The following is a 55,837-nucleotide window of genomic DNA, read 5'->3' on the forward strand; positions in this document are numbered from 1 at the left end:
CCTGCTCGAGGAGATTCTCAAGGCGCTCGACGCCATGCCGGGCGACGACAAGGTAATGCTCAAGCTGTCGCTGCCCGCCGAACCCGGCCTGTTCCTGCCGTTGGTCGAGCATCAGCGGGTGCTGCACGTTGTCGCGCTGTCGGGCGGGTATAACCGGACCGATGCCTGCGCCGAGCTGGCGAAGAATCGGGGCATTATCGCGAGCTTCAGCCGCGCGCTGCTCGAGGATTTGCGTCACCAGATGAGCGACGAGGAATTCGACCGCGCGCTGGCCGAGGCGATCGACGAGATTTACGACGCATCGGTCGACAAAGTCGCGGCCTAATCGCCTTCGCCGAGGATCTCGGCGAGACGATCGAGCCGTTTTTCGAGCATCGACCGCCGCTCGCGCGCCCAGCGTTCGACCGGCGTCAGGCCGTCCGGCACCAAAGATGCCGTCCGCACGCGCCCGACCTTTTCGGTGCGCACCACGCCGCATTGCTCGAGCACCTGCAAATGCTGGGCGATCGCGGTTACCGTGACGCTCAATGGCTCGGCGAGCCGAGAGACCGATGCCGGCCCTTCCGCCAGGCGATCGACGATCGCGCGGCGGGTCGGGTCCCCCAGAGCCTGGAACAATCGGTCGAGATCGGGCGTCACCCGCTCAGCCTTCGATCACCTCGCCCAATTTGTCGAGCAGGACGCGCCAGCCATGCTCGCGCATCACCGGGCCGTCGGCATTTTCGAAGAAGGCTACCTGATTGGTGCAGACCAGATCGGTGCCCTCGCCATTGGGGATGAGCTCGAACGTCGTCAGCGACACCGACATCGGCGCCCCGCCGATCGCCATCATGCCGGTCGTGACGATCCGGCTGCCTGGGACGATCGCCTGGAAAATGCTGTCGTCGGTTAGCGACACGCCGGGAAAGGGGCTGTTGTCGCCAAATCTGTAGCCGAGATGTTGCGCCCCGCCGGGGCGGAAGTCGCTCCCGAAGGCGACGAGTTCGGATTGATCGTTCGCTGCATACCATTGGCGCTTGATGGCAGGATCGCTGAGCGCTTCGAACACCCTCGCGGGGTCCGCCTTGTAGCTGCGCTCGATCGTGAAGGTGGCGTGAGTGACATGTCCGTCCGGCATAACTCGCTCCTTTAGTGAAGTCGTTGCTTCAATATTCGCCTGCCGATAATTAGTCAAGTCATGACTTCACTATTGTCGCATTGACGCAGCATGGCCGAGGGAGAAAAGGGCGCAGCGCGGTAAGCGCCGCCTCAGTCGGGAGGATTGCCATGGTCGAGCGAGTCGGAGAGCAAAATCCGGGCTGGAGCGCCGTCGACGCCTTTATCGCGGATCGTCTGCTCGGCGACGACCCCGCGCTTTCGGCGGCGCTCGCGGCCAATGCTGCCGGCGGATTGCCGGACATCGATGTGTCGCCCGCGCAGGGCCGGATGCTCCATCTGTTCGCGCGGATGGCGGGCGCGCGGCGCATTCTCGAAATCGGCACGCTCGGCGGCTATTCGACGATCGAATTGGCGCGGGCGCTGCCCGCGGATGGCAAGCTGATCTCGCTGGAGATCGATCCGCATCATGCGGACGTTGCGCGCAATAACGTTGCCAAAGCTGGGCTCGGCGACCGTGTCGATATCCGCACCGGTCCGGCGCTCGACTCGCTCCAGGCGATGATCGCGGCCAACGAGGCTCCGTTCGATTTCGTGTTCATCGATGCCGACAAGCAGAACAACCCCGCTTATGTCCGCGCCGCGCTCGCCATGTCGCGCCCCGGCACCACGATCGTGGTCGACAACGTGATCCGCGAGGGCGGGGTGCTCGATGCGGCGAGCGGCGACGAGCGCATCCAGGGAACGCGCAGACTGTTCGAGGAGGTCGGTCGCGAACCGCGACTGACCGCGACCGCGGTGCAGACGGTCGGCATCAAGAAATGGGACGGCTTCCTGATCGCGGTGGTCGATTGAAACTGAGAAGGGGAGTGGTTGCCGGTCGGAAGGACACGGCTTAGGGGCGGCGGATGGACACTGAAGACCCGCTCGGCCCGCTCGATCCGAATTTCGCCACCTCGTTCAAACGTGATGTGCGACGGCCGCCTTGCCAGCTCTATCTGATTTCGCCGCTCGACGTCGGCGGCGCGTTTCCGGACCGCCTGGCGCGCGCGCTTGATGCCGGGCCGGTGGCGGCGTTCCAGTTTCGCGTGAAAGACGTCGACCAGCACGAGGCTGCCAGGCTGGCTGAGCCGCTCCAGCGCATCTGCGCCGATCGCGAGGTCGCGTTCATCGTCAATGACAGCGTCTCGCTGGCCAAGCGGTTGGGCGCTGATGGCGTCCATCTCGGCCAGGAAGATGGCGATCCGCGCGAGGCGCGGTCGGTGCTCGGCCCGGATGTCCAGATCGGCGTGACGTGCCACGACAGCCGGCATTTGGCGATGGAAGCGGGGGATGCGGGTGCGGACTATGTCGCGTTCGGTGCCTTCTATCCGACCCCGACCAAGGACGTGAAGCATCGGCCCGAACCGGTGATCCTCAGCTGGTGGTCGGCCCTGTTCGAATTGCCCTGCGTCGCGATCGGCGGGATCACCCCCGAAAACGCCGCGCCGCTGGTGGCGGCGGGCGCCGATTTCCTCGCGGTATCGAGCGCGATATGGAGCGAAGACGAGGCGGCGGCGGTGCGCGCGTTCGGCGCGGTGCTTGCCGGATCGGGGCCGGCTGGCTAAAGGCGCGGTTTCGCTCTTTCCAGCAGGTACATCGCATGAAGATCAGTGGCGTGGACATTCGTCCCGGCAATATCATCGAATATGAAGGCGGCATCTGGCGCGCCGTCAAGATTCAGCACACCCAGCCCGGCAAGGGTGGGGCGTATATGCAGGTCGAGCTGAAGAACCTGCGCGATGGCCGCAAGAACAATGTCCGCTTCCGTTCGGCCGAGACCGTCGAGCGCGTCCGTCTCGATACGAAGGACTTCCAGTTCCTGTTCGCCGAGGGCGACAGCCTGGTGTTCATGGATAAGGACACCTACGAGCAGACCACCTTGCCGCGCGACCTGCTGGGCGACGCCGCCGCGTTCCTGCAGGACGGCATGGACGTGGTGATGGAACTGCACGACGACGATCCGATCAGCGTCCAGCTGCCCGACACGATCGAGGCGACGATCGTCGAGGCCGATGCGGTGGTGAAGGGCCAGACCGCATCGTCGAGCTACAAGCCGGCGATCCTCGACAACGGCGTCCGCATCATGGTCCCGCCGCATATTGCCGCGGGGACGCGGATCGTTGTCGATGTGTATGAGCAGACCTACGTTCGCCGGGCGGACTGATATTGTAAGCCCTCTCCCGCTTGCGGGAGAGGGTTGGGTGAGGGTCTTCTTCCTTCTTCAGTCCTGACGTCGAAGAAAGAAGACCCTCACCCTCCCACCGCCTCCGGCGGCGGGCCCCTCCCTCTCCCGCAAGCGGGAGAGGAGTGATTTTGGAGCGATAGATTGCCTTCCCATTCCGGCATTTTCACCGTCATCGAGCGCGCCGCGCGCAAGGCGGCGCCGCGTCTGCGTCGCGACTTCAACGAGGTCCAGCACCTCCAGGTCAGCCGCAAGGGGCCGGCCGATTTCGTGTCGATGGCCGACAAGCGCGCCGAGGAGACATTGGTCGAGGAACTGCGCAGGGCGCGGCCTGACTGGTCGATCCTGGCCGAGGAAGGCGGCGAGATCGCCGGCGATCCGAACAAGCCGCGCTTCATCATCGATCCACTCGACGGCACCTCGAACTTCCTCCACGGCATCCCGCATTTCGCGATCTCGATCGCGGTCGAGGAGCCGATGGCGAACGGCAAGCGTGAGATCACGACCGCTCTGGTCTATCAGCCGCTGACCGACGAGAGCTTCTGGGCGGAAAAGGGCAAGGGCGCCTGGCTGCAGGATGCCCGGTTGCGCGTCTCGTCGCGACGCGATCTGCCCGACGCGCTGATCGCGACCGGCATCCCATTCCTGGGCCATGGCAATTTCGCGCAGTGGAGCCGCATCTTCGGCGCGGTGGCGCCCGAAGTCGCCGGCATTCGCCGGCTCGGCTCGGCCGCGCTCGATCTCGCCTGGGTCGCGGCGGGACGGTTCGACGGGTTCTGGGAATCCGACCTGCAGCCCTGGGACGTCGCGGCGGGCGTGTTGCTGGTCAAGGAAGCCGGCGGCTTCGTCACCGATTTCCGCGGTGGTGACCGCACGATGGAGCGCAACGAGTTCCTCGCCGGCAATGACGTGCTTCATTCCAAACTGCACAAGCTGGTCGCCGGCGCCTTGCGCTGATGCGCTGGCCGGCGATCCTGCTGTTCGCGGCAGCCGCGCCGGTCACTGCTCGCACCGATTGTTTCGGTTCCATTATGAGTATCTCGGCAAATTACATAACCTGACCTTAACGACAGCGGGACTATGCGAGCGCATGGTTTCGACGCCCTCTTCGACGTCCAGGGACGACGTATTCCTGAAGACGCGGATCGAGGCGATCTATTCGATCGCGGTGGCGATGATCGGCATGGACCTGCTCGGCTCGACGATGATGGCCGGCCTTTTCTGGCAGCAGGGCAATACGATTTGGCTGCTGATCTGGGTGCTCGCCAGCGTGGTCGTCATCGGGGCGCGAACCGCCGCGACCATGGCCTATAAATCGGGCCGTTTTGCCAATGTCCCCAGTCGGCACTGGGCGAGGTCGCTCACCGTGTTCTCCGCGGCATCGGGACTGCTATGGGGTGGCGCGCTGGGACTGATCGTCGCGACCGGCACCGATAGTGAGGTCATGTTCGCGGTTTGCGTTGCGCTGAGCGGCCTGACGCTGTCGATCGCGCATGTCGCTTATTGGCCGATGTACGCCGCATTCGAGATACCGGTGATGGTCGCCGCGGCGCTGGGATTCGTCGCCGGCGATCGGCCCGGCCATTGGCCGCTGGCCGGCGCCGCCACGGTGATGACGGTCGTGCTGCTCAGCGTCAGCCGCCGGCTCGCGGGACAAGTACTCCACGCGCATCGCCTAGCAGCCGCCAACCAGGCGCTGGTCGAATCGCTCGGCGCGCGCGGCAAGGCGCTCGAACAGGCGTGCGACGCGCTCGAACGCGTCAGCCGCACCGATCCACTGACCGGTCTGGCCAATCGCCGTCAGCGCGACAGCCGGCTCGCCGACGAATGGGAGCGGGCGCTGCGGTCCGGCGGGCCGCTGGCGGTCGTCGCGATCGACGTCGATCACTTCAAGTGCTTCAACGACGCGCACGGCCATAGCGAAGGCGATCGCTGCCTGAAGGCGGTTGCCGAGATGCTCCAGGCGGGCCTTCGCGGCCCGATCGACCTCGCCGCGCGCCATGGCGGTGAGGAATTCATGCTGATCCTGCCTGGGGTCGATCGCGCCGGTGCCGCTTCGATCGCCGAACGCGTCCGCGTGATGGTCGCGACGTGCAGCGACGATCCCGGCTTCGCGCTGCCCGAAAAGGTCACGATCAGCCTTGGCGTCGCGGCGATCCATCCGGCGCCCGGCCGCTCAATCCACGAACTGACCATCGCCGCCGACGCCGCACTGTATCGCGCGAAAATGGCCGGACGAAACCGTTACGAGCTCGCCGCGGCCGACAGCGTCGCCGCCGCCGCCTAATCTCCCGCTAATTGCGAATCATTCTCACGGGTTCGAGGCCTTGCCCGACTCTAGGTGCCGTCCTAGAGACGCCGCAACGTTTCGCACCTGCGAGAGACAATAGTGGTCGATCTGTCACAATATCTGCCGATCCTGCTGTTCCTCGGCGTCGCGATCGCGCTGTCCAGCGCGTTCGTGTTCCTGCCGATGATCGCGTCCCGTTTTACCGGCACGCACCAGCCGAATCCGGAAAAGCTCAGCGAGTATGAATGCGGCTTCCCCGCGTTCGAGGACCCGCGCAGCCAGTTCGACGTCCGGTTCTACCTGATCGCCATCCTGTTCATCGTGTTCGATCTGGAAGCGGCGTTCATTTACCCCTGGGCAGTGAGCGTGTTCTCGCTCGGCTGGACCGCGTGGATCAGCATGATGATCTTCATCGCCGAACTCGCGCTTGGCCTTGTCTATGCCTGGAAGAAGGGAGCGTTGGATTGGGAATGACCCCTTCGATTATCGGACATTCGGGCCCGGTCGAGCTGCCGATGAGCACCAGCGGTCAGGCGGTCATTCCGCCCGACCAGGGTTTCTTCGACGGCCTGAACGGCGAGCTGCAGGACAAGGGCTTCCTCGTCGTCGGCGCCGAAGAGCTGTTCCAATGGGCGCGCACCGGCTCGCTGTGGTGGATGACGTTCGGCCTGGCGTGCTGCGCGGTCGAGATGATCCACGTCAACATGCCGCGCTACGACCTCGAGCGCTTCGGCGCCGCGCCGCGCGCGAGCCCGCGTCAGTCGGACGTGATGATCGTCGCCGGTACCTTGTGCAACAAGATGGCCCCGGCGTTGCGTAAGGTCTACGACCAGATGTCGGAGCCCAAATACGTCATCTCGATGGGCAGCTGCGCCAATGGCGGTGGCTATTATCATTATAGCTACAGCGTCGTGCGCGGTTGCGACCGCATCGTGCCGGTCGACATCTATGTGCCTGGCTGCCCGCCGACCGCCGAGGCCTTGCTCTACGGCATCATGCAGCTGCAGCGGAAGATCCGCCGCGCCGGCACGATCGAGCGGTGAGGGGCTGACGTGAAGTCTTCCGCTCCCGCTTATGCGCCCAATGATGGCGTGATCGACGCGGCCGAGAAAACGCTCGGCGGCCGTATACTGTCGAGCCTCGAAGCCGCGTACGAAGTATCGTTCACCGTCGATCGCGACAGCCTGGTCGAGACGATGACCCTGCTGCGCGACACGCCCGGCCTCGAATATCAGCAGCTGATGGAGATCGCCGGGGTCGACTATCCCGACCGGCCCGACCGGTTCGAGGTGGTCTATTGCCTGCTCTCGCTGACTCGCAACCACCGCATTCGCGTCCATGTCCAGACCGACGAGGTCAAGCCGGTCCCGTCGGTGACGGGAATCTGGCCGGTCGCCGGCTGGCTCGAGCGCGAAGTCTACGACATGTACGGCGTGCTGTTCGAGGGCAATCCCGACCTGCGCCGCATCCTGACCGACTATGGTTTCGTTGGTCATCCGCAGCGCAAGGACTTCCCGCTGACCGGTTATGTCGAGCTGCGCTATTCGGAAGAGTCCAAACGCGTCGTCTATGAGCCGGTCAAGCTGGCGCAGGATTTTCGCACGTTCGATTTCATGAGCCCGTGGGAAGGCGCCGAGTATATCCTGCCGGGTGACGAGAAGGCGGCCGCTGCGCCACCTCCGCCACCTCCAGCGCCTCCGCCGCCACCTCCTGCACCGACCGCTGTCCCTGCGCAGCCCAAGGTCAGCGAGAGCACTGCCGACACCGGTGCCGGAAAGGCTGAAGCCGACGCCAAGCCCAAGTCTGCAGCCAAGCCGCGTGCGAAGAAGGCTGACGTCGCCGCCGCGCCCGAGGCCGCCAAGGCGCCGTCGACCCGCAAGGTCGCCGCCAAGCCGCGCGTGAAGCCGGATGCGCCGACCGCCGACGCGCCGGCCAAGCCGAGCCGCGCCAAGAAGAAGCCGGAGCCGAACAATGGTTGATCAGCTCGACAAGATGCTGGGCAAGACCGACGCCGAGGACCCGACGGTCGGCGACGTCACGATCCAGAATTACACGATCAATTTCGGGCCGCAGCACCCGGCGGCGCACGGTGTGTTGCGCCTGGTGATGGAGCTCGACGGCGAGATCATCGAGCGCGTCGATCCGCATATCGGTCTGCTCCATCGCGGCACCGAAAAGCTGATCGAGTACAAGACCTACGCTCAGGCGCTGCCCTATTTCGACCGGCTCGACTATTGCTCGCCGCTGTGCATGGAGCACAGTTTCGTGCTCGCGGCGGAAAAGCTGCTCGACCTCGAAGTGCCGATCAGGGCGCAATATCTGCGCGTGCTCTTCGCCGAATTGACCCGCATTTCCAACCACATGCTCAACCTCGGGTCGCATGTGATGGATGTAGGCGCGATGACGCCGAACCTGTGGCTGTTCGAGATCCGCGAGGATTGCCTCAATTTCTTCGAGCGTGCCTCGGGCGCGCGGATGCACTCCAACTATTTCCGCGTCGGCGGCGTCCATCAGGACGTGCCGCTCAAGCTGCTGACCGATATCGCCGACTGGCTCGACACGCGCCTGCCGCGCTTGTTCGAGGATGCGATCAGCCTGGTCGCCGACAACCGCATCTTCAAGCAGCGCAACGTCGATATCGCCGTCGTCAGCCGCGAGGATGCGGTGCGCTGGGGCTTCTCCGGTCCGATGATCCGCGGCTCGGGCATTCCTTGGGATTTGCGCAAGTCGCAGCCCTATGACGCCTATGCCAAGATGGACTTCGACGTTCCTGTCGGCACGCGCGGCGACTGCTACGACCGCTTCATGGTGCGCGTCGAAGAGGTCCGCCAATCGGCGCGGATCATGAAGCAGTGCCTGAACGAAATGCCGAACGGCCCGATCGCCAGTGACGACCGCAAGGTGGTACCGCCCAAGCGCGCCGAGATGAAGCAGTCGATGGAAGCGCTGATCCATCACTTCAAGCTGTTCACCGAAGGCTATCGCGTCCCCGCCGGCGACGTTTACGTCGCGACCGAAAGCCCCAAGGGCGAGTTCGGCGTGTACCTGGTCGCCGACGGATCGAACAAGCCGTACCGCTGCAAGATCCGCCCGACCGCGTTCAGCCATTTGCAGGCGATGGACTTCATGTCGAAGGGCCACATGCTCGCCGACACCACCGCGATCCTGGGCGCACTCGATATCGTGTTCGGGGAGTGCGACCGGTGAGAGCGGCTCTGATCCTAGGTCTCGCGTTGGCGCCTGCGACTGCGTGGGCTAGCCCCGATACCGATACCGCAAAAGCGTTCATCAAATCGGTGAAGCAGGGCGACGATCTCGTCTCTGGCTATCCCGGGGTCGTGAGCGAGCGCGAAGCCGCGTCGCTGGCCCGCGTACGAACGTGCGACGCAACGGGCCTGAGGAAGCAGCCGGCCGGCGACTATACCGTCGTCTGGGTATGCGGTGGCGGCGCGTTGGGTATGCGCTTGACGATCAGCGGCGGTAAGGTCGCACACGTCGAAACATTTGAGGTCGTTGCGCGACCGACTACAGGCTCCTGAAATGGCTGACGCACCCCAAACCCCCGACGAGGCAGAAACCCGCGCGCGCTGGGGCGATTTCGCGTGGACGGCGGAAAACGCCGCCAAGGCGAAGGAAATCATCGGCCGCTATCCGCCGGGCCGCGAGCAATCGGCGTCACTGCCGCTGCTCGATCTCGCCCAGCGCCAGGTCGGCGCCGACACCAAGACCCAGGGTTGGCTCCCGGTCCCGGTGATCGAGTTTGTCGCGCGCGAGATCGGCGTGCCTTACATGCGCGTCTACGAAGTCGCGACCTTCTACACGATGTTCAACATGGCGCCGGTCGGGCGCTATCACGTCCAGGTCTGCGGCACGACGCCGTGCATGCTGGCGGGCTCGGACGACGTGCTCAAGGCGTGCAAGGCGAAGGGGATGACCAAGGGTCACACCACCGCCGATGGGCTTTTCACGTTGAGCGAAGTCGAATGCCTGGGCGTTTGCGCCAACGCGCCGATGGTCCAGATCAACGACGACAATTACGAGGACCTCGATTACGACCGCACGATCGCGGTGCTCGAGGCGCTGGCCAAGGGCGAACAGCCGCAGGTCGGGTCGCAGATCGGCCGCCGTGCCAGCTGCCCCGAAGGCGGGCCGACCACGCTCAAGGAAATGGTCAGCGAGAACCACGATTACCGGGGGCAATGGTGATGCGCGGTAACGTCAATCCGATCATCGCCGTCTTCGCCATCATCGGCGCGCTGGTGATCCTGGGCCTAGTGCTGCGCGTCGCGTTCGCGCTGATCGGGCTCGCGCTCGTCGTCGGCGCGGTGCTGGTGATCTTCTATTTCGTCCAGAATGCCATGGGGAAAAGGCCGTGACCCTATCCGTCATGCCAGCGAAAGCTGGCATCTCGTGCGGCATGCGTGTCGCGTCATTGCTTGAGGCCCCAGCTTTCGCTGGGGCGACGGAGGTGCGCGTTGTTAGCTGACAAGGATCGCATCTTCACCAACGTCTACGGCTTCCAGCCCTGGGGGCTGAAGGCGGCGCAGGCGCGAGGCGATTGGGACAATACCAAGAAATTGCTCGAGATCGGCGCCGATACGATCATCGACCGGATGAAGGCGTCGGGTCTGCGCGGGCGCGGTGGGGCAGGGTTCCCGACCGGCACCAAATGGGGCTTCATGCCCAAGGAGCCGCGGCCCGACCGGCCCAATTTCCTGGTGATCAACGCCGACGAATCCGAGCCCGGCTCGTGCAAGGACCGCGAGATCATCCGCCACGATCCGCACAAGCTGATCGAGGGCGCTTTGGTCGCTGGCTTCGCGATGCGCGCGCGCGCCGCGTACATCTATATCCGCGGCGAATATATCCGCGAGGCGGAGACGCTCTTCGCCGCGGTCGCCGAGGCCTATGACGCCGGGCTGATCGGCAAGAATGCTTGCGGGTCGGGATACGATTTCGACGTATTCGTCCATCGCGGCGCGGGCGCGTACATCTGCGGCGAAGAGACCGCGATGCTCGAAAGCCTGGAAGGCAAGAAGGGTCAGCCGCGGCTCAAGCCGCCATTCCCGGCCGGCGCCGGCCTCTATGGCTGTCCGACCACGGTCAACAACGTCGAATCGATCGCGGTGGCGCCGACCATCCTGCGCCGCGGCCCCGAATGGTTCGCGAGCTTCGGCGCCGAGAATAACCGCGGCACCAAGCTGTTCCAGATCAGCGGCCATGTGAACAAGCCGTGCGTGGTCGAGGACGCCATGTCGATCCCGTTCCGCCAGCTGATCGAGGAACATTGCGGCGGCATTCGCGGCGGCTGGGACAATCTGCTTGCGGTGATCCCGGGCGGATCGTCGGTGCCGCTGGTGCCGGCGGCGCAGATCATGGACTGCCCGATGGATTTCGACGGACTCAAGGCAGTGGGTTCGGGCCTCGGCACCGCGGCGGTGATCGTCATGGACAAGTCGACCGACATCGTCCGCGCGATCAGCCGCATCAGCTATTTCTACAAGCATGAGAGCTGCGGCCAATGCACGCCGTGCCGCGAAGGCACCGGCTGGATGTGGCGCGTGATGGAGCGGCTGCGGACCGGCGATGCCGATGTCGGCGAGATCGACACGTTGTTCAACGTCACCAAGCAGGTCGAAGGCCACACCATCTGCGCGCTGGGCGATGCTGCCGCCTGGCCGATCCAGGGCCTGATCCGCCATTTCCGCCCCGAACTCGAGCGCCGCATCGCGGAGCGCCAGGGCGGGGATCTGGCGCCGATGCAGGAGGCTGCGGAATGATCGTTCTGCTCGCAACGCTGATGGTCGGAGCCGCCATTGCTCCGCAGCCGATTGTCGACACACCTTCAGGTCCCGAGATCGCCGAATGCGTAGTCGACAACGATAAGGCGGACGTCCGCGTTCTGCTGAAAACCGTTCCGGGCTCGCCTGCCGAGGCGAAAGTGATCGAAAAGGTGCTCGTCTTCTATGGCGGGTGCAGCAATAACCAGCGGGCAACCGGCACTTTTTCCTGGCGGGAGCGTGCGGAGATCGCCGAGGCCGCCTTGGCCGGCACGCTCGATCGTAAGGGTCCCGATATCGTCGCGGCCGTAGGGCAGGAAGGTTGGGGCCTCGCTCTGCCGTCGAGCAGCAAGGCGTCGGTCGACTATGATCCGGTCAATGTCGGTGTACGGACGCTGGGCGACTGCATCGTACGCGCCAATCCGCAGGGCGCGCTCGCGTTGGCGCGCACCGCTCGGGGCAGCGCGGGCGAAACGGCGGCGGTCAATGAGCTGTCCGGAAATCTGGCGGCGTGCCTGCCCGCCGGGCAGACGCTCAAGCTCAAGCGGCAGGATCTGCGACTGGTCGTCGCCGAGCCGCTCTATCACCTGTTGTCGAGGTAAACGGCGCTCATGCCTAAACTCAAAGTAGACGGGATCGAGGTCGAAGTCCCCGCCGGCGCCACGGTGCTCCAGGCGTGCGAGGCGGCCGGCAAGGAAATCCCGCGTTTCTGTTATCACGAGCGGCTGTCGATCGCCGGCAATTGCCGGATGTGCCTGGTCGAAGTGAAACCGGGGCCGCCCAAGCCCCAGGCGTCGTGCGCGCTGCCGGCGGCGGACAACCAGGAGATTTTCACCAACACGCCGATGGTGAAGAACGCGCGCGAAGGCGTGATGGAATTCCTGTTGATCAACCATCCGCTCGATTGCCCGATCTGCGATCAGGGCGGCGAGTGCGATCTGCAGGATCAGTCGATCGCTTATGGCCGCGGCAATTCGCGCTACACCGAGAACAAGCGCGCGGTGACCGAGAAGTATATGGGTCCGATCGTCAAGACGGTCATGACCCGGTGTATCCAGTGCACCCGCTGCATCCGGTTCGCCGAGGAAGTCGCCGGCGTCGAGGAAATCGGCGCGATCTATCGCGGCGAGGACATGCAGATCACCTCGTACCTCGAACAGGCGGTGACGAGCGAATTGTCGGGCAATGTCGTGGACTTGTGCCCGGTCGGCGCGCTGACCTCGAAGCCGTACGCGTTCGAGGCGCGGCCGTGGGAGCTCAAGAAGACACTGTCGATCGACGTGATGGACGCGGTCGGCACCAACATCCGCCTCGACAGCCGCGGGCGCCAGGTGCTGCGCGCGCTGCCGCGGGTCAATGACGACGTCAACGAGGAATGGGCGACCGACAAGACTCGTCACGCGGTCGATGGCCTGGTCCGCCAGCGTCTCGACAAGCCGTATGTCCGCAAGCAGGGCAAGCTGGTCGCGGCGACCTGGGATGAGGCATTCGCGGCGATCGCGGCGGTGAAGGCCGGTAAGAGCGTCGCGGCGATCGCCGGCGATCTGGTCGATTGCGAGACGATGTTCGCGGCCAAGGCACTGGTCAAGGCGATGGGCGGCTCGCTGCTCGAAGGCCGCCAGACCGGCATGGATTACGACGTATCGAATCTGGCCGCGGTCAATTTCAACACGACGATCGCCGGCGCCGAGACGGCCGATGCGATCCTGCTGGTCGGCACCAATCTGCGCTGGGAAGCGCCGCTGGTGAACACGCGCATCCGCAAAGCGATCAAGAAGGGCGCCAAGGTCTTCGCGATCGGGCTCGAGACCGATTTGACCTACAAGGTCGAGTGGCTCGGCAACGATCTGTCGCTGCTCGGCAACCTGCCCCAGGCGGCAGCCGATGCGCTCAAGAGTGCGGAGCGCCCGATGATCGTCGTCGGCGGCGCGGCGCTCAAGGGTGCTCATGGCGCGGCGCTGGCGCTCGCCAAGACGCTTGGCGTCGTGAAGGACGGGTGGAACGGCTTCAACGTCGTGCACTTCTCCGCCGCGCGGATGGGCGGGCTGATGCTCGGCTATGCGCAAAAGGGCGGGATCGCCGACGTGGTCGCGGCAAATCCGAAGCTGGTCTTCCTGCTCGGTGCGGATGAGGTCGATTTCTCGAAGCTTTCCAAGAGCTTCAAGGTCTATATCGGCCATCATGGCGACAAGGGCGCGGCGGCCGCCGACGTCGTTCTGCCGGGCGCGAGCTATGCCGAAAAGGCCAGCACCTTCGTCAATCTCGAAGGCCGCGTGCAGCGCGGCGAGCGGGCGGTGTTCCCGCCGGGCGATGCGCGTGAGGATTGGACGATCCTTCGCGCGCTGTCGGAGAAGCTCGGCCAGACGCTGCCGTTCGACACTTTCGAGGAACTGCGCGCGCAGATGGCGCTCGATGTTCCCGCGCTCGGTCAGACCGGGCTCGTCAGCTTCGACTGGAATCCGCCGTCGCTCGACGCCAAGGGCGCTGGCGAAGTCGACTATCCGATCAAGGACTTCTACCTGACCAACGCGATCTGCCGCGCCAGCCCGACGATGCAGCAATGCTCGGCTGAGTTGCTCCACGGCCAGACCTTTGCGGAGGCCGCGGAATGACTGCGTCGTTCGATTGGTTGATGCGCCGGATGCCCCAGATCATGGTGGTCTGCGCCGTATTGTTTTATCTTTCGAGCGTGATCAGCTCGGTTGCAGCCAATGAGGCGATCCGGTCGCTCACCGACGATTACGTGCCGTTCGTTGCCAAGCTCCGGGCCGTGGTCCTCATTTTCTTTCAACCGCTTGTCCCGGCGTTGCTGCTGGCGGCCGGCGCCGCGGCTCTGTGGCGGTTCGACCGCTGGTGGGCGGCGCGCCTTGCGGAGACGGCAGCATGACCTCCTGGTTCACTTATCTCGGTATGGACTATGGCTGGGCCTGGTTCATCGCCACGATCATCGACATCCTGGTGATCGCGCTGCCGCTGATGCTGGCGGTGGCGATGATCATCTATGCCGATCGCAAGATCTGGGCGGCGATGGCGCTGCGCCGCGGTCCCAACGTGGTCGGTCCGCTCGGCCTGCTGCAATCGTTCGCCGACGGCCTCAAGGTCTTCCTGCAGGAAACGATCATCCCTTCGGCGGCGAACAAGGGACTGTTCCTGCTCGCGCCGATCATCACCTTCACGGTGGCGCTGATCGTCTGGGCAGTGGTGCCGTTCCAGGCGGGCGTGGTGCTCGCCAACATCAACGTCGGTCTGCTCTACGTCCTCGCGGCGTCGAGCCTCGGCGTCTACGGCATCATCATCGCCGGCTGGGCGTCTAACTCGAAATATCCGTTCTATTCGGCGCTTCGTGCCGCGGCCCAGATGGTGAGCTACGAAGTCTCGATCGGCTTCGTGCTGATCTCGGTCGTGTTGTGGGCGAACAGCTTCAACCTCACCGCGATCGTCGAGGCGCAGAAGGGCTTCGCCTGGGGCTGGGTCAACGGCAATTTCATCAATCCGTTGCTGTTCCCGATGGCGGTCGTGTTCTTCATCTCGTCGCTCGCCGAAACCCAGCGCGCGCCATTCGACCTGACCGAGGCGGAATCGGAACTCGTTGCCGGGTATCAGACCGAATATTCGTCAATGAGCTTCGCGCTCTACTGGCTCGGCGAATATGCCAATGTGATCCTGATGTGCGCGCTCAATGCCGTGCTGTTCTGGGGCGGCTATCTGCCGCCGCTCAACGTCGGCTGGATGTATGCGGCGCCGGGGATCCTCTGGCTGTTCCTCAAGATCCTGGTGTTCTTCTTCCTGTTCAGCTGGGTGAAGGCGACGGTGCCCAGGTACCGTTACGACCAGCTGATGCGGCTGGGCTGGAAGATCTTCCTGCCGCTGTCGCTGTTCTGGGTGTTCCTGGTGTCTGGCTATCTGATGCTGACGCGTGTGGGAGTTGGGTCATGAGCGTCGCACAGATCATCAAGTCGTTCACCTTGTGGGAATTCATCAAGGCCCACGCGCTGACCTTCCGCTACATGTGGAAGGCCAAGGCGACGATCAATTATCCGTTCGAGAAGAACCCGATCTCGCCGCGTTTTCGCGGGGAGCATGCGCTGCGCCGTTATCCCAATGGCGAAGAGCGCTGCATCGCGTGCAAATTGTGCGAGGCGATCTGTCCGGCGCTGGCGATCACGATCGAGGCCGAGCCGCGCGACGACGGCAGCAGGCGCACCACGCGCTACGACATCGACATGACCAAGTGCATCTATTGCGGCCTGTGCCAGGAAGCCTGCCCGGTCGATGCCATCGTCGAGGGTCCGAATTTCGAATTCGCGACCGAAACGCGCGAGGAGCTGATCTACGACAAGGCCAAGCTGCTCGACAATGGTGACCGCTGGGAACGCGCGATCGCCGCGAACCTTGCCGCCGATGCACCGTATCGTTAAGCGCGCCGCAACAGTGGGACGCACCATGATTCACCCCCTTTCCGTCATCCCAGCGAAAGCTGGGATCTCAAGCGGCTCTTGTCCCGCGATCCTGCACAAGACCCCAGCTTTCGCTGGGGTGTCGGTGCAGTAATGATCCAGGCAATCGCCTTTTACCTCTTCGCCGCGGTGGTGCTGATCTCCGGGTTCATGACGATCACGTCGCGCAACCCGGTTCATTCGGTGCTGTGGCTGATCATGGCGTTCTTCAACGCTGCCGGGCTGATGCTGTTGTGCGGCGCCGAGTTCATCGCGATGCTGCTGATCATCGTCTATGTCGGCGCGGTCGCGGTGCTGTTCCTGTTCGTGGTGATGATGCTCGACATCGATTTCGCCGAGATGCGCGCCGGGTTCGTCCGCTATGCCTTGATCGGGTTGGCTTTCGCGATTCTGCTCGCGGCAGAGGTCGTCGTCGCCCTGCTGGGGTGGTCAGCCGGCGGGCTGGAACTCGATCGGCGTATCGCGCCGACGCCGGACAAGGTCCCCAATATCGAAGCGATCGGGCATTTGCTCTATTCGCATTATCTGTTCGTGTTCGAAGCCGCCGGGCTGGTGCTGCTGGTCGCGATGATCGGCGCGATCGTGCTGACGCACCGCACGCGTGGCGGGGTCAAGGGCCAGAAGATCAGCCGCCAGGTCGCGCGCCGGCCGCAGGACGCGACGCGCAACATGCAGCCGCCGGTCGGCCAGGGGGTGGAATTGTGATCGGCCTGACGCATTATCTGGTCGTCGCCGCGATCCTGTTCGGGATGGGCGTGCTCGGCTTGATCGCCAACCGCAAGAATCTGATCATCATGCTGATGTCGATCGAGCTCATCCTGCTCGCGGTGAATCTCAATTTCGTCGCCTTTTCGGCCTATCTGCACGATCTGGTCGGCCAGGTATTCGCGATGTTCGTGCTGACCGTCGCCGCCGGCGAGGCAGCGATCGGGCTTGCCATTCTGGTGATCTATTTCCGCGGGCGCGGGACCATTGCGGTCGACGATGCCAACCGGATGAAGGGGTGATGGTGATCTATTCCGTCATGCCAGCGAAAGCTGGCATCTCCTTGTTGTCTGGCATGCTCTTGCCGCTTGAGACCAGCGAAGGGTTGAGCATGCCTCGCATGCTCAAGGCCCGTCCGGGGGACGGGCCGACCCATCGCTCTTTCGCTGGGGTGACGGGTGTCGCATCATGATCCAGCTCATCGTTTTCCTGCCGCTACTGGCTGCCATCATTGCCGGGCTCGGCAATCGCGCGATCGGCAATGTGCCGGCCAAGGTGCTGACGACCGGCGCGTTGTTCGCGTCGTGCGCGCTCAGCTGGCCGATCTTCATCCATTATCTGACCGGCGGCGATCCCTATCCGGTAACCCAGGTGTTCACCTGGATGAAGTCGGGTGATCTCGACGTCTCCTGGGCACTGCGCGTCGACGCGCTGACCGCGGTGATGCTGGTGGTGATCACCAGCGTCTCGGCGCTCGTCCACCTCTATTCCTGGGGGTATATGGACGAGGATCCGGATCAGCCGCGGTTCTTCGCCTATCTGTCGCTGTTCACCTTCGCGATGCTGATGCTGGTGACCGCTAACAATTTGGTCCAGATGTTCTTCGGCTGGGAAGGCGTCGGTCTTGCCAGCTATCTGCTGATCGGATTCTGGTTCAAGAAGCCGAGCGCCAACGCCGCCGCGATCAAGGCGTTCGTCGTCAACCGCGTCGGCGACCTGGGCTTCATGCTCGGCATCTTCGGCACGTTCCTGGTGTTCGGTACCGTCTCGATTCCCGAGATACTCAGCGCCGCGCCGCACATGGCAGGCTCGACGATCGGCTTCCTCGGCTATCGCTTCGACACGATGACGGTGCTGTGCCTGTGTCTGTTCGTCGGCGCGATGGGGAAATCGGCGCAGCTCGGCCTGCACACCTGGTTGCCCGACGCGATGGAGGGGCCGACCCCGGTGTCGGCGCTGATCCACGCTGCGACGATGGTGACCGCCGGCGTGTTCATGGTTTGCCGCCTGTCGCCGATGTTCGAGACCAGCGAGGTCGCGCTCGACTTCGTGGTGTTCATCGGCGCCGCGACCTGCATCTTCGCCGCGACGATCGGTACGTGCCAGAACGACATCAAGCGCGTCATCGCTTATTCGACCTGTTCGCAGCTCGGCTACATGTTCTTCGCGGCCGGTAGCGGTGCGTATGGCGCGGCGATGTTCCATCTGTTCACGCACGCTTTCTTCAAGGCGTTACTGTTCCTCGGCGCCGGCTCGGTGATCCATGCGATGCACCACGAGCAGGACATGCGTTTCTATGGTGGCTTGCGGAAGCAGATCCCGGTCACCTTCTGGGTGATGCTGATCGGCACGCTGGCGATCACCGGCGTCGGTATTCCGGGCGTGCTCGGCCTGCCGCAGATCGGGTTCGCCGGCTTCCATTCGAAGGACGGCATCCTCGAGCTCGCTTATGCCTCGGGCCGCGGCACCGGCGCCTTCTGGGTCGGTATCCTCGCGGCATTGCTGACCAGCTTCTATTCGTGGCGGCTGATGTTCCTGACCTTCTGGGGCACGCCGCGCTGGGCGCAGTCGGAGCATATCCAGCATTCGTTGCATGACGGCCACGGCCACGACGCCCATGCCCATGATGATCATCACGACCATGCGCATGGCGACGGCACCGGCGGCTATCATCCGCACGAGAGCCCGTGGTCGATGCTGATCCCGCTGATCCTGCTGGCGACCGGAGCGGTGCTGGCGGGATTCGTCTTCCACAGCTGGTTCATCGAGCCGGACTCGGGCGAGCGCTTCTGGCGCGGCGCGATCGCGTTCAACGAGCATCTCTACCATTCGGCGCACGAGGTGCCCGTGTGGGTGAAGCTGTCGGCGACGATCGTGATGCTGCTCGGCCTGCTCGGCGCCTGGATGGCCTATATCTGGCGGACCGACATCCCGGCTCGCTTCACGAGCACGTTCCGGCTGCTGTACGACTTCGTCTACAACAAATGGTATTTCGACGAGCTCTACGACCTCCTGTTCGTCCGTCCCGCCTTCGCGTTCGGCCGCCTGTTCTGGAAGGCTGGCGACGAGGGCCTGATCGACCGCTTCGGGCCCAACGGCTCGGCCTGGGTGGTATCGCTCGGCAGCCGCGTCACCGGCCGCCTGCAAACCGGATATGTCTACACTTATGCCTTCGTCATGCTGATCGGCCTGACCGCCGCCGTTACCTGGGCGATCGCGCAATGAGCGGCATCCTGTCCCTGATGCTCGCCATTCCCGCCCTCGCGGCGGTGGCGTGCCTGTTCCTGAGCGCCAACGGCGCGCGCTGGCTGGCGCTGATCGCGACGTTGCTCGACCTCGTGCTCGGCGCGGTACTGTGGAGCCAGTTCCAGATCGGCGGCCCGCAATGGCAGTTCGTCGAGAACGTGCCGCTGTTCGGCAGCTTCAGCTGGTCGCTCGGTATCGACGGTTTCGCCTTGCTGCTGATCGAGCTGTCGGTGTTCCTGATGCCGATCTGCATCGGCGCCAGCTGGGAAGCGATCCAGAAGCGCGTGCCCGAATATATGGCGGCGATGCTGCTGACCGAAGTGTTGATGATCGGCACCTTCGCGGCGCAGGATCTGTTCCTGTTCTACATCTTCTTCGAAGGTGGCCTGATCCCGATGTTCCTGATCATCGGTATCTGGGGCGGCGCCAACCGCATCTACGCGGCGTACAAATTCTTCCTCTACACGTTGCTCGGCTCGTTGCTGATGCTGGTGGCGATGCTGTGGATGGTGAACGAGGCGCACACGACCAGCATCCCGTTGCTGCTCAACCATGATTTCCCAGTCCATGCGCAGACCTGGCTGTGGCTGGCGTTCTTCGCGTCGTTCGCAGTCAAGATGCCGATGTGGCCGGTCCATACCTGGCTTCCCGACGCGCACGTCCAGGCGCCGACCGCGGGGTCGGTGATCCTGGCCGGCGTGCTGCTGAAGCTCGGCGGGTACGGCTTCCTGCGCTTTTCGGTGCCGATGTTCCCGGAAGCGTCGGCTTCGTTGACCTGGCTGGTGTTCGGTCTGTCGGCGGTGGCGGTGATCTACACCTCGCTGGTCGCTTTGGTGCAATCCGACATGAAGAAGCTGATCGCTTATTCGTCGGTCGCGCACATGGCGATCGTGACGATCGGCCTGTTCGCCTTCAACCAGCAGGGGATCGAGGGCGGAATGATGGTGATGCTGGGCCATGGCCTGGTGTCGGGCGCGTTGTTCCTGTGCGTCGGCGTGATCTACGACCGGCTGCATACCCGCGAGATCGCGCGCTATGGCGGTCTCGCCAACAACATGCCGCGCTATGCGGTGCTGTTCATGGTGTTCACCATGGCGTCGGTCGGCTTGCCAGGCACCAGCAACTTCGTCGGCGAATTCCTCAGCCTGGTCGGCGTCTATAAGGTGTCGACGACGATCACCTTGCTGTGCACCACCGGCATCATCCTGGGCGCGGCCTACATGCTGTACCTCTATCGCCGCGTCGTGTTCGGCGAGATCAAGTTCGATGACGTCCGGGCGATGACCGATCTCAGCCCACGCGAACTCACACTGTTGGTGCCGATCGCCGCGGCGGTGCTGTGGATGGGCGTCTATCCCGAGAGCTTCCTCGCGCCGATGCGCAGCGACGTGAAGATTCTGCTCCAGCGGATCGATCGCGCCAGGCCGGCCGGCGATGCTCGGCCGACGCCGCCCACAAATCCTCAGGTCAAGGCCGGGGAGGGCCACGCGTAATGGATTGGATCGCTTCGCTTCAGGCGACGCTTCCCGAATTGGTCCTGTCGGTCGGCGCGCTGGCGCTGATGCTGGTCGCCGCCTGGGGCGGGCAGGGCTCGACCCGCGCGGTCAGCTGGACCGCGGTGGCGGTGCTGCTCGGCGCGGGCATCGCGCTTGCCGGGCCGGCTTCCTATGCTGGTGTCGTGTTCGACGGCCTGTATCGTGCCGATGCCTTTGCCGCGTTCGCCAAGGTGCTGATCTACGTCGCCGCCGCCGTCTCGATCGTGATCGCGCCGCGCTTCTTCGCGCGCGGCGACGGCGACAGCCTGCATCCCGAATATCCGGTGCTGATCCTGTTGTCGGCGGCGGGCATGGGGATGATGGTGTCGGCGGGCGATCTGCTGACACTCTATGTCGGGCTCGAGCTACAGAGCCTTGCGGCTTATGTCCTCGCCAGCTTCATGCGCCGCGACCAGCGTTCGGCCGAAGCCGGCCTGAAGTATTTCGTGCTGGGCGCGCTCGCCTCGGGCATCCTGCTGTACGGGATCAGCCTGGTCTATGGCTTTTCGGGCACGACGCTCTTCACTGACATCGCCCGGAGCTACGCCGCTATCGTCCCCGGCCAGCATCATTTCGGGCTGACCTTCGGCCTGGTATTCGTGTTCGCCGGCCTGGCGTTCAAGATGTCGGCGGTGCCGTTCCACATGTGGACGCCGGACGTTTATGAAGGCGCGCCGACGCCGGTGACGACCTTCTTCGCCTCGGCGCCCAAGGTTGCCGCGGTGGCGCTCGGCGTACGCGTCGCGATCGAGGCGATGGGGCCGGCGATCGGCGAATGGCGCCAGATCGTGATCTTCGCCAGCCTTGCCTCGATCATCTTCGGCGCGGTTGCCGCGATCGGCCAGAAGAACGTCAAGCGTCTGTTGGCTTATTCGTCGATCAACAATGTCGGCTTCCTGCTTGTTGGCTTGGCGGCGGGAACGCAGGCCGGCGTGGCGGCGGTGCTGTTCTACCTGACAGTCTATATCGCTATGACGCTTGGCGGATTCCTGATCGTGCTCCAGATGCGCGATGCGGAAGGCAATCCGGTCGAGACGATCGATAGTCTGGCGGGCATGTCGGAATCCCATCCCGGCCTAGCCTTCGCCATGTTGGTCTTCATGTTCTCCCTCGCAGGTATTCCGCCGATGCTCGGCTTCTTCGCCAAGTTGGCGGTGTTCAATGCCGCTATAAGCGCGGGCCTGTACCCGCTGGCGGTTGTCGGCTTCGTCGCCTCCGTGATCGGCGCCTATTATTACCTGCGGATCATCAAGGTGATGTATTTCGACAGCCCGGCGCCGGCCTTCCAGCGCAGCAACGCGCTGGTCGAATATGGTCTGATCACGCTACTGGCGCTGTTCATCTCGCCGGTTGGCTGGTTCGCGCTCAAGCCGCTCGGTGTCGCGACGATGGCGGCGGCGAAGGCGCTGTTCTGATCGCCGATACAAGCGGCCGTATCCGCACCGTGGCGGGAACCGGCTCGACCAACGCCGACATGATCGCGCTGGCGGCGTCCGGCTTGGAAGAGGGTGTGTGGCTGCGTGCCGAGCGCCAGACAGGCGGGCGCGGGCGGATGGGTCGGTCCTGGATCTCACCGCCAGGCAATCTCTATGCGAGCACGCTGGTCCGCGTCCGCCCGAGCGATCCGCCGACCGCAACGCTCACTTTGGTCGCGGCAGTCGCTCTCGAAGAAACCGTTTCGGCTTACGCTCCCGGCGTGGCGCTGCTCAAATGGCCCAACGATCTGTTGATCCATGGCGCCAAAGTGTCGGGCATCCTGCTCGAGCGCGCGGTCGATGCCGTGGTGGTCGGGATCGGAGTCAATCTGGCGCATTACCCGACCGATACCGATCGCCGCGCAACCAGCCTCGCTGCTCATAATGCCGCCGTCGCACCGGAAGACTTTATCGAGACGCTGGCCGAGGCGTTCGCGCGTTGGGTCGAATGCTGGCGCGGGCAGGGGATTGACATGATCCGTCGCCGTTGGGTTGCCCACGCGCATCCGACCGGCACGCCGCTCAACGTTCGTTTGCCCGACGGCGAGGCGATCGATGGGCTGTTCGACGGTCTCGATCCTGACGGCGCGCTCATCCTTCGCTTGGCGGACGGCACGCGGCGTGTCATTCACGCGGCGGACGTGTTCCTGCTGTGATTTCTCCGGATGGGAGCTTGAATTCCATGCTGCTCGCGATTGACGCCGGCAACACCAATGTCGTTTTCGCGCTGCTCGATGGCCGCGAGGTGAAAGGCCGATGGCGCATCGCCACCGACCCCCGCCGTACCGCCGACGAATATGCCGTGTGGCTGACCCAGTTGCTGAGCATCGAAGGCTATGACCGCAGCCAGGTCGACGGCGTGATCATCTCGACCGTGGTGCCGCGCGCGACGCATAATCTGCAATGGCTGGCGGAGAAATATTTCAAGACCGATGCACTGATCGCCGGGCAGAAACCGGTCGAATGGGGTATGGCGATCGACGTGCAGGAGCCGCAGAGCCTGGGCGCCGACCGCGCGGTCAACGCCATCGCGGCGCATGCGCTGCATGAAGGCGATCTGATCGTGATCGATTTCGGCACCGCCAGCACGATCGACTGGATCGATTTTCGCGGCGCGTACAAGGGCGGGATCATCGCACCGGGTATCAATCTGTCGCTCGATGCGCTGGTCAGCGCCGCCGCCAAGCTGCCGCGGATCGCGATCGAGGCGCCGGCCGATCCGACCGTGATCGGACGCGATACCGTCAGCCAGATGAATATCGGCATCTATTGGGGCTATATCGCGATGATCGAAGGGCTGGTCGCGCGGATGAAGGCGGAGATCGGCCGCCCGGCCAAGGTGATCGCGACAGGTGGGCTCGCGCTGCTGTTCGAGCAGCATACCAATGTGTTCGACGTAATCGAGCCTGATCTGACCATCCAGGGGCTAGCGATGATGTGGGAACGGGCGCAGCGATAGCCGTCACCTTGCGATCTTATCCGTCATCCCGGCGAAGGCCGGGATCTTAGGCGAAGGCGCGACAAGGCTTGAGATCCCGGCTTTCGCTGGGATGACTAGAATGAATAACGATTAGGAATTGAAGTGACACCAGGTAAGGAACTGCTCTTCGTCGCGCTCGGCGGATCGGGCGAAATCGGCATGAACGTCAACCTCTATGGTTGTCAGGGCAAATGGCTGATGGTCGACATGGGGGTGACCTTCGCCGACCCCGCTTATCCGGGCGTCGAGATCATTCTGCCCGATCTCCAGTTCATCGAGGAACAGCGCGCCAACCTGGTCGGCGTCGTGCTGACGCACGGGCATGAGGATCATATCGGTGCTCTGCCCTATCTCGCCGACGATCTCGGCGCGCCGCTCTTTGCCAGCAAGTTCACCGCCGGGCTGATCCGCGGCAAGCTCGAGGAAGAAGGCGTCCAGGACCGCGTCGAGCTCAACGTGGTGGATCCGAACAAGGTGGTCGAGATCGGGCCGTTCAAGTTCCGCTTCGTCCCGCTCGCGCATTCGATCCCCGAAGCAAGCGCGCTGCTGATCGAGACGCCATACGGCAAGATATTCCACACCGGCGACTGGAAGCTCGACAGCAGCGATGCGGTGCTCGGCAGGCCGTCTACTCCCGAACAGCTTGCTGCGGTTGGCGACGAGGGCGTGCTCGCGCTCGTCTGCGATTCGACCAATGTCTTCAACCCGCAGGCGTCGGGTACCGAATCAAGCGTGCGCGACGGGCTGATCGACGCGGTCAAGAAGGCGAGGGGCAGGGTGGTCGTCACAACCTTTGCGTCGAACGCCGCGCGCCTCCAGACTTTAGGCGAAGTGGCCAAGGCGACGAGGCGCAAGATTTGCGTCCAGGGCCGCTCGCTCGACCGCATCCTGACCGTGGCGCGCGCTAACGGTTATCTCAAGAGTTTCCCCGATCCGATCTCGCCCGAAGCCGCGATGGCGCTGCCCGGCCGCGATGTTCTGGTGGTGGCGACCGGCGGGCAAGGCGAACCGCGCGCCGCGCTCGGCCGCATCGCCGACGGCAACCACCCGATCAAGCTCGTCGCGGGCGACACCGTCGTCTTCTCGTCCAAGCAGATCCCGGGCAACGAACTCGCGATCGGCCGCATCCAGAACCAGCTCGCCGCTGCTGGCGTCGAAATGGTCACCGAGCGGCAGGAGCATGTCCATGTCTCCGGCCATCCGGGACGCCCGGAGCTCGAGGCGATGTACGGCTGGATCCGTCCGCAATTGCTCGTGCCCGTCCATGGCGAGATGCGCCATATGATGGAGCAGGCGCGGTTCGGCCTGTCCAAGGGCATCCCGCAGGCGCTGGTCCAGAGCGACGGCGACATCGTTCGCCTCGCGCCCGGCAAGCCCGAAAAGCTGGGTCATGCCACGGTCGGCCGGCTGATGCTCGACGGCGATGTCATTCTGCCCGCCGACGGCGCGACGATGAACGAGCGCCGCCGCGTCGCGACCTATGGCCAGATGTCGGTCGCGGTCGCAATCGACGGCAGGAATCGCTTGATCGGCGTGCCACGAGTCGGGCTGCAGGGCATTCCCGTCGAAGAGGATCGCGAGGCGTTCATCGACGAGGCGATCGATGCCGCCGCTGAAGTGGTGAAAAAGCATCGCGGCGACCTGCCGACATTGCGCGAAAGTCTCCGTCTCGGCGTCCGCCGCGTGGCGACGCGTTGGACCGGCAAGAAGCCGGTCGTCGATGTTCTGGTGATCGAGGCGTAAGGATCTGATATGCGTTGGACCTCGCTGCTCGCGATCTATTTCCTGTTCTGGGCGTTTTCGGTGTTCCTCGTCTTGCCGTTCGGGGTGCGCACCACGCAGGAGGCCGGCGGCGACTACGTCCCCGGTCAGGCCGAAAGCGCGCCGCACGAATTCAGCATCAAGCGCCTCGCGTTGCGCGTCACGATCGTGGCGACAATCCTGTGGGCGCTGTTCGTGCTCAATTACATCTACGGCTGGGTCACGCCGGACATGCTCGACTTCGTCAATCCGTCGAACAGAATGAGCTGAGCTAAGGCCTTAGGCTCATGAAATAGCGGTCCGTCGGCAAGCGCCCCATTTCCCGACGTTCAGGTGAGCAAACCGAGCAATGGGGACGCAGCCATTCGTTCAGCGCGAACTTTCCCGCCTTTCTATCTTCGAACGGAAATTTCTGGAAAGGGCAATTGGGAATACGTTTCGGGAAAGCTGAACCCGCGAACCGCCGTCAGCGCAAAAGCCAGAATTGCTTGCCGTAAGCCCTTTAATTCGGCAGCCGTGCTACGCTCATGCTAGTTGGAACGGCTTGGGCGGTTGCGGACCCTAAGCTCATGTCCGCAATCAGGAGGCTTGCGACCTTCGCCTTGTTCTCGTTGAAATGCGGCTATAGGCTTCAATTTTTCCGGACGAGTGTGCGCCGCGACTCACGTCAGCGCACGTGCAGGGGTGCCCAAATCTGATCTCGCCGTCCGTCGTCCTGGCCGTTCTGCAAACGCTGTTCGCGGCGTTGCTGAGCTTGGGCGCGCTCGGCGGACCAAGCTCGGCGCACGGACATGGGCAGGGTCTCGCCGTTCGCGAGGCCGCGGCGAGACCTTTCACGCTCAGTGACCGTGCGCTTGCCCCCAATGAGGAAGCCGATCGTTCCGACCCGCACCAGGGCGGGGGGAGCGCGCTACCGCCGGCCGAGCTGGCGCGTCCCGGCAACCCAGAGCCGTCGCGCCTCTCCCCCGTTCCGCTCGCCGTACTAGGCTTCGCGAAGCGCTCAGTCCGCGCTCACCCCGCTACCGGCCCTCCGTTAGTCTGAAGCAGCCTCGCTGCGCCTGAGATGCGCAGCCTGAAGGTGCGCCCGTGCTTGCGCGCCTGTCTCTTCACGACTGCAAACGAGGATCGACAATGCTACATTTCTCCCGTCTGAAGGCGGGGGTAATCCTGTGCATTTGCCTTATTGGCATTTTGCTCAGCATCCCCAGCTTTACTCCTGCTGGCCGCCTGCCAGCCTGGTACCCGCAACCTCATGTAAACCTCGGCCTGGACCTCCAGGGCGGATCCTACATGCTTCTCGAACTCGACCGCGCCGCTCTGATCAACGAGAGGCTCGAGAGCGTCCGCGAACAGGCCGCCGCGGCGCTCAAGAAAGCCGGCGTTGTGGCAAGCACCAAGGTGACAGGCGGCCGCGTCTTGATTGACCTCGCCACACCGGACACCGGTGCCAGAGCGCTGGCCGACACCGTGGCTGAGTTTGGCACCGACTCTGCAGGCCGCCCCGCGCTCCAACTTGCCAATGTGCCTGGCGGCCTCGCCGTCTCTTACACCGACACGGGCCAGGCAACGCTCCTATCGAAGGCCGTCGAACAGGCGATCGCGATCATTCGCCGTCGCATCGACGAGACGGGCACCAACGAACCGGTTGTCGCGAAGCAGGGCGTGGCCCGCATTCTCGTAGAGCTGCCGGGGGTCAGCAATCCCGGCCGCCTGCGTACGCTGCTCGGCTCGACCGCGAAAATGACGTTCCGCCTGGTAGCGAACGGGGCGGAAGCCGCCAGTGCCGGCGTACGCCGCCTTCCGATGATGGACAATGCCGGTGCTACCGTCCCTGTTCTCAACCATGTCGAAGTCGACGGTGCCAACCTCGTTGACGCTACACCACGCCCTGACCAGCAGACGGGCGGGTGGGCGGTCGACTTCGCGCTCGACGGTGTTGGCGCGCGCCAGTTCGCCCGAACCAGCACCAGACACGTCGGGGAGCCATTTGCGATCGTGCTCGACGATAAGGTGATCAGTGCGCCGGTAATCCGAGAGCCTATTATCGGCGGACGGGGTCAAATCAGCGGTGGCTTTGACGCTGAAGGAGCCAAGGACCTGGCAGTGCTGCTCCGTGCGGGCGCGCTGCCGGCACCGCTCGCTGTGATTGAGGAGCGATCGGTGGGCGCCAGCCTGGGAGCGGACGCAGTCCACGCGGGCCTTATCTCCATCGTGGTCGGCTTGTCGCTCGTGATCAGCTTTGTAATCGCGCTCTATGGTCGGTTCGGCGTGTACGCGGCGGCGGCGCTTATCGCCAACCTCGCACTCACTATTGCCGGCTTGGCGTTGATGAACGCTACTCTAACGCTGCCTGGCATCGCTGGCCTGTTGCTGGCGCTCGGCATGGCCGTGGACGCCAACATTCTGGTGAACGAACGCACGCGCGAGGAACTGGCGAAAGGCAAGAGCCCGCGCGCTTCGATCGAAGGCGGGTTTCGGCGTGCTTATACGACCGTGCTCGACGCGAACCTGACAACACTGCTCAAGATGCTTGTCCTGCTCGGGCTGGGCGCGGGCGCGATCAAGGGGTTCGCGATCACCATCAGCCTCGGTATCCTCGTTTCGATGTTCACCGCGCTCGTATTCGTGCGGTACCTGACCGCGCGCTACCTCGAGCGAGTGCGACCGAAGCGGCTAAGGATGGGCACGCGGCTCCACTTTCTGCCAAGGAAGACGCGTTTTGCGTTCATGCGCGCGCGCCATGCAGGGCTCATCGCGTCGGCGGTGATCAGCCTGGCGTCTGTCGCGCTCGCGATCTCGCCGGGGCTGAAGATGGGCATCGACTTCTCCGGCGGCGTCGCGGTCGAGGCGAGGATGCCGGGCGAGGCTGACTTAGCTAGGTTGCGTGGCCAAGTCGGTGGGCTGGGCCTTGGACCGGTCCAGGTACAGTCCTTTGGCGGACCCGATGACGTTCTTCTTCGCCTCGGAAGCCAAGAGGGAGGGCCCAAGGCGCAGGCCGCCGCGGTCGCCAAAATCGAGCATATGCTCGGGCAAGTTGCGCCGGGCGCCGAGGTTCGTAAGGTTGACGTGGTGGGTGCCACGATTGGAAACGAGCTGTTCAGCAGCGCCATCTGGGGGCTCGGCATCGCCGCAATCGCAATGTTCGCCTATATTGCGGTCCGCTTCGAATGGCCGTTCGCACTAGGCGCGGTCGCGACGATGTTCTTGGACCTTACTAAGACAATCGGCTTCTTCGCGCTAACCGGCTTCGAGTTCAACATGACCTCGATCGCGGCCATTCTGACGATCATGGGCTTCTCGATCAACGACAAGGTGGTTGTCTATGATCGGGTCCGCGAGAACATGCGCGCTATGCGGCACAGGCCGCTTCGGGAGATCGTTGACCTCTCGATCAATGAGACACTGTCCCGCACGATCGGAACGTCGCTGGCGCTATTCCTGGCAACGGCGCCATTGGCTGTGTTTGGCGGGCCAGCACTCCAGCAATTCGCAATGACGCTCCTGTTCGGGCTTTTTCTGGCGACAAGCTCGTCCATCTTCATCGCCGCACCGCTACTGCTCACTTTATCGGAACAGCGAGACAAGTGGGCGAAGCGCCCGAACACCAGCAACACGTCTGCCTCGACGTAGGTTTAGAATGAGCCAGCCGGGAGCCGTACCGCTCCCGGCTAGGCCTGTGCTGGGTCTCCCCTCCCAGAAAGGGGCCGCGACTGATTTAAGTCCGCAGTCGCTCGATCGCCTGGGCCAGCGCGACGTACAGCTTGCCCATGTCCGACGACAGCAACGTCACGCCGATCGCCGCGCCGTCGCGTTGCGCCAGGATGCCACGCAGCATTGCTTCGAAATCGTGGATGTAGCGATTGACCTGCTCGCGCACCGTGTCGTCATTGTCATAGGCCTCGAGTACCGCCCGCATCTCGCCGGCATCGAGCAGCTTGACCGCGCGCCGCGCGAACGCACCGCGATTGCCCTTGAGATAGGCCATCCAGGACGAATCGGGGACTTCGGACGAATAGATGCTGGTGAGGTCGATCGCTGCCGAGTTGAGCGATTCGATCAACAGCGACACGCGTCGCGCGAAACCGTTCGCTTCCTCGGTATCCGCCAGCCGCGCCTCGATCAGGCTCGACGCCTCGGCGATCGCCAGCATCTGGCGGTTGAGCTTGTCCGACGCGTCGGTCGCCGATGCCGCGGCTGTCTCGGTGGCTTGCGCGATTGTTGCCAGGCCGCGCTCGACGGCCTGCGATGCCGCCGCTTCCAGCGCGTCGGCGGCGTCGGGCGCGATTCGGGCCATCGCCTCGCGCGCATGCTCGGCGGCGGCATTGGCGGTGTCGCGGATGCGCATCAGCGTTTCGAGCAATTGCGGTGCCGCCTCTCCGGCGAAACGATGCGCGGCGCCGCTGGTGTCATCGATCGATCGGGTCAGCGCGTCGACCTGCTCCTGTCCGGCGGCAAGAGTCGCGGCAACGTGATTGGCCACCGCTTCGATCCCGGCGATGCGATCGGCCAGCGCGGTGGTGCTGTCGGTGGCGGTGCGATCGAGCGCGGCCTGATTGGTGGACAGCATCGCGAGCATGGCGTCGCCCTGGGCGGCGATGCCCTTGCGCGCCTCATCCACTGCGCTGGCGGTGCGATCGAGTAGGCCGTCGACCGCTTCGGACATCGCGCTGGTGACTTGTTCGAGCCGGGTCCCCGCCGTCTCGCTGGTCGCTTCCATGCGCGCGATATGCGCGGACAAGCGTTCCGCCGCGCCGCTGGTATGGCTGTCGACTTCGCGCGCACGTTCGCCGAGTGCGACGACCTGGGCATCGAGCGCTGCCGCGCGCTCGCTTGCGGTCAGGCCGATCGTTTCGATCTGGCCAGCCAGCGTCGTGGTCTGGTCATGGGCGTGGGGGAGCGTCGCCAGCATGATCTGGAGATTGGCCTCCAGATTGGCGGCCGCCTTGTCGATGCGGGCAGCATCGGTCTCGGCCTTGGAAAAGTGGCTGTCGAGCACTGACGACGCTTCGCTCAGGCGATCCGACGCCGCGCTGGCGGTCGCCATCATCACCGTGACCTGGTCGGCCAGCTTCTCGCGATTGGAGTCGATCGTCTGCGCCATGACGTCGATGACGGCCTGGAGGTGCTCTGCCTCGGCGCGCATCGATCGCGCCGTGTCGTTGAAGCGGCGCGCTTCGATCCGGCTTGAACGCCGCGCGACCAGCCAGAGAATTGCGATCAGCGCCAACGGTGCGGTCAGGCCGGTAGCCAGTTCGGCCAGCACGGTCGGCGAGGGTGCAGCCTGCATGGCGGGCCAGGCATACCAAGCGAAGAAGCCGATCCATGCTGCCGCCGACACGAACGCCAGGCCAGCCAGGATGCGCCACTTTGTCGCTCCCGACCGCTCCTCCAGTTCCTCAGGTTGCTCGAAAACCTCGCCTTCGTAAGGCTCGGTCAGCTGCAACGGCTCATCCGCCGCGGCGTATTCAACGTCGCTGACGTGCAAGTCGATGATCTTGGACCCCCCGTTCATGACGCTTTGTTTATCATAAAACCGACCATTTCAAAGCGATTGCGCAACGTTCCGTTAAAGCCCTTAGGGCTAGGTTGGGTCATGGCTTATGATCCCGGTGCAATCGATGCGACCCTTGCTGCGGCAGTCGGTGACGAACCGGGGCTGATTGCCGAATTGCGTGCAGCATTTGTCGACAGCGCGGAAAAGACGATCGACGCGATCCAGGCGGCCGAAAGCGACGATGCCTGGCGCCTCGCGACTGCGCGTCTCAAGGGACTGGCGGCGAGTTTCGGCGCGGTGCGCCTGATGAGCCTGGCGTCCGAAGCGGCAAGCGCGCCCGGCAATGCCGATGTCGTGCGAACTTTGCGGCGCGCGGTGGCTCGGCTCTAGCCGTACGGCCCGCCGCCAAATCCGGCGGGCAATCACGATCCTTGCGATACCCGAGTGCGAGGCTTAACAGCCCCGGATGCTTGCCGGGCTCCTGTTTGCCACAGCCGACGCGTCCGATCGCCACGATACGCTGGCGGCGACGCTGCCGGTCGGGGGCGTGACGCTGATCGAATTCCAGGCGCGGCTGCTGATCGCCGCTGGGGCGTCGCAGATCATCGTCGTCGTTTCGCGCCTGACTCCCGAATTGCTCGGCGCGATCAATCGCCTCGGCCGGCGCGGCATCGCGGTCGACGCGGTGCGCGGCCCCGCCGAAGTGCTCGCCAAGTTGCATCCGCTTGCGCGCGTGATGTGGCTGGCGGATGGGTTGATGACGACCAGCGTCATGGTCGAGGCGATGCGCGATCGCGATCGCGACACGTTGCTGGTGGCCTCGACGGGTGACGAACTCGAACGGATCGGTCCCAGCGCGGTGTGGGCGGGAATCGCCACGATCGATCCCCAGCGCATCGCCGATGTCGTGAAGTTGCCTGCGGACTATGATTTCGCCTCTTCGCTCTTGCGGGTGATCGCGCAACGCGGCGCCGAGCAATTGCCATTGCCCGAAACGGCGGTGCGCGAGGGCCATGGCGTCCAGCGCGATTCGCGTGCACTGGCGGCGAAGGGCCGGGCCGCGCTGGTCGCGGCGCTCGGCACCCGGACGAACTGGGTCGACCGCTTCCTGGTCGCGCCGCTCGCCAAACTGGCGCTGCCACCGTTGGTTGCGCGCGGCGTGCCTCCGGTCGCGCTGGCGGGAGTGGGCGGCGTGTTCGGCGTCGGCGGACTTGCCGCGATCGCGATCGGCTGGACGGCCTCGGGCATGGCGGCGATCGTGCTGGCCCTCGCGCTTCTCGCGCTCGCCGATGTGCTGGCATGGCTGCGCGACGAGCGGGCGCTCGGCAGGATATTGCGCTGGAGCACGCCCGCGGCGGTCGCATTGGCGACCTTGCTGTTGGGGCAGCGGGTCGGGTTTCTCGCCGCCAGCGCAACGCCACCGCTGCTCGCGTTGACGACGGTTCTGGCCGGAGCGCTGGCGGAACGCGCGGCAGGAGTGGTGACCAGACCGTGGTGGTGGGCAGTCCCGGCTGCCTATCCGCTGATCCTGCTGCCGGCGGTGCTGATCGGATATCCGGTCTGGGGATTGGCGGCGGCCGCGAGCTATGCCGGGGTCACGCTCGGCTTCGCGGTAGAAGCTTTACGCTCGCGTATCGGCGGTTAATTCCGCCTGCGAAATCGGTGAGTTCTGGCTAACCTCGCTTTAACGACACAATCGTACAACAAAATCATGTCGATCGACCAAGGCGATTGGGACGATGGCGCCCGTGCGAGCGCCAGCACGCTGCTTGCGCGCGCGGCGGCAGCGGCGCGTCATGTCGACCGCCGCCTGGCCGAGGCAATTGACGACTTCTTCCTTCCCGACGATTCGCGGCTCGACGACCGGACGCGCGCGGCGCTCGCGGCGACGCTGACCGCGATGGTCGCGGTGGTCGAACACGATCTCCGCCAGCGCGCCGCCACACTCTTAGCCGGCGTGGATCCGGCATTGATCCAGCGGATCGACAGCGGTGCGTCGGTGCTCGACCGCCTGGTCGGCAGCGGATTGCTGCGCGATTTCGACCTGATGCGCGAATTGATCGCGCGGACCCGGCAGGATCTGCTGGTCGACCTGTTGCCTGCCTTGCCGCCCGATGAGATCGGCTCGGCCAGCCTGCTCGCGCGGTTGGCCGGAAGTGCCGACGCCTGGGTCGCGGATGCGGCGCTGACCATGATGGCCGCCGAAAGCCGGCGTCGCGGGCTGATCGACAGCAATCGGCTGGAGCGGACCGAACTTCCGGCCGAGCTGCATCACAGGTTGGTCTGGTGGGTAGCGGCGGCGATTCGCGAACAATTGGGGCCGAGCAATGCAGATCGCATGATCGTCGAGGCGGCGTTGCATGCGCTCGCCGACCATGACGAAGGCGACCGTCTGGAAAGCGCGGCGATGCGACTCGCCGCCACGATCGATCCGCAACCCGCGGAGCTGGCGACGGTGCTGAGGCATGCGCTGGGGGATCGGCGAGTGGCGCTGGTCATCGCATTGCTCGGGCATACCCTGGGCATCGACTATGCGACGATGCGGCAGATCGTGCTGGATGGCGGCGAGCAATTATGGCTGGTGCTACGCGGGGCCGGGCTCGACCGGGCGACGGTCGCCCGGATCGGTCTCAGCCTGTGCGAAGCCGACCCGCGCCGCGACGTCGAAGCCTTTGCCGATCAATTGGCAGCGATCGCTGCGGTCACGCCCGACGAGGCGCGTGGAGCGCTTGCGCCGCTCCGGCTCCATCCCGATTTTCGCACGGCGATGGCAGATCTGGAGAAGCGTCGATGAGCGCGGTCGACGCAGGCTTGCCGCCCGTTCACGGCTTCGTCGATCGCGATGGCCGCCTGGTAGACGCCGGGCCGCGACTCGGCGATCTCAACATTCGTGCCGGCGGTGCCCTCGGGGAACCGTTCGCCGTGCCGCAGGTCGCCATGCTCGCGCGGCTGGCCCAGCGGTTGGGGATCACGGTCGCGCGCCACGTGCTGGTCGCCGACGGACCCGATGAGGTCGAATTGTGGGTGCGCGCCGATCCGGTCGACGACGGCGTGCGCCTGGAGCTGAGTGGCTGGAAGCTGCGCGCGCCTTGGACACCGCCGGTGGACCCGGCGCGGCGCGACCGCGATCTGTTGCTGCAAGGCGCCGATTGGTGGTGGGAAACCGATGCGACCTTGCGGTTGACGACAGTAGCCGCGGGGGCCGAGCGGTTCGGGGTGACGCCTGAAAGCGCACTCGGCAAACCGCTCGCGTCCTTGTTCGCGCTGGAGATGGATGCCGAAGGCGCGATGCCGATGCTCGGTGTGCTGACGGTGCATCAGCCGTTCGAGGGGCAGGCGGCGACGGTGCGCGCGACCGGGCAAACCGTGACCTTGTCAGCTAATCCCACGCTCAACGCGGAGGGCCTGTTCGCGGGCTATATCGGCGCGGTCAGGGTGGAAACGCGCGAGCTGCCGCAACCGGCGGACGATCGTGCCAGCGATCCGCTCGATGCGTTCAGCGCGCGGCTCGATCGCGCATTGCGCACGCCGCTCGGGCGCATCATCGCCAATGCCGACAGCATCCATGCCCAGACGGAGGGGCCGATCCGGCGCGATTATGCGGATTATGCGTCGGACATCGCCAGCGCCGGACGGCATCTGCTCGGGCTGGTCGACGATCTGGTCGATCTGCAGGCGGTCGAGCGGCCCGACTTCGCCCCAGCGGCGGAACCGATCGACCTCGCCGATATCGGGCGGCGCGCGGCCGGCTTGCTCGGCGTCCGCGCGGCGGAACGCGGCGTCAAGATCGACGCGCCGCAGGACATCGACCGCGCGCCCGCGACCGGCGAGTTCAAGCGCGTGTTGCAGATCCTGGTCAATCTGATCGGCAATGCGGTGCGCTATTCGCCCGATGGCGGCATGGTCTGGATTCGCACCCATCGCGATCGCGGCGCGGCGGTGATCATCGTCGCCGATCAGGGCAAGGGTATCGCCCCCGAGGATCAGGCGCGCATCTTCGAAAAATTCGAACGAGTCGATCCCAGTGAGCCGGGCGGGAGCGGGCTGGGTCTCTATATCGCGCGGCGGCTGGCGCGCGCGATGGGCGGCGATCTGACGGTCGATTCGGCGCTGGGGCAGGGCGCGCGCTTCATGCTGACCCTGCCTGGGGCTGGTGCCTAGCGCGCGGAGGCGCGAAAGATTTGCTCGCACGAAGCCACAAAGGCGCAAGGAAGAGTAATTTCGCGCAGAGGCGCAGAGTGCGCGGAGATTATGGGCGCTAAAGCGCGCTTTCTCGTTGCCGGGGAATGAAAGGCTGCTGACGCGGCCGTGCGATACACCTCAGCGTCCTCTGCGCCTCTGTGCGAACCAAATCTTCGTGCCTTGGTGTCTTTGTGCGAGAACTCTTACCGACCAGCTCTCGCGGACGAACTGAGCAGGCGCGATTCTAGCGCCGCCCGATCCATACCAGCACGATACCACCCGCCGCGAGCAGCGCCCCCCAGAGCGCCCAGATGCGCATGTCGAGCATGAAGCTCGATGCCGGCCAGTGGACCAGGCCGAGGCCCTGGCCCACCCACAGCAGCCCCATCGCGATGCACAGCGCACCGAAGACTTGGAGCAGCAAGCGCATCAGCGCTGGCCGATAGGGGTATAATCGCGCTGCGTCGGGCCGGTGTAGAGCTGGCGGGGACGGCCGATCTTCTGCGCCGGATCGCTGATCATCTCGTTCCACTGTGCGACCCAGCCGACGGTGCGGGCGAGCGCGAACAACGCGGTGAACATCGTCGTCGGGAAACCGATCGCCGACAGGATAACGCCCGAATAGAAATCGACGTTCGGGAACAGCTTCTTCTCGACGAAATAAGGATCGTTGAGCGCCATATGCTCGAGCTGCAGCGCGACCTCGAACACGGGATCGCTGACCTTGAGCGCGTCGAACACCTCCCGCACCGTCTTCTGCATCACCGTCGCGCGCGGGTCGTAATTCTTGTAGACGCGATGGCCGAAGCCCATCAGCCGGAACGGGTCGTTCTTGTCCTTCGCGCGGGCGATGAATTCCGGGATGCGATCGGGCGTTCCGATCTCGCGCAACATGTTGAGCGCGGCCTCATTGGCACCACCATGCGCCGGACCCCACAGGCAGGCGATGCCGGCCGCGATGCACGCGAACGGATTGGCGCCCGATGACCCGGCCAGGCGGACGGTCGAGGTCGATGCATTCTGCTCGTGATCGGCATGGAGGATGAAGATGCGGTCGAGCGCGCGCTCGACGATCGGGTTCACCTCATAGGGCTCGGCCGGCACGCCGAACGTCATGCGCAGGAAATTACCCGTATAGCTCAAAGAGTTATCGGGATAGAGGAACGGCTGCCCGACGCTGTATTTGTACGCCATCGCCGCGATCGTCGGCATCTTGGCGATCAGGCGGTGCGACGCGATCATCCGCTGGTGCGGATCGTTGATGTCGGTCGAATCGTGATAGAAAGCCGACAGCGCGCCGACCACCCCGCACATGATCGCCATCGGATGCGCGTCGCGGCGGAACCCGCGATAGAAGGTCGCGAGCTGCTCGTGCAGCATGGTGTGGCGCGTGATCGTGTGGGTGAATTCGTTGAGCTCGTCCTTCGACGGCAATTCGCCGTTCAACAGCAGGTAGCTGACTTCCATGAAGCTCGATTGTTCGGCGAGCTGACCGATCGGATAACCGCGATGGAGCAAAATGCCCTCGTCGCCGTCGATATAGGTCAGCGCCGATTCGCAGCTGGCAGTCGAGGTGAAGCCCGGGTCATAAGTGAACATACCCGTTTCGCTGTACAGCTTGCGGATATCGACCACCTGGGGGCCGACCGAACCGGACATCACCGGATAGTCGTGATTCCCGAACTTGAGGGTGTTCGTGTCGGCCATATAACGTTCCTTCGAATTCAGGCTGCCATCCGGTCGGATATGCGGCCCAGGCTTTCTTCGCGGCCGAGGACGGCGAGTACGTCGAAAATGCCGGGGGAAGTGCGCTTGCCGGTCAGCGCCGCGCGAAGCGGCTGCGCGACCTGGCCGAGCTTGACCCCGGCGTCTTCGGCGACTTGCCGAACCGCGTTTTCGAGCGCCTCCGTATCCCAGTCCACGACGGCGTCAAGCGCCGTGTGAAGGCGCGCGAGCAAGGTGGGTGCCTCACCCTGAAGCAGCAATGCTGCATCTGCGTCCATCGGCAGCGGTCGGGCGTGGAAAAGGAACATGCTGCCCTCGGCCAACTCAATCAGGTTGGCGGCGCGCGGCTTGAGAAACGGCATGGTGCGGCGCAACAGTTCGCGCTGCGGCGGGGTCAATTCCAGCGGGATTCGCGGGGCGACGAGGTCGGCGAGACGAGCATCATCTGCCTCGCGGATATAATGGCCGTTCAGGTTCTCGAGCTTCTTCAAATCGAACCGACTTGGTGATTTTCCGACGCCGTCGAGGTCGAACCATTCGATCGCCTGGGCGCGGCTGATGATCTCGTCATCGCCATGCCCCCAGCCAAGCCGCAACAGGTAATTGTCGACCGCTTCGGGCAGCAGGCCCATCTCGTCGCGATAGGCGTCGACGCCCAGTGCGCCATGGCGCTTAGACAGTTTGGCGCCATCCGATCCGTGAATCAGTGGGATATGGGCATAGACCGGTTCCGGCCAGCCCATCGCGCGATAGATCGGCAACTGGCGAAATGCGTTGTTGAGATGGTCGTCGCCGCGGATGACGTGAGTCACGCCCATGTCGTGATCGTCGACCACCACCGCCAGCATATAGGTGGGCGTACCGTCCGACCGCAGCAGGACGAGATCGTCGATCTCGCTGTTCTGGACGGTGACCTCGCCCTGGACGCGATCGTGGATCGTCGTCGCTCCCTCTATCGGCGCCTTCAGGCGGATGACGTGCGGCGCCTGCGGGTCGTTGGGCATGCGATCGCGCCACGGCGAGCGGATCCGGAGCGGCTTCTTCGCCGCTTCCGCCTCGGCGCGCATCTGGGCGAGCTCGTCCTGGGTGAGGTAGCAGCGATAGGCCGCTCCCTTTTCGACCATTTCATAGGCGACCTCGGCATGGCGAGCGGCGCGCGAGAATTGATAGATTTCGGGCCCGTCCCATTCTAGGTCGAGCCAGCGCATTCCCGCCAAAATGGCGTCGATTGCGGGCTGCGTCGATCGCGCGCGATCGGTATCCTCGATGCGCAGGAGGAACTTGCCCCCGTGGTGTCGCGCGAACAGCAGATTGAACAACGCGGTGCGCGCGCCGCCAATATGCAGAAAGCCGGTCGGCGAAGGCGCGAACCGGGTGACGACGTTGGTGACGGGTGCGCCTGCGGGCGCCCCGGAGTCAGAACTGGCGCTCAACCGCGCATGCTCCCAGGCTGGATGACTGATGGCGACCGTCGCCGCCGCGCGCCCTAGCACGCGGTTCCGACCGCTTCAAACGCTGGCGGCACGATGTACGCGTGCGCGCCATGCACTCGAACATGGGTTGGAAGCGGAACGCGATCAACTCCCGTTATGGCTGCCGGTGGCCTTGGGCGGCGGCATTGCTTTGTGGTTCGTGCTCGACGATCCGATGCAATGGACCGCCGCCATGCTCGCGCTGGCCGGCATCGCGCTGGCAGCGATCGCGATCGGGCGAGGCGGACGTGCCAGCCGCGCGGTGGCATTGGCGGCCGCCCTGGCGGCCATGGGGCTCGGGCTGGCTTGGTGGCGCGCTACCTATGTCGCACAACCTGTCCTGGCACGGCCGGCGATCGTCATGCTGACCGGGCGGGTCGAGGGTATCGAGCCGCTGCCGGCCCGCGACCTTGTCCGGGTGAGCTTGACGCCGATCGCTGCGCAGGCGGTCGCCAGCCCGAAACGCCCGAACTGCAGCAGGGAAGGCGGCGCGCCTTATGGTGGCGGAGGGCGGCGATGCCACGATCGGCCGAGGCCGCCGCTCGTGCTGCCGCCGCACGTGCGAGTGAATATCGCGAATACGGACGTGCCTGCCGGCCTTGGACCTGGCGCGATCATCAAGCTGCAGACCCGGCTGATGCCGCCCAACGAAGCGACGGTGCCCGGCGCTTACGATTTTCGGCAAGTGGCGTGGTTCGCGGGTCTTGGCGCGACGGGCAAGGGAAACGCGCCGGTCAAGGTGCTCGCGCCGGGCAAGGAGTCGAACGGCCTGCGCGCGGCACTGGCGGCGCATATCCAGAGCAAGGCCGAAGGTAGCGCGGGCGGGATCGCCGCCGCGCTGGCCGCGGGCGACGAGGGCGCGATCTCGCTGGACGATGCCGACGCGATGCGGCGGTCGGGGCTCGCGCATCTCCTGTCAGTGAGTGGTCTGCATATTACCGCAGTGGTCGTCGCGACGATCTGGGCGGTCACGCGACTGCTCGCCTTATGGCCATGGCTGGCGCTGCGGGTGCGGATCCCGGTGGTCGCTGCGGGGGCCGGTGCGGTCGCGGCGATTGGATACACTCTGCTTACGGGCAGCCAGGTTCCGACCGCGCGATCGTGCATCGCCGCGTTGCTGGTGTTGGCGGCGCTTGCCATGGGCCGCGAGGCGATCACCTTGCGGCTGGTCGCGGCCGGCGCCTTCATCGTCCTGCTACTCTGGCCCGAGGCGCTGGCGGGGCCGAGCTTCCAGCTCAGCTTCGCCGCGGTCGGATCGCTGATCGCGTTCCACGAGCAACCGCGCGTCAAGCAATTATTCGAGAAACGCGACGAGGCCTGGTGGCGCCGTATCGCGCGCGAAATCGGATCGTTGCTGCTGACCGGCCTGGTGATCGAAGCCGCGCTGGCGCCGATCGCGCTGTACCATTTCCACAAAGAGGGCATGTATGGCGTCGTCGCCAATATCGTCGCGATCCCGCTGACCACCTTCGTCATCATGCCGGCCGAGGCGCTGGCGCTGGCGGGCGATGCGATCGGCCTGGGCGCACCTTTCTGGTGGGTGACCACGCACGCGCTCAACCTCTTGCTGTGGATCGCGCGTACCGCGGCCAAGGCACCGGGATCGGTGGCGATGCTGCCCGGCATGCCGGCCGGCGCGTTCGGGCTGATGATCCTGGGGTTGCTATGGTTGATGCTGTGGCGCTCGCGGATCCGTCTTGCCGGTCTTGCGCCGGTGGCGATGGGCGCGGTCTGGGCGCTGGCGATCCCGGCCCCCGATCTGCTGATCTCGGGCGACGGCCAGCATCTCGCGGTGCGCACGCCCAATGGCGGCGTCGCGATCCTGCGCGACAAGGCAGGGGATTATACGCGCGACACGATGACTCAGAATGCCGGGGTGGATGGGGAGGCGATGCTGCTGTCCGATCAGCCCTTCGCTCAATGCACGCCGGACGCCTGCCTCGCTCTGGTGCAATCCGGAGGACGGATATTCCGCGTGCTGGCGACACGCAGCCTGTACCAATTGCCGTCCGACCAGTTGATCGCCGCGTGCCGCGCGGCGGACATCGTCGTCAGCGACCGGCGGTTGCCCTCAGCGTGCCGGCCGATTTGGCTCAAGCTCGATGCGCCGTTCCTGCGCCGCACTGGCGGAATGGCGATCAGCCTGGCCAGCGGACGGATCGTCACCGTCCGCCAGCCTGGTGATCGTCACCCTTGGGTTATGTCGGGTTCGCGTTCTAATCGTAACGGCGCAACAGGCCGGCGAGGCGGCCCTGGATCCGCACCTGCTGAGGAGCGTAACGCTGCGGATCGTAAGCGCGATTGGCCGGATCGAGCCGCACCATAGCACCTTCGCGGCGGAAATATTTGAGTGTCGCTTCGCTTTCCTCGATCAACGCGACCACGATCTCTCCATCGCGCGCCACGTCGGTTCGGCGGATCAGCGCATAATCGCCATCGAGGATGCCGGCTTCGACCATCGAGTCACCGGCGACTTCCAAGGCATAATGTTCGCCGCTGCCGAGCAAGGCAGCGGGAACGGGAAGCATCGACGATCCTTCGAACGCCTCGATCGGCACGCCGGCCGCGATCCGGCCGTGCAGCGGGATCTCGATCACGTCGTTGGCGGGTTCGGGGGCGGGGCGGAAATTGTTAGGCTTGGGCTGCGCGGGTACGGCACGCTTGCTGTCGGCACGCTCAGGCATCTTGAGCACTTCGAGGGCGCGTGCCCGATTGGGCAGTCGGCGCAGGAACTGCCGCTCCTCGAGCGCCGAGATCAGGCGATGCACGCCCGATTTCGACTTGAGGTCGAGCGCCTCCTTCATCTCCTCGAACGACGGCGACACGCCGGTTTCGTTCAAGCGATCGTTGATGAAGCAGATCAGCTCATGCTGCTTCTTGGTGAGCATCGACGTTCCTCCGTCCAGAACAGACGTGGAACTTTTACGGAACGTTGCGGATCAAGTCAAGCGAGCGGCAGGATGTCCACGGTATCGCCGATGTCGGCGTGCGGCGCGTGTGGCGGGCGGACGATCAGACACGACGCGCGCGCGAGTGTTGCGAGCATCGAACTGTCCTGCATGGCGGCGGCGGAGACGCGGCCGCCGACTAACGTTCCGCGCAGATAATCCTGGCGGTGGTCGTTGGCGGGAAGCGGGTCGGCGAGTCCCGCGCGGAGCATGCGCGGCAACGGATCGGCCGCGCCGGCCATCGCGGCGATCAACGGACGCAGGAATAGGGTGGCGGTGACGAACGCCGAAACCGGGTTACCCGGCAGGCCCAGCATTATCGCCTCGCCCAGGCGTCCCGCGAGCATCGGCTTGCCCGGCCGGATCGCGATGCGCCAGAAATCCACCTCTCCGCCCGCCGCTTCGAGCGCTGGGCGTACCAGATCGTGATCGCCGACCGATGCCCCGCCGGTCGTGACGATGATGTCGGCCTGCGCCTCGGAGAACGCCGCGACCAGCGCGTCGAGCTGGTCGGGGACGATCCCCGCCACCGTCACATCGACCGGCAGATCGGCGAGCATTGCCGCCAGCATCGCGCTGTTACCCTCGGGGAGCGCCAGCGGATCGTCGCTGGCCGCGCCGGGCGCGATCAGCTCGTCCCCCGTTGCCAGGATGGCGATACGCAGGCGGCGATTGACGCTGAGCGCACCATGCCCGCCGGTCGCCGCGAGCGCGATGGCGGCGGGTGTCAGGCGCGTACCGGCGCCGATCAGCACCGCGCCCCGCTCGAAATCGAGACCCTTGCGCCGCACGCTCATGCCGCGGCGCGGTGGTCCCTCGCCGGCGAGGAGCAGCGTGTCGCCGGCGCGCTCGGCCTCTTCCTGGACAAGCACGCTGTCGGCGCCCGCGGGCATCGCCGCGCCCGTGAATATCCGCACCGCCTCGCCGCGCTCCGTCGCACCGCCAAAGGCGCGCCCCGCCGCGCTTTCGCCGATCACGCGCCAGGGGCCGGGCAAGTCGTCGAACCGGATCGCATAACCATCCATCGACGACAAATCGGCGCCGGGCTGTGCACGCAGCGCGATGACGGGCTCGGCGGTCCAGCGCCCGGCTGCCGAGGTCAGTGGCAGACGCTCGGTCGCGACGCGTGGTGCCATCGCGAACAGGCGCGCCTGGGCATCGGCGACGGGAAGCAGCGAGGTCATCCTTGACGCCATGCCACAGCCCGTGGCGCTTTCGCCAGCGGTTCGCCGCGCGGCGAACCCCGTCAGCCCGCCGGATGCGGCTTGACGCCCGACCAGGTCCAGGCCCTGATCTTCCAGCCCGCTTTGCCCTTTGACAGCACGAAGGTCATCTCGCCTTCCTCGGCAATCCGCGCGCCCTTTTCCCGGTAGGCATAGACCGTCGGAATGATGACATAGGCCCTGGCACCGTCGATTTCGCGGCGTGTCGGGGCGCCATATTTGACCGATCCGTCGGATACGCCGGTTGCTTTCGCGTGCTTGTCGTAATCGGCCGCCCATAGCTGCGGCGCCTTGGGGCCAACCCAGAGGTGCGGCGCGAATTCGTCGATGATCGACACGTCGCCCTGCACGTAAGCGGCATAAGCCGATTTGGTGTCGCCGGTGTTGAAGCCGTCGATGAACTGACGAATCGGCTTGGTCAGTTCGCTATCGGCGGCGGGCGCGGCGGCCGTAACCGGCGCGATCAACAATGCTGCAAGCGGCAGCAGAAACAGTTTTTTCATTGGCATCCCCCCTCGGAATGCACGCAAGCGTGAGCCTGGCGAGACGGGTGGTCAACGCACGCCGGACAAGACGCTGTGATCCTCCGGAATAGTCCGGTCGTTCAGGGCTTCCGCCGGTCACCCCGATTTGCCGCGAGTCTCGGAGAGCAGGCCGGCTGGCCTTTCGTGCTATGACACAGGATGGGGGATTTGGCTGATGGGCTTCATCGCGGGTTTTTTCCGGTGGCTTTGGACATTGGCGCGGATCGTCTGGCCGTTCGCCGGCTCGGGGCAGATGTTCCGCAGCGCGGGGACGTTGTGGACGTTCCTGTTCTTTCTGCTCTGCATCGTCTTCGCCGTCGCCTGGATGTTCGGCATCTCGCCGTCCGAGTTGAGCGCGTGGTTCGATGCGCATGGCGCGACATTGAACTGGATCGGCGGCTGGCTGTGGCGCCTGTTCTGGGGCGCGGTATTGGGGTTGTGCGGTCTGGTCCTGTTCTCGGTCGGGCTCGAGTTCTTCGGCGCGCGCGCGGCGGATGCGAAGGACACGCCACGCGACATCAAAGGCGGATGCTGCGGGCTGATGTTCGTCGTGGTGGCCGGCTATATCGCCTGGATCGCGATAACGATGCCGCTCGACTAGGGCGCCTGCCAGTCGCCCGACTTGCCACCGGTCTTTGACAGCAAGCGGATCGAGTCGATCGTCATCGCCTTGTCGATCGCTTTGGCCATGTCGTAGATCGTCAGCAGCGCGACCGAGACGGCGGTCATCGCCTCCATCTCGACCCCTGTGCGGCCGGTAGTGGTGATCGTTGCGGTAGCGGTCACGCCGTTGCTGTCGACCGAAAGGTCAATGGCGGCGCTGGTGATCGGCAGCGGGTGGCACAGCGGGATCAGCTCGCCGGTGCGCTTGGCGGCCATGATGCCGGCGATCCTCGCGGCGGCGAGGACGTCGCCCTTCGGCACGTCGCCCGCGCCGATCGCGGCTGCCGCTTCACGAGACATCGATATGCGTCCGGTCGCGATCGCGCGGCGCTGGGTTTCCAGCTTGCCGGAAACGTCGACCATTCGCGCCGCGCCAGCGTCGTCGAGGTGCGTCAGATTTCCCTCCCGCTCGCGGGAGGGGTTAGGGGAGGGGGTGTCTGCCTCGGGCATTAACGAGACATGCCCTCCCAAGCTTAGGTGAAGCAAGCCCCCGGCTTGCTTCAGGCCGTCCGGGGGACGGCCGGCCCAAGCTTCCCCTCCCGCAAGCGGGAGGGGAGATCAGGTGCCCAGCAACTCCCTGGTTGCCGTCGCGATATTCTCCGCGCGCATCAGGCTCTCGCCGACTAGGAAGCAATTGACGCCGTGCGCGCGCATGGCTTCGAGATCGGCGCGCGAGGTGAGGCCGCTTTCGGCGACGAAGGTGCATCCAGCCGGCGCCTTGCCGACCAATTCATAGGTGCCAGCGAAGCTGATCGAGAAATCGCGCAGGTCGCGATTGTTCACGCCGATCAGCCGCGACTTGAGCTTGAGCGCGCGATCGAGTTCCTTCTCGTCATGGACCTCGACCAGAACGTCGAGCCCGCAATCGATCGCCGCGGCCTCGATCTCGGCCATCCGCGCATCGTCGAGCGCGGCGACGATGATCAGGATCGCGTCGGCGCCGAGCGCACGGCTTTCATGCGCCTGCCACGGATCGATCATGAAGTCCTTGCGCAGCAGCGGCAGCGGCACGGTCTCGTGGATCAATGCGAGATAGGAATCGTCGCCCTGGAAATATTGCTCGTCGGTCAGCACCGACAGGCAAGTGGCACCTCCCTTGAGATAGGCGAGCGCGTGCGCCGGCGGATCGAAGTCTTCACGGATCACACCCTTGGACGGGCTCGCTTTCTTGACCTCGGCGATCAACGCCGGGCCGCTCTTCGCCTTCTTGTCGAGCGCCTTTCTGAACCCGCGCGGCGTGTCGCGCCGGCTGATCATCGCTTCCAGGCTGGCGAGCGACGTGGTCGCTTTCTTGGCGGCGACTTCGGCGCGCTTGGTTTCGAGGATACGGTCGAGGATATTGGTCATTTATAGGCGATCCAGCAATCGAGCAGCGCGTTGGCAAGACCCTTGTCGATCGTCTCCGCAGCTTCCTCGGCTCCTTCGGTGAGCGTGTCGGCGGCGCCTGCGACGACCAACGCGGCAGCGGCGTTGATCAGCACCGCGTCGCGATACGCGCCGTGCTCGCCCTGGAGCAATCGGCGCAGCGCCGCGGCGTTATAGGCGGGATCGCCGCCATGGATCGCCGCGATTGGATGGCGCGGCAGGCCGGCATCCTCGGGGGTGATATGCGCGGGCAACGACAATCGGCCGACACTGACCGCGACGGTCGGGCCCGCGCCGGACACCTCGTCCAACCCTTCCTCGCCCGAGACGACGAGCGCCGCTTCGGTGCCGAGCTGCTCGAGCGCCTCGGCATAGGTGTCGGTGTAATCGGGCCGCGCGATGCCGATCAGCTGGCGCGTGACGTGCGCCGGGTTGGCGAGCGGACCCATCAGGTTGAAGATCGTGCGCCGTCCGATCCGGCGGCGGATCGGGGTGATGCGCTTCATCGCCGGATGATGGTTGGCGGCGAACAGGAAGCAGATGCCGAGATCGTTGAGCGTCGCCTGGGCGAGCGCCCCGGCACGTTCCATGTCGAGCCCCAGCACCTCCAGCGTGTCGGCGGCGCCTGCCTTGGAGCTGGCGGCACGGTTGCCGTGTTTGGCGACGGGTACACCGCTGGCAGCGACCACTAAGCTGACGGCGGTCGAGACGTTGAGCGTGTGATGGCCATCGCCGCCGGTGCCGCAGACGTCGATCGCATTGGTCGGCGCGTCGATCGGGATCAGCCGGGCACGCAGGGCACGCGCGGCCTCGGCGATCTCGATGCTAGTCTCGCCACGGTCGGTCAGTGCGATCAAGAACTCGGCGATCGCGTCTTCGGACGTCTTGGCGTCGAGAATGTCGGCGAATGCCTGTGCCGCCGATTCGCGCGACAACGGAGCCGATGGATCGGGCAGCGGCACAAAGCTGGTCACGCCAGCGCCTTCGCCTTCAGCCCGGCAAGCTCGAGGAAATTGGCGAGAAGTTGATGCCCATGTTCGGTGGCGATGCTCTCGGGATGGAATTGCACGCCATGGATTGGCAAGGTTGCGTGACGGAACCCCATCACGAAGCCATCCTCGGCGCGGGCATTGACGATCAGTTCGGCCGGGACATCCTCGACCACCAGCGAATGATAGCGGGTCGCCTGGAATGGCGAGGGCACGCCCTTGAACAACCCGGTCCCGTCATGGGTGATCGCCGACGTCTTGCCGTGCATCAGCCCGCCGCGAACGACATGCCCGCCGAAATGCTGGCCGATCGACTGATGCCCCAGGCACACGCCGAGCAGCGGCCGTCCGGCGTCGGCGGCGGCGGCGACCAGATCCAGGCTGACTCCCGCTTCGTTGGGCGTGCAGGGGCCGGGCGAGATCAGGAACGCCTCGGCGTTGCTTGCCAAGGCGTCGCGCGCGGTCAACGCGTCGTTGCGCACGACCTGAACATCCTGTCCGAGTTCCATCAGATAATGGACCAGGTTCCAGGTGAAGCTGTCGTAATTGTCGATCACCAAAATCATTGCCGCCCGCTAGCGCGTTCGCTGCACCGCGACAATCGTCGTTGCGCCCTCGTTTCGCCGTGTTTCGGCCTGCCAAGCGCTGGAATGATACGGGATCGATCCTATCTGGGGGGCGTTGAAGTGCCCAAAGAAAGGTCGCACCGATGATCCGTACCGCGTTCGCAGCCCTGGCCTTGCTTGCCGTGCCCATGGGCGCAATGGCGCAGGACAAGTCCGATAAGCAGGCCGATACCGGCCAGCCCGTCAAACGGATTCGCTCGGTGGTCGTGGAACCCGACCAGAAATGTCCGCCGTCTACCGGAGACGAGATCGTCGTGTGCACGACGGTCGACGATCCCTATCGCATCCCCAAGGCGCTGCGCGGCGCCGGACCGATCCCGCCCGCGCGGCAGAGTTGGGTCAATCGCGTTGCGGCCGATGAGCAGACCAGCCGCGAGGCCGCGGGCCTGCCCGATACCTGCTCGCCGGTCGGGTCGGGCGGTCAAACTGGCTGCGCGCGGTCGGCAGCGCGGGCCTGGGCGGCCGAGCGCCGCGCCAAGGCCAACGGCCAGTCGGACGACCAGTAGAGCCTATTGCCCAAAGCGAGCGTCGCCCGCCCGGGCGATCGCCTCGCGGGCGGCGGCGAGCAGCGCGCCCGCTTTCGCCTCGCACTCGCGCTGTTCGTAGACCGGATCGCTGTCGGCGACGATGCCGGCACCGGCCTGGACATGCATGACGCCGTCCTTGACCACCGCCGTCCTCAGCACGATGCACGAATCCATCGATCCGTCGGGCGAGAAATAGCCGACCCCGCCGGCATAAGCGCCGCGCGCCTCGTGCTCGAGCTCGGCGATCACCTGGCAAGCGCGAACCTTGGGCGCGCCTGATACCGTCCCGGCGGGGAATCCCGCGAACAGCGCGTCGACCGCGTCCTTGCTGCCGTCGAGTTCGGCGACCACGTTCGACACGATGTGCATCACATGGCTGTACATCTCGATCGTATAGCTGTCGGTGACCTTGACCGTGCCCGGCGAGGCGACGCGGCCGGCGTCGTTGCGGCCGAGATCGAGCAGCATCAGATGCTCGGCCCGTTCCTTGGGATCAGCGAGCAGCGAGCGGCGATTCTCTTCGTCCTCGGTCGCCGATTTGCCGCGCGGGCGCGTGCCGGCGATCGGGCGGATCGTCACTTCACCGTCGCGCACGCGCACCAGGATTTCGGGACTGGAGCCTGACAGCGCGAAGTCGGGCAAATCGAGGAAATAGAGGAACGGCGAGGGGTTGACCCGGCGAAGCGCGCGGTAGAGCTCGATCGGTGGCAGTGCGAAGGGCGCGGTGAAACGCTGCGCCAGGACGACCTGAAAGATATCGCCCGCCGCGATATAGTCCTTCGCCTTCAATACCATGTCGCGATACGCGCCGTCCGGCAGCACCGGGGTCAGCGCGACATCACTCGGGTCGCCGCGCGGCGCCGCCGGGATCGGTGCGTTCGCCAGCTTGGCGGCGACGCCATCGATCCGCTCCTCGGCAAGAGCCAGCGCTGCCTCGGGCGTGAGCCCGCTATCGGGCCAGAGCGGCGCAACCAGAAACAATTGATCGGCCAGCCGGTCGAAGATCAGCACCGTGGTCGGCCGCACGAAGATCATATCGGGCAGGCCGAGCCCGGGATCTGCGGGGCGGGGCAAGTCCTCGACCAGTCCAACGGTCTCATAGCCGAAATAGCCGACCAGACAGGCGAGCGCGTGCGGCAGTTCGGGCGGAACGTCTTCCATCCGGCACGAGGCGACGAGTGAGCGGAACGCCGCCAGCGTGGGATCCGCGCAGGGCTCGAACGCGGCGCGATCGGTCAGCCAATGGCGGTTGATCGCCGCGCGCTCGCCGTCCGCGCGGAACACCAGATCGGGCGCGAGACCCAACAGGCTGTGACGTCCGCGCACCGCGCCGCCCTCGACCGATTCGAGCAGAAAGTCGCCCCGCCCGGGCTCGATCAGCTTGAGTGCCGCGGCGACCGGCGTCTCGGTGTCAGCGACCTGACGCCGCCAGACGAGGGCCGGACGTTCGGCCGCGAGCGCGGTCAGCGCGGCATCGGCTCCTTCGATCATCGCCTTATTGCGGCTGGTCGCCGCCGTCGCTGCCCTGACCGAGCAGGTCGCGGCGCAGCGCGGTAATTGCGGCGTCGTTCTTCTTTACGCCGACCTTGTTGCGCACAGCGCTGGCGAATTGCTGGCGATATTCGTCGCCCATGCTCGCGCCGAGATCGCCGCGCATCTTGTCGATCAACTGGGCGTTGCCGGCGGCATTGCCCTTGTCGATCGAGTCCACGACGATGACGAACCAGCCACCCTTGTACGGCGCCTCGACCAGCGACGCGCTGCCCTTGGGCTTGCTGAACAGCAAGACGAGCGGGGCAGGCGGCTGCTTGGTCGCGAACAGCTGGGCGCGATTGGCCGACATCGGCTTGGTCGCATCGAGCTTGATGCCCGATTCGGCCATCGCCTGGGCGAGCGGGACGCCTTTGTTGACTTTGCCGGTGATCGCGTTGGCGACGTCGCGCGCCGCCTTGACCTGGCGGTCGATGACGACGTCCTTCTTCACCTGGTCGGCAATCGTCGCCAGCGGCTGTGGGGCGGCCGGAATGACCTTGTCGAGCTTGGCAACCGCGAAGCTGCCGTCCTGGCCGTACGGCACCAACTGGGGATCGTCGTCGGCCTCGGACTGGAAGGCGAGCTGATAGAGCGTCGTCTGATTGGGATCGGGCTTGACCGGAGTCGCCGCTGTCGGATCGGTGCCATTGACGGTCAGCGGCGTCGTCGCCTGGACGGTCAGGTTGAGCTTGGCTGCGATCTGATCGAGCGTCTGGCGATTGGTGATCGCATCCTCGATCTGGTCGCGAAGGGTCTGCGCAATGGCCGCCAGTTTCTGGTCGGTGAGTTCCTTGACCAGCTCGGGCTTGGCCTGGTCGAGCGTTTTGCCCGCGACCTTGGTGATCTTGTCGAGATGCGCGACCACCCAGCCGAGCGGCGTCTTGACCGGACCGATCACCGCCCCTTGCGCGGCGCCGAACACCTGGTCGGCCAAAGCGGGCGTCGCCTGGCCGGCATAAGCGGTCTTGTTGACGTCGTTGACCGCTGCGGCCTCAAGCCCCAGCGCCTTGGCCGCGGCCTCGATCGCCGTGCCGGCGCGAACTTTGGCCGCGAGATCGGCCGCCGCTTTCTGGTCCTGCAACACGACCTGCTTCAGCGACCGGTTCTCGCCCGCGTCGAACTTCGCCTTTTGCGCCTGATAGGCCTTGGCGATTTCGTCGTCGGTCGGGGTGGCGCGCTTCTTGAGCTCGTCGAGCGTGATCAGCGCATAGCGGGCCGAGCGGCGCTCGGGAATCGTATAGCGCGCAAGGTTGCGGGTGTAATATGCGTTCGCTTCGGCGTCGGTGACCGGCGCGCCGGCGGGCATTTTCTTGGTATCGACGAAGGCGACGGTGCCGTTGCGCTTTTCGAGCAGCATCGACGCGTAGGAGGTTGCGACGCCCGCGGGACCCTTCAGCTTGTCGGTCGCGTTCGCCGCGATCGGACCGAGCATCAATTGGGTCATCAGGTCGTGGCCCATCTGATCGTGGAATTGCTGGTCGTTGGACTTCAGCATCGCCAGCAAGCGGTTGTAATTGTCCTTGTCGAACTTGCCGTCGAGCCCGCGGACGCCGGGGATATTCGCGATCTGATTGTCGATCAACGACTTACCGACGCGGATGCCCTGGCTGTGGCCGAATTGCTCCATCGCCATCGAGGTCAGCCGGCTTTCGAGCGGGCCATCGAATCCGCCGCGACTGATGAACTCCGCCATGGTGAGCTGCGGCGCCTGATTGCGGTACATGTTGAGCATGCCGTCGGTGGCATTGCGCAGATCGGTCACCGAGACAGTATCGTTGCCAACGGTCGCGGCGGTCGCGGCGTTTTGCCCGCCCAGCGCGTTCGACCGCAGGCCGGTGACGTCGCCCAGCCCGAACGCCACGCCGATCAGGCCGACGATGATCAGCGTGACGAGCGCGCCGATGCGCGAAAAGATGATCTTGCGAATGAAAGTGAGCATGGGGGCCGATCGTTGGTCCTGAAAACGAGCCGCCGCTTTAGGGTCCGCCGAGCCATGCATCAAGCGCAACGCTTGCACGTGCCACCGCGAGCGCTATCGGGGAGCGAAAGCGGGAGGAAACATGACACGGCGCAAGCTGATCGCGGGCAATTGGAAAATGAACGGCAGCCTGGCGACGCTCGCCGAGCTCGACGGCATCGCGGCCGCCGCCGCCGCGGCGCCGGGAGTGGATGTTGCGGTTGCCGTCCCGGCTACCCTGATCGCGCCTGCGCATGCACGCCTGCCTTCCCTCGCGATCGGGGCGGAGGACGTGCACGAGGCGGATAGCGGCGCGCATACTGGCTGCATCTCAGCCCCGATGGTCAAGGAAGCCGGTGCTGTCTTCACCATTGTCGGCCATTCCGAACGCCGCGGCGACCAGCACGAGACTAGCCACGACGCCTATATGAAGTCCTCGGCGGCGCACCGTCACGGATTGGGCGTCATCCTCTGCGTCGGCGAAACCCAGGCCGAGCGTGACGCGGGCCGCGCCGAACGCGTGGTCCAAGCGCAGATCGAGAAATCCTTGCCCGGCGATGCGCGTGCCGACTGGCTGACGCTTGCCTATGAGCCGCGCTGGGCGATCGGTACCGGCCGCACGCCGACGATGGAGGAGATCGCGGCGATGCATGCGATCGCGCGAGCCAAGTTGCGCCAGATGATCGGCGACCCGGCGCTCGACGTGCGGATTCTCTACGGGGGATCGGTGACCGGAACGAATGCCGGCGAGATCCTCGCGCTCGACAATGTCGACGGCGCCCTGGTCGGAGGCGCCAGCCTGACCGCGGACAAGTTCGTCCCGATCATCCAGGCCGCCAAGGCTCTGTCAGCATGAGCGATACGCCGCTACCGGCGCCACGCCGCGTTGTCACCGCGATTGACGCGGACGGGCGCTCGTACATCGCCGAGGACGGCGCCAGCCCAGCCGAGTTCGTCTTGCCCGGCTCGACCTATCGCAGCACCAATATGTGGCGGACGCATGCGGCACCGGGCGCGATCGACGCGCCAGATGACATTGCCGAGCATCGCGGCGTGCTGCCGCCGAGCAGCGGCACCGTGCTGCGCGTGATCGACTTCCCGCCGATCGGCGACGCGACGCCGGAACAGCGCGCCGCGATGGTCAAGGCGGTGTTCGCCGCGCTCTATCCCGATGCCGATCACCACGAAGGCAGCACGCGCTCGGCGAGCATGCACACCACCGATACGGTGGATTACGCGATCGTGCTGCACGGTGAGATCGTCGCGGTGATGGATCGTGACGAGACGATCCTGCGCGCAGGCGACATCCTGATCCAGCGCGGGACGCCGCATGGGTGGGAAAACAGGTCGGACCACCTTGCGCGCATTGCTTTCGTATTGATCGACGCGGTACGCTCCGCCACCGCCTGATTGCGGTAGGTTTGCGTCGGAATCCGAACTAGCTTGGTGACCTTCCTCTTCAAGGAGTCGCGGCAATGGATATTCTCGGACAGCTTCTACAGCAGGCGACAGGCGCAACCGGCGGTGACGCCGGCGCGGCACCACAAGTCGATGTCGGCGCGCTCGCGCAGCAATTCGGGCTGACCCCCGACCAGGCCAATGCGGCGGTCGGCGCCTTGTTGCCGGCGGTCCTCGGCGGATTGAAGAAGGTCGAACAGGGCGGCGGGCTCGGCTCAGTCGCCGACATTGCCGGCGCGACCACATCGCCGGCAACCGACACCGATGCCGGCAATGCCGTGCTCGGCCAGATTTTCGGATCGAAGGACGTCAGTCGCTCGGTCGCGACCGCCGCCTCGGCGCAAACCGGGATCAGCGACACGATCATGAAGGCGATGCTGCCGATCGTCGCCGGGCTGGTCGCGCAACAAGTATCTAAGAAGATGGGCGGTGGCGTGATGGGCGGGATCGCCGCCAGCGTCCTCACGTCGATGATCGCGGGCGGCGGCGGGAGTGCTGCTCCCGTTATCCCGGCGGCACCCGCCGCGGCGCCGGCCGGCGGCATCTTCGGCAGTCTCGGCGGGCTGGCATCGATGCTCGATGCCAATCACGACGGCAATCCGCTCGACGATATCCTGGGCATGGTGCGCGGCGGGGGGCGGCCGGCCTGACGGATTCTCTATTCACGCCTCCCCGGCGAAGGCGGGGGCCAGTTGCAACGCCTTATGTTGGATAGGTGCCGCCTAGCCAATTGGTCGCGGTGACGCTGGACCCCGGCCTTCGCCGGGGAAGCGTAGAAACGACATTAGCCTCCGTAGCGTTTCTTGAGCATCGCCCAGGCTGCGCGCACGCCCAGGGCATCGCCGCCCTTGGGACGTCCCGGCTTGGCGGTCGGGCGCCAGGCGAAGGTATCGAGATGCGCCCAGGGCACACCTTCGGGCGCGAAGCGGCGCAGGAACAGGGCAGCGGTGACGGCGCCGGCATAGCCGTTGTCGGGGGCGTTGATCAGATCGGCGATGTCGGACTTGAGATATTCGTCATAGCCGTCCCATAACGGCAGCCGCCACAACGGGTCGTGGACCGTGGTGCCCGCCTCGATCAGATCGGCGGCCAGCACCTCGTCGCTGATGAAGGTGGCGGGCAGATCGGGACCGAGCGCGACGCGCGCCGCGCCGGTCAGCGTAGCATAGTCGATCACCAGTTCGGGCTTCGCTTCGCCGGCCTTGGTCAACGCATCGCCGAGCACCAGCCGCCCTTCGGCATCGGTGTTGGTATTCTCGACCGTCAGTCCCTTGCGCGTCCTGAGCACGTCGCCCGGGCGGAAAGCATCGGCCGAAATCGCGTTCTCGACTGCGGGGATCAGCACGTGCATGCGAATGGGCAGTCGTGCGCCCATGATCAGATTGGCCAGCGCCAGCGCATGCGCCGCGCCGCCCATATCCTTCTTCATCAGCCGCATGCCGCTCGCCGGCTTGATGTCGAGCCCGCCCGAATCGAAGCACACGCCCTTGCCGAGCACGGCAACGCGCGGATGTTTGGGATTGCCCCATTCGATCTCGATCAAGCGCGGCGCGCGATGCTTGGCGGCGGCGCGGCCCACTGCGTCGATCATCGGATAGCCCGTCGCCAGCGCATCGCCGCGCGTGACCGTCAGCGTCGCATCGAACGTCTTGGCGAGCTTCGCCGCTTCGGCCTCGAGCTCGGCCGGGCCCATGTCGGACGAGCCGAGATTGACCAGGTCGCGGACCAACGCGGTCGCCTGCGCGAGCCTGACCGTTTCGTCGATCGCCGCGGGATCGCTGGTCAGCAGGACGCGCGGCCCGCTGTCCTTGTCGGGCTTGGTATATTTGTCGAAGCGATGCTGTGCGAGCAGCCAGCCGAGACCCGCTGCACCCAAATCGCCGCTCTTCAGTCGATACGTACCTTCGGGCAGGAAATCGGGCTGGGACGCGATACGCCATGGCGACGTCGCGGCTTCGTCGCAGACATGCAGTACCGACCAATCCTCGGCGCCCTCGCCGGGAAGGATCGCCTTGTTCCCAGCCTTACCGGTCGCCCGGGCAGCGGTGAGCATCGCCCGCACGCGCGGCGGTTGCGCGGCCAGCCAATCGGCGAACCCGTCGGGATGGACGACCTCGATCGCGCGGGCGGACTGGCCGCGATCGGGCTGGAGGAGGGCGGCGAAGTCGGTCATGTGGCGGTCTCGTCGGGAAAGCGGATCATCTGGTCGAGAGCGCCGGTCACTCGGCGGGCATCACGATGAATTGTTCGTAGCGGCCGGCGCCGTCGGGCTCGGCGTAGGTCACCACGGCCAGCTTGGTGCCGTTCGCATAGGTTACGGTATAGTTGCGGTTGACGAACCCGCCGCGCAGCCGCGCGGGCCGCGTCAAGGTGAACGACGCCGGGTCACCGAGCTTGGCCAGGCTGTCGCGATAATCGCCGATCGCCGTCGCGTCGAAATAGTAATTGGCGTCCTCTGTCATCGTCGCGCGATCGAGCTTGCCCGCGCGCAACTGGTCGAAAATCGCGCGCGCCTGCGCGGTCTTCGCCGTTTCGGCGTCGCCGGCAGCAGCCGGCTCGGTGGCAGGTGGCAAAATCAGCTCGGAAATCTGGCCGGCAATGCCGGTAAAGGCGTCGGAGAAGTCCGAATTGACCAGCACCACGACGGCGGCCTTGTCATCGGGATAGACGATATTCTCGGACAGGAATCCGACCGCCTCGCCGCTATGTTCGACGTAGCGATGCCCCTTGGCGGTGCCAGTGAAGACCCCCAGGCCGTAATTGGTCGACTTGCCGTTGGTCAGCAGGATCGGGGTTTCTTGCACCTGCCAGTCGTCAGCGGGCATCACGCTGCGGTTGAGCCGGGCGATGTCCCATTTGGCGAGATCGCTTGCCGACATGGCGAGTTCGCCCGCCGCGAACAGCCAGCCCCGCGCCGCCGGCTTCTCGACCCGCACCGGGCCGAGCGCATAGCGATGATAGCCTTGCGGAAAGCCTTTGCCGACCGCGAGATCCTGATCGATCACTTTCATCCCCAGCGGCTTGAATACCTTGTCCTGCAGATAGGCGAGCAGCGGCTTGCCCGCGGCCTTTTCGACGATCATCCCGGCGACGACATAGCCGGTGTTCGAATATTGCCATTGTGTGCCGGGCGCGAAATCGAGCGGCTTCTTCGCCCAACGATCGACGATCTGCTGCGGCGTGATCGGCTTTTCCATCGCCGCGAAGCTGTAATCCTGCGGCCAGTAATCCTGCAGGCCGGACGTGTGGCTGAGCAACTGGCGGATGGTGATCTTATCGCCATCGGTGATGCCGGGCAGCCACTTGGCCACCGTGTCATCGAGGCTGAGTTTGCCGTCATCCTCCAGCATCAGGATCGCAGTGGCGGTGAATTGCTTGGAGATCGAGGCGATCTGATACGGGGCGTCGCTGCGCGGCGTCGAGATCGTCTCGGACTGTTTGCCATAGGCTTTGGCCAACACGATCTTGCCGTCGCGCACGATCGCGATCGATGCCGACGGCACGCCGTTGCGCGCCAGCGTGTCGGTGACGATCGAGTCGACCTTAGTGGTTTCGGCGGGAGTCAGATCCTGCGCGAGCGCTGGCGTGGCGACGAGAAGCAGGGCAAGCGGCAGAAAGCGCATCGGCGGGCGGCTCCGAAAGAAATGCCCGCTCGCTATAAGCTGCCATTCGCCGCGCGCAATCAGCGGGCCAGCGGTACACCGGGCATGAGCGCCATGCGCGGGGCGTAGCGCCAGGTTTCGGCACGCAGCGTGCGTATCGGTCCGGCGCTCAGCGATATAGGCGCCGGAGCGTCGGGCGACCGCGCGGGGAGCATCAGCAG

The 55,837-nt window shown here is 65.2% G+C and carries 56 protein-coding genes (2 of these 56 cut by a window edge); 38 read left to right on the forward strand and 18 right to left on the reverse strand.

All coding sequences use genetic code 11. From position 1 onward, the window contains the following. A protein-coding gene (locus tag AC1DQQ_RS06865) for a fructose bisphosphate aldolase (protein ID WP_478029269.1) crosses the window boundary here: on the forward strand, positions 1-325 show its end. Its footprint begins 575 nt before the window's first position; only the last 325 of its 900 coding nucleotides appear in the window; its start codon lies off the left edge, out of view; the stop codon is at positions 323-325. On the opposite strand, the gene AC1DQQ_RS06870 is transcribed toward AC1DQQ_RS06865, so the two are convergent. Together AC1DQQ_RS06870 and AC1DQQ_RS06875 are read right to left on the reverse strand one after the other, a co-directional pair. Continuing rightward, a complete protein-coding gene (locus tag AC1DQQ_RS06870) occupies positions 322-639 on the reverse strand; it encodes an ArsR/SmtB family transcription factor (protein WP_478029268.1) in 318 nt (105 codons plus the stop codon). The genes AC1DQQ_RS06865 and AC1DQQ_RS06870 overlap by 4 nt on opposite strands. 4 nt (positions 640-643) lie before the next feature. Then, positions 644-1,117 (reverse strand): SRPBCC domain-containing protein, encoded by a 474-nt coding sequence (locus AC1DQQ_RS06875; protein ID WP_478041749.1) that lies wholly within the window; start codon positions 1,115-1,117, stop codon positions 644-646. A 149-nt stretch (positions 1,118-1,266) separates the two neighbouring features. Between AC1DQQ_RS06875 and AC1DQQ_RS06880 the strand changes: the two genes are divergently transcribed. The 27 genes from AC1DQQ_RS06880 to secD all read left to right on the forward strand — a co-directional run bounded on the left by AC1DQQ_RS06880 (position 1,267) and on the right by secD (position 28,958). Next, positions 1,267-1,950: an O-methyltransferase gene (locus tag AC1DQQ_RS06880; RefSeq protein ID WP_478029266.1), complete on the forward strand. Its 684-nt coding sequence runs from the start codon at positions 1,267-1,269 to the stop codon at positions 1,948-1,950. A gap of 53 nt (positions 1,951-2,003) precedes the next feature. Next, on the forward strand, positions 2,004-2,702 hold the full coding sequence (gene thiE, locus AC1DQQ_RS06885; RefSeq protein ID WP_478041748.1) for a thiamine phosphate synthase: 699 nt from the start codon (positions 2,004-2,006) through the stop codon (positions 2,700-2,702). Between the two features lie 35 nt (positions 2,703-2,737). Beyond that, a complete protein-coding gene (efp, locus tag AC1DQQ_RS06890) occupies positions 2,738-3,301 on the forward strand; it encodes an elongation factor P (protein WP_478029264.1) in 564 nt (187 codons plus the stop codon). 162 nt (positions 3,302-3,463) lie between these two features. Then, the gene (locus AC1DQQ_RS06895) at positions 3,464-4,276 is read left to right on the forward strand and encodes an inositol monophosphatase family protein (RefSeq protein ID WP_478029263.1); all 813 of its coding nucleotides are present in this window, start codon (positions 3,464-3,466) and stop codon (positions 4,274-4,276) included. Between the two features lie 133 nt (positions 4,277-4,409). After that, positions 4,410-5,606, forward strand: coding sequence for a GGDEF domain-containing protein (locus AC1DQQ_RS06900; protein WP_478041747.1), 1,197 nt, complete (start codon positions 4,410-4,412; stop codon positions 5,604-5,606). A gap of 102 nt (positions 5,607-5,708) precedes the next feature. Continuing rightward, positions 5,709-6,083, forward strand: a complete 375-nt coding sequence (locus AC1DQQ_RS06905) for an NADH-quinone oxidoreductase subunit A (protein ID WP_066804807.1) — start codon at positions 5,709-5,711, stop codon at positions 6,081-6,083. A gap of 41 nt (positions 6,084-6,124) precedes the next feature. After that, on the forward strand, positions 6,125-6,652 hold the full coding sequence (locus AC1DQQ_RS06910) for a NuoB/complex I 20 kDa subunit family protein (RefSeq protein ID WP_478029531.1): 528 nt from the start codon (positions 6,125-6,127) through the stop codon (positions 6,650-6,652). A 9-nt stretch (positions 6,653-6,661) separates the two neighbouring features. After that, positions 6,662-7,588 carry an NADH-quinone oxidoreductase subunit C gene (locus AC1DQQ_RS06915; protein WP_478041746.1) on the forward strand — a complete coding sequence of 309 codons (927 nt, stop codon included), beginning with the start codon at positions 6,662-6,664 and terminating at the stop codon, positions 7,586-7,588. Continuing rightward, a complete protein-coding gene (locus AC1DQQ_RS06920) occupies positions 7,581-8,816 on the forward strand; it encodes an NADH-quinone oxidoreductase subunit D (protein WP_478044685.1) in 1,236 nt (411 codons plus the stop codon). The genes AC1DQQ_RS06915 and AC1DQQ_RS06920 overlap by 8 nt, the downstream gene beginning before the upstream one ends. A gap of 333 nt (positions 8,817-9,149) precedes the next feature. Continuing rightward, entirely contained in the window at positions 9,150-9,815 is a 666-nt protein-coding gene (locus AC1DQQ_RS06925) for a complex I 24 kDa subunit family protein (protein WP_478044686.1), read from the forward strand. Next, a complete protein-coding gene (locus AC1DQQ_RS06930) occupies positions 9,815-9,985 on the forward strand; it encodes a hypothetical protein (protein WP_157082223.1) in 171 nt (56 codons plus the stop codon). The genes AC1DQQ_RS06925 and AC1DQQ_RS06930 overlap by 1 nt, the downstream gene beginning before the upstream one ends. A 99-nt stretch (positions 9,986-10,084) precedes the next feature. Further along, positions 10,085-11,389: an NADH-quinone oxidoreductase subunit NuoF gene (gene nuoF / locus AC1DQQ_RS06935; RefSeq protein ID WP_478044687.1), complete on the forward strand. Its 1,305-nt coding sequence runs from the start codon at positions 10,085-10,087 to the stop codon at positions 11,387-11,389. Beyond that, positions 11,386-11,991 (forward strand): hypothetical protein, encoded by a 606-nt coding sequence (locus tag AC1DQQ_RS06940; protein ID WP_478029256.1) that lies wholly within the window; start codon positions 11,386-11,388, stop codon positions 11,989-11,991. The genes nuoF and AC1DQQ_RS06940 overlap by 4 nt, the downstream gene beginning before the upstream one ends. 9 nt (positions 11,992-12,000) lie before the next feature. Continuing rightward, positions 12,001-14,001 (forward strand): NADH-quinone oxidoreductase subunit NuoG, encoded by a 2,001-nt coding sequence (gene nuoG, locus AC1DQQ_RS06945; protein ID WP_478044688.1) that lies wholly within the window; start codon positions 12,001-12,003, stop codon positions 13,999-14,001. After that, entirely contained in the window at positions 13,998-14,276 is a 279-nt protein-coding gene (locus tag AC1DQQ_RS06950) for a hypothetical protein (RefSeq protein WP_478044689.1), read from the forward strand. The genes nuoG and AC1DQQ_RS06950 overlap by 4 nt, the downstream gene beginning before the upstream one ends. After that, on the forward strand, positions 14,273-15,325 hold the full coding sequence (gene nuoH / locus AC1DQQ_RS06955) for an NADH-quinone oxidoreductase subunit NuoH (protein WP_478041740.1): 1,053 nt from the start codon (positions 14,273-14,275) through the stop codon (positions 15,323-15,325). Before AC1DQQ_RS06950 ends, nuoH begins: the two co-directional genes overlap by 4 nt. Then, a complete protein-coding gene (nuoI, locus tag AC1DQQ_RS06960; protein WP_066804838.1) occupies positions 15,322-15,807 on the forward strand; it encodes an NADH-quinone oxidoreductase subunit NuoI in 486 nt (161 codons plus the stop codon). The genes nuoH and nuoI overlap by 4 nt, the downstream gene beginning before the upstream one ends. Positions 15,808-15,939: 132 nt before the next feature. Further along, entirely contained in the window at positions 15,940-16,551 is a 612-nt protein-coding gene (locus tag AC1DQQ_RS06965; protein ID WP_478041739.1) for an NADH-quinone oxidoreductase subunit J, read from the forward strand. Beyond that, complete coding sequence (gene nuoK, locus AC1DQQ_RS06970; protein WP_066592512.1) at positions 16,548-16,853, forward strand: NADH-quinone oxidoreductase subunit NuoK; 306 nt, start codon at positions 16,548-16,550, stop codon at positions 16,851-16,853. Before AC1DQQ_RS06965 ends, nuoK begins: the two co-directional genes overlap by 4 nt. A 166-nt stretch (positions 16,854-17,019) precedes the next feature. Then, the gene (gene nuoL / locus AC1DQQ_RS06975) at positions 17,020-19,056 is read left to right on the forward strand and encodes an NADH-quinone oxidoreductase subunit L (RefSeq protein ID WP_478044690.1); all 2,037 of its coding nucleotides are present in this window, start codon (positions 17,020-17,022) and stop codon (positions 19,054-19,056) included. Further along, the gene (locus AC1DQQ_RS06980; RefSeq protein WP_478044691.1) at positions 19,053-20,570 is read left to right on the forward strand and encodes an NADH-quinone oxidoreductase subunit M; all 1,518 of its coding nucleotides are present in this window, start codon (positions 19,053-19,055) and stop codon (positions 20,568-20,570) included. Before nuoL ends, AC1DQQ_RS06980 begins: the two co-directional genes overlap by 4 nt. Further along, on the forward strand, positions 20,570-22,027 hold the full coding sequence (gene nuoN, locus AC1DQQ_RS06985; protein ID WP_478029248.1) for an NADH-quinone oxidoreductase subunit NuoN: 1,458 nt from the start codon (positions 20,570-20,572) through the stop codon (positions 22,025-22,027). The genes AC1DQQ_RS06980 and nuoN overlap by 1 nt, the downstream gene beginning before the upstream one ends. A gap of 20 nt (positions 22,028-22,047) precedes the next feature. Further along, on the forward strand, positions 22,048-22,743 hold the full coding sequence (locus AC1DQQ_RS06990) for a biotin--[acetyl-CoA-carboxylase] ligase (RefSeq protein WP_478029530.1): 696 nt from the start codon (positions 22,048-22,050) through the stop codon (positions 22,741-22,743). A 26-nt stretch (positions 22,744-22,769) separates the two neighbouring features. Beyond that, a complete protein-coding gene (locus AC1DQQ_RS06995; protein ID WP_478029247.1) occupies positions 22,770-23,546 on the forward strand; it encodes a type III pantothenate kinase in 777 nt (258 codons plus the stop codon). Positions 23,547-23,669: 123 nt separating this feature from the next. Then, positions 23,670-25,310: a ribonuclease J gene (locus AC1DQQ_RS07000; protein WP_478029246.1), complete on the forward strand. Its 1,641-nt coding sequence runs from the start codon at positions 23,670-23,672 to the stop codon at positions 25,308-25,310. 9 nt (positions 25,311-25,319) lie between these two features. After that, a complete protein-coding gene (locus tag AC1DQQ_RS07005; RefSeq protein WP_478029245.1) occupies positions 25,320-25,598 on the forward strand; it encodes a DUF1467 family protein in 279 nt (92 codons plus the stop codon). 861 nt (positions 25,599-26,459) lie between these two features. Continuing rightward, entirely contained in the window at positions 26,460-28,958 is a 2,499-nt protein-coding gene (gene secD / locus AC1DQQ_RS07010) for a protein translocase subunit SecD (protein WP_478044692.1), read from the forward strand. Positions 28,959-29,043: 85 nt separating this feature from the next. On the opposite strand, the gene AC1DQQ_RS07015 is transcribed toward secD, so the two are convergent. Continuing rightward, on the reverse strand, positions 29,044-30,840 hold the full coding sequence (locus tag AC1DQQ_RS07015; RefSeq protein ID WP_478029243.1) for a coiled-coil domain-containing protein: 1,797 nt from the start codon (positions 30,838-30,840) through the stop codon (positions 29,044-29,046). 81 nt (positions 30,841-30,921) lie between these two features. Between AC1DQQ_RS07015 and AC1DQQ_RS07020 the strand changes: the two genes are divergently transcribed. From AC1DQQ_RS07020 to AC1DQQ_RS07035, 4 genes are all read left to right on the forward strand, one after another. Beyond that, the gene (locus AC1DQQ_RS07020) at positions 30,922-31,212 is read left to right on the forward strand and encodes an Hpt domain-containing protein (RefSeq protein ID WP_478029242.1); all 291 of its coding nucleotides are present in this window, start codon (positions 30,922-30,924) and stop codon (positions 31,210-31,212) included. Positions 31,213-31,288: 76 nt separating this feature from the next. After that, positions 31,289-32,467, forward strand: a complete 1,179-nt coding sequence (locus AC1DQQ_RS07025) for a hypothetical protein (RefSeq protein ID WP_478029241.1) — start codon at positions 31,289-31,291, stop codon at positions 32,465-32,467. 66 nt (positions 32,468-32,533) lie between these two features. Next, positions 32,534-33,616, forward strand: a complete 1,083-nt coding sequence (locus tag AC1DQQ_RS07030) for a DUF2336 domain-containing protein (RefSeq protein ID WP_478044693.1) — start codon at positions 32,534-32,536, stop codon at positions 33,614-33,616. Beyond that, positions 33,613-34,983: a PAS domain-containing sensor histidine kinase gene (locus AC1DQQ_RS07035; RefSeq protein WP_478041733.1), complete on the forward strand. Its 1,371-nt coding sequence runs from the start codon at positions 33,613-33,615 to the stop codon at positions 34,981-34,983. The genes AC1DQQ_RS07030 and AC1DQQ_RS07035 overlap by 4 nt, the downstream gene beginning before the upstream one ends. A gap of 265 nt (positions 34,984-35,248) precedes the next feature. Here AC1DQQ_RS07035 and AC1DQQ_RS07040 read toward each other — a convergent pair whose 3' ends face one another. From AC1DQQ_RS07040 to gltX, 3 genes are read right to left on the reverse strand one after another with little or no spacing between them, the layout of a single operon-like run. Next, positions 35,249-35,434, reverse strand: a complete 186-nt coding sequence (locus AC1DQQ_RS07040) for a hypothetical protein (RefSeq protein WP_478041732.1) — start codon at positions 35,432-35,434, stop codon at positions 35,249-35,251. Beyond that, complete coding sequence (locus AC1DQQ_RS07045) at positions 35,434-36,711, reverse strand: citrate synthase (RefSeq protein ID WP_478029237.1); 1,278 nt, start codon at positions 36,709-36,711, stop codon at positions 35,434-35,436. Before AC1DQQ_RS07045 ends, AC1DQQ_RS07040 begins: the two co-directional genes overlap by 1 nt. Before the next feature lie 17 nt (positions 36,712-36,728). After that, positions 36,729-38,162: a glutamate--tRNA ligase gene (gene gltX, locus AC1DQQ_RS07050; protein WP_478044694.1), complete on the reverse strand. Its 1,434-nt coding sequence runs from the start codon at positions 38,160-38,162 to the stop codon at positions 36,729-36,731. Between the two features lie 28 nt (positions 38,163-38,190). On the opposite strand from gltX, the gene AC1DQQ_RS07055 reads away from it, so the two are divergent. Continuing rightward, the gene (locus AC1DQQ_RS07055; protein ID WP_478044695.1) at positions 38,191-40,527 is read left to right on the forward strand and encodes a ComEC/Rec2 family competence protein; all 2,337 of its coding nucleotides are present in this window, start codon (positions 38,191-38,193) and stop codon (positions 40,525-40,527) included. On the opposite strand, the gene lexA is transcribed toward AC1DQQ_RS07055, so the two are convergent. From lexA to AC1DQQ_RS07070, 3 genes are all read right to left on the reverse strand, one after another. Then, on the reverse strand, positions 40,418-41,089 hold the full coding sequence (gene lexA, locus AC1DQQ_RS07060; RefSeq protein WP_478044696.1) for a transcriptional repressor LexA: 672 nt from the start codon (positions 41,087-41,089) through the stop codon (positions 40,418-40,420). The two genes, AC1DQQ_RS07055 and lexA, sit on opposite strands and share 110 nt — an antisense overlap. Positions 41,090-41,145: 56 nt before the next feature. Continuing rightward, positions 41,146-42,333: a molybdopterin molybdotransferase MoeA gene (locus AC1DQQ_RS07065; protein WP_478044697.1), complete on the reverse strand. Its 1,188-nt coding sequence runs from the start codon at positions 42,331-42,333 to the stop codon at positions 41,146-41,148. Positions 42,334-42,395: 62 nt separating this feature from the next. Next, positions 42,396-42,875, reverse strand: coding sequence for a hypothetical protein (locus tag AC1DQQ_RS07070; protein ID WP_478044698.1), 480 nt, complete (start codon positions 42,873-42,875; stop codon positions 42,396-42,398). Between the two features lie 196 nt (positions 42,876-43,071). Here AC1DQQ_RS07070 and AC1DQQ_RS07075 point away from each other — a divergent pair, with 196 nt between their 5' ends. Next, a complete protein-coding gene (locus AC1DQQ_RS07075; RefSeq protein ID WP_478044699.1) occupies positions 43,072-43,497 on the forward strand; it encodes an Asp23/Gls24 family envelope stress response protein in 426 nt (141 codons plus the stop codon). On the opposite strand, the gene moaC is transcribed toward AC1DQQ_RS07075, so the two are convergent. The 4 genes from moaC to AC1DQQ_RS07095 form a co-directional block, all read right to left on the reverse strand. Then, positions 43,494-44,009: a cyclic pyranopterin monophosphate synthase MoaC gene (gene moaC / locus AC1DQQ_RS07080; protein ID WP_478044700.1), complete on the reverse strand. Its 516-nt coding sequence runs from the start codon at positions 44,007-44,009 to the stop codon at positions 43,494-43,496. The two genes, AC1DQQ_RS07075 and moaC, sit on opposite strands and share 4 nt — an antisense overlap. 108 nt (positions 44,010-44,117) lie before the next feature. Further along, positions 44,118-44,906 carry an indole-3-glycerol phosphate synthase TrpC gene (gene trpC / locus AC1DQQ_RS07085; protein ID WP_478044701.1) on the reverse strand — a complete coding sequence of 263 codons (789 nt, stop codon included), beginning with the start codon at positions 44,904-44,906 and terminating at the stop codon, positions 44,118-44,120. Then, positions 44,903-45,898, reverse strand: a complete 996-nt coding sequence (trpD, locus tag AC1DQQ_RS07090; protein ID WP_478029230.1) for an anthranilate phosphoribosyltransferase — start codon at positions 45,896-45,898, stop codon at positions 44,903-44,905. The genes trpC and trpD overlap by 4 nt, the downstream gene beginning before the upstream one ends. Next, positions 45,895-46,479: an anthranilate synthase component II gene (locus AC1DQQ_RS07095; RefSeq protein ID WP_066824862.1), complete on the reverse strand. Its 585-nt coding sequence runs from the start codon at positions 46,477-46,479 to the stop codon at positions 45,895-45,897. Before AC1DQQ_RS07095 ends, trpD begins: the two co-directional genes overlap by 4 nt. 143 nt (positions 46,480-46,622) lie before the next feature. Here AC1DQQ_RS07095 and AC1DQQ_RS07100 point away from each other — a divergent pair, with 143 nt between their 5' ends. Then, positions 46,623-47,045 (forward strand): hypothetical protein, encoded by a 423-nt coding sequence (locus tag AC1DQQ_RS07100; protein WP_478029229.1) that lies wholly within the window; start codon positions 46,623-46,625, stop codon positions 47,043-47,045. 3 nt (positions 47,046-47,048) lie between these two features. On the opposite strand, the gene AC1DQQ_RS07105 is transcribed toward AC1DQQ_RS07100, so the two are convergent. After that, positions 47,049-48,557, reverse strand: coding sequence for an anthranilate synthase component I family protein (locus AC1DQQ_RS07105; protein ID WP_478044702.1), 1,509 nt, complete (start codon positions 48,555-48,557; stop codon positions 47,049-47,051). Between the two features lie 4 nt (positions 48,558-48,561). Then, positions 48,562-50,538: a peptidylprolyl isomerase gene (locus AC1DQQ_RS07110; RefSeq protein ID WP_478029227.1), complete on the reverse strand. Its 1,977-nt coding sequence runs from the start codon at positions 50,536-50,538 to the stop codon at positions 48,562-48,564. A 121-nt stretch (positions 50,539-50,659) separates the two neighbouring features. On the opposite strand from AC1DQQ_RS07110, the gene tpiA reads away from it, so the two are divergent. The 3 genes from tpiA (at position 50,660) to AC1DQQ_RS07125 (ending at position 52,664) form a co-directional block, all read left to right on the forward strand. After that, a complete protein-coding gene (gene tpiA / locus AC1DQQ_RS07115; RefSeq protein WP_478044703.1) occupies positions 50,660-51,412 on the forward strand; it encodes a triose-phosphate isomerase in 753 nt (250 codons plus the stop codon). After that, a complete protein-coding gene (locus AC1DQQ_RS07120) occupies positions 51,409-51,966 on the forward strand; it encodes a cupin domain-containing protein (protein WP_478029225.1) in 558 nt (185 codons plus the stop codon). Before tpiA ends, AC1DQQ_RS07120 begins: the two co-directional genes overlap by 4 nt. Positions 51,967-52,031: 65 nt before the next feature. Then, entirely contained in the window at positions 52,032-52,664 is a 633-nt protein-coding gene (locus tag AC1DQQ_RS07125) for a DUF937 domain-containing protein (protein WP_478029224.1), read from the forward strand. A 134-nt stretch (positions 52,665-52,798) separates the two neighbouring features. Here the strand turns inward: AC1DQQ_RS07125 and AC1DQQ_RS07130 are convergent, their stop codons facing one another. The 3 genes in view from AC1DQQ_RS07130 to AC1DQQ_RS07140 are tightly spaced (at most 59 nt apart) and all read right to left on the reverse strand, a layout consistent with a single transcriptional unit that may run on beyond the window. Then, positions 52,799-54,187, reverse strand: coding sequence for a leucyl aminopeptidase family protein (locus AC1DQQ_RS07130; protein ID WP_478029223.1), 1,389 nt, complete (start codon positions 54,185-54,187; stop codon positions 52,799-52,801). Positions 54,188-54,233: 46 nt separating this feature from the next. After that, positions 54,234-55,637 carry a serine hydrolase domain-containing protein gene (locus AC1DQQ_RS07135; protein WP_478044704.1) on the reverse strand — a complete coding sequence of 468 codons (1,404 nt, stop codon included), beginning with the start codon at positions 55,635-55,637 and terminating at the stop codon, positions 54,234-54,236. A 59-nt stretch (positions 55,638-55,696) separates the two neighbouring features. Then, positions 55,697-55,837, reverse strand: partial view of a hypothetical protein gene (locus AC1DQQ_RS07140; RefSeq protein ID WP_478044705.1) — the 3' end only. Its footprint extends 519 nt past the window's final position; the window shows 141 of its 660 coding nt (coding positions 520-660); its start codon lies off the right edge, out of view; the stop codon is at positions 55,697-55,699.

It is taken from the genome of Sphingomonas sp. P4_G3, from assembly GCF_056401105.1.

Excerpts from the sequence above, each read along its gene's own strand:
- AC1DQQ_RS06875 (WP_478041749.1), bottom strand. The coding sequence starts at position 1,117 with ATGCCGGACGGACATGTCACTCACGCCACCTTCACGATCGAGCGCAGC.
- AC1DQQ_RS06880 (WP_478029266.1), top strand. The coding sequence starts at position 1,267 with ATGGTCGAGCGAGTCGGAGAGCAAAATCCGGGCTGGAGCGCCGTCGAC.
- thiE (WP_478041748.1), top strand. The coding sequence starts at position 2,004 with ATGGACACTGAAGACCCGCTCGGCCCGCTCGATCCGAATTTCGCCACC.
- efp (WP_478029264.1), top strand. The coding sequence starts at position 2,738 with ATGAAGATCAGTGGCGTGGACATTCGTCCCGGCAATATCATCGAATAT.
- AC1DQQ_RS06900 (WP_478041747.1), top strand. The coding sequence starts at position 4,410 with ATGGTTTCGACGCCCTCTTCGACGTCCAGGGACGACGTATTCCTGAAG.
- AC1DQQ_RS06910 (WP_478029531.1), top strand. The coding sequence starts at position 6,125 with ATGAGCACCAGCGGTCAGGCGGTCATTCCGCCCGACCAGGGTTTCTTC.
- AC1DQQ_RS06920 (WP_478044685.1), top strand. The coding sequence starts at position 7,581 with ATGGTTGATCAGCTCGACAAGATGCTGGGCAAGACCGACGCCGAGGAC.
- AC1DQQ_RS06925 (WP_478044686.1), top strand. The coding sequence starts at position 9,150 with ATGGCTGACGCACCCCAAACCCCCGACGAGGCAGAAACCCGCGCGCGC.
- AC1DQQ_RS06930 (WP_157082223.1), top strand. The coding sequence starts at position 9,815 with ATGCGCGGTAACGTCAATCCGATCATCGCCGTCTTCGCCATCATCGGC.
- AC1DQQ_RS06940 (WP_478029256.1), top strand. The coding sequence starts at position 11,386 with ATGATCGTTCTGCTCGCAACGCTGATGGTCGGAGCCGCCATTGCTCCG.
- nuoG (WP_478044688.1), top strand. The coding sequence starts at position 12,001 with ATGCCTAAACTCAAAGTAGACGGGATCGAGGTCGAAGTCCCCGCCGGC.
- AC1DQQ_RS06950 (WP_478044689.1), top strand. The coding sequence starts at position 13,998 with ATGACTGCGTCGTTCGATTGGTTGATGCGCCGGATGCCCCAGATCATG.
- nuoH (WP_478041740.1), top strand. The coding sequence starts at position 14,273 with ATGACCTCCTGGTTCACTTATCTCGGTATGGACTATGGCTGGGCCTGG.
- nuoI (WP_066804838.1), top strand. The coding sequence starts at position 15,322 with ATGAGCGTCGCACAGATCATCAAGTCGTTCACCTTGTGGGAATTCATC.
- AC1DQQ_RS06965 (WP_478041739.1), top strand. The coding sequence starts at position 15,940 with ATGATCCAGGCAATCGCCTTTTACCTCTTCGCCGCGGTGGTGCTGATC.
- nuoL (WP_478044690.1), top strand. The coding sequence starts at position 17,020 with ATGATCCAGCTCATCGTTTTCCTGCCGCTACTGGCTGCCATCATTGCC.
- AC1DQQ_RS06980 (WP_478044691.1), top strand. The coding sequence starts at position 19,053 with ATGAGCGGCATCCTGTCCCTGATGCTCGCCATTCCCGCCCTCGCGGCG.
- nuoN (WP_478029248.1), top strand. The coding sequence starts at position 20,570 with ATGGATTGGATCGCTTCGCTTCAGGCGACGCTTCCCGAATTGGTCCTG.
- AC1DQQ_RS06995 (WP_478029247.1), top strand. The coding sequence starts at position 22,770 with ATGCTGCTCGCGATTGACGCCGGCAACACCAATGTCGTTTTCGCGCTG.
- AC1DQQ_RS07005 (WP_478029245.1), top strand. The coding sequence starts at position 25,320 with ATGCGTTGGACCTCGCTGCTCGCGATCTATTTCCTGTTCTGGGCGTTT.
- secD (WP_478044692.1), top strand. The coding sequence starts at position 26,460 with ATGCTACATTTCTCCCGTCTGAAGGCGGGGGTAATCCTGTGCATTTGC.
- AC1DQQ_RS07015 (WP_478029243.1), bottom strand. The coding sequence starts at position 30,840 with ATGAACGGGGGGTCCAAGATCATCGACTTGCACGTCAGCGACGTTGAA.
- AC1DQQ_RS07020 (WP_478029242.1), top strand. The coding sequence starts at position 30,922 with ATGGCTTATGATCCCGGTGCAATCGATGCGACCCTTGCTGCGGCAGTC.
- AC1DQQ_RS07025 (WP_478029241.1), top strand. The coding sequence starts at position 31,289 with ATGCTTGCCGGGCTCCTGTTTGCCACAGCCGACGCGTCCGATCGCCAC.
- AC1DQQ_RS07030 (WP_478044693.1), top strand. The coding sequence starts at position 32,534 with ATGTCGATCGACCAAGGCGATTGGGACGATGGCGCCCGTGCGAGCGCC.
- AC1DQQ_RS07035 (WP_478041733.1), top strand. The coding sequence starts at position 33,613 with ATGAGCGCGGTCGACGCAGGCTTGCCGCCCGTTCACGGCTTCGTCGAT.
- AC1DQQ_RS07040 (WP_478041732.1), bottom strand. The coding sequence starts at position 35,434 with ATGCGCTTGCTGCTCCAAGTCTTCGGTGCGCTGTGCATCGCGATGGGG.
- AC1DQQ_RS07045 (WP_478029237.1), bottom strand. The coding sequence starts at position 36,711 with ATGGCCGACACGAACACCCTCAAGTTCGGGAATCACGACTATCCGGTG.
- AC1DQQ_RS07055 (WP_478044695.1), top strand. The coding sequence starts at position 38,191 with ATGGCGACCGTCGCCGCCGCGCGCCCTAGCACGCGGTTCCGACCGCTT.
- lexA (WP_478044696.1), bottom strand. The coding sequence starts at position 41,089 with ATGCTCACCAAGAAGCAGCATGAGCTGATCTGCTTCATCAACGATCGC.
- AC1DQQ_RS07065 (WP_478044697.1), bottom strand. The coding sequence starts at position 42,333 with ATGACCTCGCTGCTTCCCGTCGCCGATGCCCAGGCGCGCCTGTTCGCG.
- AC1DQQ_RS07070 (WP_478044698.1), bottom strand. The coding sequence starts at position 42,875 with ATGAAAAAACTGTTTCTGCTGCCGCTTGCAGCATTGTTGATCGCGCCG.
- AC1DQQ_RS07075 (WP_478044699.1), top strand. The coding sequence starts at position 43,072 with ATGGGCTTCATCGCGGGTTTTTTCCGGTGGCTTTGGACATTGGCGCGG.
- moaC (WP_478044700.1), bottom strand. The coding sequence starts at position 44,009 with ATGCCCGAGGCAGACACCCCCTCCCCTAACCCCTCCCGCGAGCGGGAG.
- trpC (WP_478044701.1), bottom strand. The coding sequence starts at position 44,906 with ATGACCAATATCCTCGACCGTATCCTCGAAACCAAGCGCGCCGAAGTC.
- AC1DQQ_RS07095 (WP_066824862.1), bottom strand. The coding sequence starts at position 46,479 with ATGATTTTGGTGATCGACAATTACGACAGCTTCACCTGGAACCTGGTC.
- AC1DQQ_RS07100 (WP_478029229.1), top strand. The coding sequence starts at position 46,623 with ATGATCCGTACCGCGTTCGCAGCCCTGGCCTTGCTTGCCGTGCCCATG.
- AC1DQQ_RS07105 (WP_478044702.1), bottom strand. The coding sequence starts at position 48,557 with ATGATCGAAGGAGCCGATGCCGCGCTGACCGCGCTCGCGGCCGAACGT.
- AC1DQQ_RS07110 (WP_478029227.1), bottom strand. The coding sequence starts at position 50,538 with ATGCTCACTTTCATTCGCAAGATCATCTTTTCGCGCATCGGCGCGCTC.
- tpiA (WP_478044703.1), top strand. The coding sequence starts at position 50,660 with ATGACACGGCGCAAGCTGATCGCGGGCAATTGGAAAATGAACGGCAGC.
- AC1DQQ_RS07120 (WP_478029225.1), top strand. The coding sequence starts at position 51,409 with ATGAGCGATACGCCGCTACCGGCGCCACGCCGCGTTGTCACCGCGATT.
- AC1DQQ_RS07125 (WP_478029224.1), top strand. The coding sequence starts at position 52,032 with ATGGATATTCTCGGACAGCTTCTACAGCAGGCGACAGGCGCAACCGGC.
- AC1DQQ_RS07130 (WP_478029223.1), bottom strand. The coding sequence starts at position 54,187 with ATGACCGACTTCGCCGCCCTCCTCCAGCCCGATCGCGGCCAGTCCGCC.
- AC1DQQ_RS07135 (WP_478044704.1), bottom strand. The coding sequence starts at position 55,637 with ATGCGCTTTCTGCCGCTTGCCCTGCTTCTCGTCGCCACGCCAGCGCTC.